General features: G+C 72.9%; 56 protein-coding genes and 4 pseudogenes (1 of these 60 running past the window's edge). 27 read left to right on the top strand and 33 right to left on the bottom strand.

Annotated elements, in window-relative coordinates; all coding sequences use genetic code 11:
- Together I8N68_RS18900 and ligA are read right to left on the bottom strand one after the other, a co-directional pair.
- On the bottom strand, window positions 1–2,206 hold the 5' portion of the coding sequence (locus I8N68_RS18900) for a putative bifunctional diguanylate cyclase/phosphodiesterase (protein ID WP_200211628.1). It extends 278 nt beyond the left edge of the window; only the first 2,206 of its 2,484 coding nucleotides appear in the window; its start codon is at window positions 2,204–2,206; its stop codon lies off the left edge, out of view.
- A gap of 156 nt (window positions 2,207–2,362) precedes the next feature.
- Complete coding sequence (gene ligA / locus I8N68_RS18895; protein WP_200211626.1) at window positions 2,363–4,498, bottom strand: NAD-dependent DNA ligase LigA; 2,136 nt, start codon at window positions 4,496–4,498, stop codon at window positions 2,363–2,365.
- A 218-nt stretch (window positions 4,499–4,716) separates the two neighbouring features.
- Between ligA and I8N68_RS18890 the strand changes: the two genes are divergently transcribed.
- Window positions 4,717–5,271 carry a type II toxin-antitoxin system PemK/MazF family toxin gene (locus tag I8N68_RS18890; RefSeq protein WP_200211624.1) on the top strand — a complete coding sequence of 185 codons (555 nt, stop codon included), beginning with the start codon at window positions 4,717–4,719 and terminating at the stop codon, window positions 5,269–5,271.
- Window positions 5,272–5,334: 63 nt separating this feature from the next.
- Here I8N68_RS18890 and I8N68_RS18885 read toward each other — a convergent pair whose 3' ends face one another.
- From I8N68_RS18885 to I8N68_RS18840, 9 genes are all read right to left on the bottom strand, one after another.
- Window positions 5,335–6,348 carry an ADP-ribosylglycohydrolase family protein gene (locus I8N68_RS18885; RefSeq protein ID WP_200211616.1) on the bottom strand — a complete coding sequence of 338 codons (1,014 nt, stop codon included), beginning with the start codon at window positions 6,346–6,348 and terminating at the stop codon, window positions 5,335–5,337.
- Window positions 6,349–6,392: 44 nt separating this feature from the next.
- Window positions 6,393–6,761 (bottom strand): VOC family protein, encoded by a 369-nt coding sequence (locus I8N68_RS18880; RefSeq protein WP_200211614.1) that lies wholly within the window; start codon window positions 6,759–6,761, stop codon window positions 6,393–6,395.
- Window positions 6,762–6,797: 36 nt separating this feature from the next.
- A complete protein-coding gene (locus I8N68_RS18875) occupies window positions 6,798–7,802 on the bottom strand; it encodes a methionine synthase (protein ID WP_200211612.1) in 1,005 nt (334 codons plus the stop codon).
- A 27-nt stretch (window positions 7,803–7,829) separates the two neighbouring features.
- Entirely contained in the window at window positions 7,830–8,903 is a 1,074-nt protein-coding gene (gene mnmA, locus I8N68_RS18870) for a tRNA 2-thiouridine(34) synthase MnmA (RefSeq protein WP_200211610.1), read from the bottom strand.
- A 36-nt stretch (window positions 8,904–8,939) separates the two neighbouring features.
- Window positions 8,940–10,115 carry a cysteine desulfurase family protein gene (locus tag I8N68_RS18865; protein WP_200211608.1) on the bottom strand — a complete coding sequence of 392 codons (1,176 nt, stop codon included), beginning with the start codon at window positions 10,113–10,115 and terminating at the stop codon, window positions 8,940–8,942.
- A 493-nt stretch (window positions 10,116–10,608) separates the two neighbouring features.
- Window positions 10,609–11,568 (bottom strand): electron transfer flavoprotein subunit alpha/FixB family protein, encoded by a 960-nt coding sequence (locus tag I8N68_RS18855; protein ID WP_200211606.1) that lies wholly within the window; start codon window positions 11,566–11,568, stop codon window positions 10,609–10,611.
- A gap of 11 nt (window positions 11,569–11,579) precedes the next feature.
- A complete protein-coding gene (locus tag I8N68_RS18850; protein WP_200211605.1) occupies window positions 11,580–12,359 on the bottom strand; it encodes an electron transfer flavoprotein subunit beta/FixA family protein in 780 nt (259 codons plus the stop codon).
- Between the two features lie 388 nt (window positions 12,360–12,747).
- Window positions 12,748–13,152, bottom strand: coding sequence for a hypothetical protein (locus I8N68_RS18845; protein WP_200211604.1), 405 nt, complete (start codon window positions 13,150–13,152; stop codon window positions 12,748–12,750).
- 2 nt (window positions 13,153–13,154) lie between these two features.
- Entirely contained in the window at window positions 13,155–13,952 is a 798-nt protein-coding gene (locus I8N68_RS18840) for a GNAT family N-acetyltransferase (protein WP_200211603.1), read from the bottom strand.
- A gap of 41 nt (window positions 13,953–13,993) precedes the next feature.
- Here I8N68_RS18840 and I8N68_RS18835 point away from each other — a divergent pair, with 41 nt between their 5' ends.
- Genes I8N68_RS18835 through I8N68_RS18825 form a run of 3 tightly spaced genes read left to right on the top strand, consistent with a single transcriptional unit; the run spans window position 13,994 to window position 15,130 of the window.
- The gene (locus tag I8N68_RS18835; RefSeq protein ID WP_200211597.1) at window positions 13,994–14,380 is read left to right on the top strand and encodes a YidH family protein; all 387 of its coding nucleotides are present in this window, start codon (window positions 13,994–13,996) and stop codon (window positions 14,378–14,380) included.
- Window positions 14,377–14,676 carry a DUF202 domain-containing protein gene (locus I8N68_RS18830; protein WP_200211595.1) on the top strand — a complete coding sequence of 100 codons (300 nt, stop codon included), beginning with the start codon at window positions 14,377–14,379 and terminating at the stop codon, window positions 14,674–14,676. Before I8N68_RS18835 ends, I8N68_RS18830 begins: the two co-directional genes overlap by 4 nt.
- A gap of 28 nt (window positions 14,677–14,704) precedes the next feature.
- Window positions 14,705–15,130 carry a PLD nuclease N-terminal domain-containing protein gene (locus I8N68_RS18825; RefSeq protein WP_200211593.1) on the top strand — a complete coding sequence of 142 codons (426 nt, stop codon included), beginning with the start codon at window positions 14,705–14,707 and terminating at the stop codon, window positions 15,128–15,130.
- A gap of 172 nt (window positions 15,131–15,302) precedes the next feature.
- On the opposite strand, the gene I8N68_RS18820 is transcribed toward I8N68_RS18825, so the two are convergent.
- Window positions 15,303–16,115 carry an ABC transporter permease gene (locus I8N68_RS18820; protein ID WP_200211591.1) on the bottom strand — a complete coding sequence of 271 codons (813 nt, stop codon included), beginning with the start codon at window positions 16,113–16,115 and terminating at the stop codon, window positions 15,303–15,305.
- A gap of 100 nt (window positions 16,116–16,215) precedes the next feature.
- Between I8N68_RS18820 and I8N68_RS18815 the strand changes: the two genes are divergently transcribed.
- On the top strand, window positions 16,216–17,328 hold the full coding sequence (locus I8N68_RS18815) for an RNA-guided endonuclease InsQ/TnpB family protein (protein ID WP_200211589.1): 1,113 nt from the start codon (window positions 16,216–16,218) through the stop codon (window positions 17,326–17,328).
- A gap of 118 nt (window positions 17,329–17,446) precedes the next feature.
- Here I8N68_RS18815 and I8N68_RS18810 read toward each other — a convergent pair whose 3' ends face one another.
- The 3 genes from I8N68_RS18810 to I8N68_RS18800 all read right to left on the bottom strand — a co-directional run bounded on the left by I8N68_RS18810 (window position 17,447) and on the right by I8N68_RS18800 (window position 21,074).
- Entirely contained in the window at window positions 17,447–18,418 is a 972-nt protein-coding gene (locus tag I8N68_RS18810; protein WP_200211587.1) for an ATP-binding cassette domain-containing protein, read from the bottom strand.
- A 150-nt stretch (window positions 18,419–18,568) separates the two neighbouring features.
- Complete coding sequence (locus tag I8N68_RS18805) at window positions 18,569–20,191, bottom strand: acetolactate synthase (RefSeq protein ID WP_200211581.1); 1,623 nt, start codon at window positions 20,189–20,191, stop codon at window positions 18,569–18,571.
- A 109-nt stretch (window positions 20,192–20,300) separates the two neighbouring features.
- Window positions 20,301–21,074, bottom strand: a complete 774-nt coding sequence (locus I8N68_RS18800) for an enoyl-CoA hydratase/isomerase family protein (protein ID WP_200211579.1) — start codon at window positions 21,072–21,074, stop codon at window positions 20,301–20,303.
- A 98-nt stretch (window positions 21,075–21,172) separates the two neighbouring features.
- Here I8N68_RS18800 and I8N68_RS18795 point away from each other — a divergent pair, with 98 nt between their 5' ends.
- Window positions 21,173–21,694 carry a DUF6232 family protein gene (locus I8N68_RS18795; protein WP_200211578.1) on the top strand — a complete coding sequence of 174 codons (522 nt, stop codon included), beginning with the start codon at window positions 21,173–21,175 and terminating at the stop codon, window positions 21,692–21,694.
- Here the strand turns inward: I8N68_RS18795 and I8N68_RS18790 are convergent.
- On the bottom strand, window positions 21,640–21,819 hold the full coding sequence (locus I8N68_RS18790; RefSeq protein ID WP_234040110.1) for a hypothetical protein: 180 nt from the start codon (window positions 21,817–21,819) through the stop codon (window positions 21,640–21,642). The two genes, I8N68_RS18795 and I8N68_RS18790, sit on opposite strands and share 55 nt — an antisense overlap.
- A 137-nt stretch (window positions 21,820–21,956) precedes the next feature.
- Here I8N68_RS18790 and I8N68_RS18785 point away from each other — a divergent pair, with 137 nt between their 5' ends.
- Window positions 21,957–22,439: a DUF6232 family protein gene (locus I8N68_RS18785; RefSeq protein WP_200211577.1), complete on the top strand. Its 483-nt coding sequence runs from the start codon at window positions 21,957–21,959 to the stop codon at window positions 22,437–22,439.
- 98 nt (window positions 22,440–22,537) lie between these two features.
- The gene (locus I8N68_RS18780; protein WP_200211576.1) at window positions 22,538–23,308 is read left to right on the top strand and encodes a hypothetical protein; all 771 of its coding nucleotides are present in this window, start codon (window positions 22,538–22,540) and stop codon (window positions 23,306–23,308) included.
- Between the two features lie 15 nt (window positions 23,309–23,323).
- On the opposite strand, the gene I8N68_RS18775 is transcribed toward I8N68_RS18780, so the two are convergent.
- Both I8N68_RS18775 and I8N68_RS18770 read right to left on the bottom strand, forming a co-directional pair.
- A complete protein-coding gene (locus tag I8N68_RS18775) occupies window positions 23,324–24,223 on the bottom strand; it encodes a ribokinase (protein ID WP_200211575.1) in 900 nt (299 codons plus the stop codon).
- A gap of 17 nt (window positions 24,224–24,240) precedes the next feature.
- Window positions 24,241–25,083: an ABC transporter ATP-binding protein gene (locus I8N68_RS18770; RefSeq protein WP_200211574.1), complete on the bottom strand. Its 843-nt coding sequence runs from the start codon at window positions 25,081–25,083 to the stop codon at window positions 24,241–24,243.
- A gap of 132 nt (window positions 25,084–25,215) precedes the next feature.
- Here I8N68_RS18770 and I8N68_RS18765 point away from each other — a divergent pair, with 132 nt between their 5' ends.
- Window positions 25,216–26,235 (top strand): ABC transporter ATP-binding protein, encoded by a 1,020-nt coding sequence (locus tag I8N68_RS18765; RefSeq protein ID WP_200211572.1) that lies wholly within the window; start codon window positions 25,216–25,218, stop codon window positions 26,233–26,235.
- Window positions 26,232–27,242 carry an ABC transporter permease subunit gene (locus tag I8N68_RS18760; protein ID WP_200211569.1) on the top strand — a complete coding sequence of 337 codons (1,011 nt, stop codon included), beginning with the start codon at window positions 26,232–26,234 and terminating at the stop codon, window positions 27,240–27,242. The genes I8N68_RS18765 and I8N68_RS18760 overlap by 4 nt, the downstream gene beginning before the upstream one ends.
- A 129-nt stretch (window positions 27,243–27,371) precedes the next feature.
- On the opposite strand, the gene I8N68_RS18755 is transcribed toward I8N68_RS18760, so the two are convergent.
- The gene (locus tag I8N68_RS18755) at window positions 27,372–28,547 is read right to left on the bottom strand and encodes an ROK family transcriptional regulator (RefSeq protein ID WP_200211566.1); all 1,176 of its coding nucleotides are present in this window, start codon (window positions 28,545–28,547) and stop codon (window positions 27,372–27,374) included.
- A 172-nt stretch (window positions 28,548–28,719) separates the two neighbouring features.
- On the opposite strand from I8N68_RS18755, the gene I8N68_RS18750 reads away from it, so the two are divergent.
- The 4 genes from I8N68_RS18750 (at window position 28,720) to I8N68_RS18735 (ending at window position 31,901) form a co-directional block, all read left to right on the top strand.
- A complete protein-coding gene (locus I8N68_RS18750) occupies window positions 28,720–30,171 on the top strand; it encodes a glycoside hydrolase family 3 protein (protein WP_200211565.1) in 1,452 nt (483 codons plus the stop codon).
- Between the two features lie 104 nt (window positions 30,172–30,275).
- Window positions 30,276–30,746, top strand: a complete 471-nt coding sequence (locus I8N68_RS18745) for a hypothetical protein (RefSeq protein WP_234040107.1) — start codon at window positions 30,276–30,278, stop codon at window positions 30,744–30,746.
- Window positions 30,743–31,261, top strand: a complete 519-nt coding sequence (locus tag I8N68_RS18740; protein ID WP_200211563.1) for a thiol-disulfide oxidoreductase DCC family protein — start codon at window positions 30,743–30,745, stop codon at window positions 31,259–31,261. Before I8N68_RS18745 ends, I8N68_RS18740 begins: the two co-directional genes overlap by 4 nt.
- A complete protein-coding gene (locus tag I8N68_RS18735) occupies window positions 31,188–31,901 on the top strand; it encodes a TetR family transcriptional regulator (RefSeq protein WP_200211561.1) in 714 nt (237 codons plus the stop codon). Before I8N68_RS18740 ends, I8N68_RS18735 begins: the two co-directional genes overlap by 74 nt.
- Before the next feature lie 32 nt (window positions 31,902–31,933).
- Here I8N68_RS18735 and I8N68_RS18730 read toward each other — a convergent pair whose 3' ends face one another.
- From I8N68_RS18730 to I8N68_RS18715, 4 genes and pseudogenes are all read right to left on the bottom strand, one after another.
- Window positions 31,934–32,599, bottom strand: coding sequence for a GNAT family N-acetyltransferase (locus I8N68_RS18730; RefSeq protein ID WP_200211973.1), 666 nt, complete (start codon window positions 32,597–32,599; stop codon window positions 31,934–31,936).
- Between the two features lie 141 nt (window positions 32,600–32,740).
- Window positions 32,741–33,412, bottom strand: a complete 672-nt coding sequence (locus tag I8N68_RS18725; protein WP_200211559.1) for a class I SAM-dependent methyltransferase — start codon at window positions 33,410–33,412, stop codon at window positions 32,741–32,743.
- Window positions 33,413–33,606: 194 nt separating this feature from the next.
- Window positions 33,607–34,245, bottom strand: a pseudogene (locus tag I8N68_RS18720) (TIGR04282 family arsenosugar biosynthesis glycosyltransferase); the annotation flags it as partial.
- A gap of 71 nt (window positions 34,246–34,316) precedes the next feature.
- Window positions 34,317–34,973, bottom strand: a pseudogene (locus I8N68_RS18715) (glycosyltransferase family 2 protein); the annotation flags it as partial.
- Between the two features lie 149 nt (window positions 34,974–35,122).
- Between I8N68_RS18715 and I8N68_RS18710 the strand changes: the two are divergent.
- The 5 genes from I8N68_RS18710 to I8N68_RS18690 all read left to right on the top strand — a co-directional run bounded on the left by I8N68_RS18710 (window position 35,123) and on the right by I8N68_RS18690 (window position 39,321).
- A complete protein-coding gene (locus I8N68_RS18710) occupies window positions 35,123–36,601 on the top strand; it encodes a hypothetical protein (protein WP_200211553.1) in 1,479 nt (492 codons plus the stop codon).
- A 95-nt stretch (window positions 36,602–36,696) separates the two neighbouring features.
- On the top strand, window positions 36,697–37,392 hold the full coding sequence (locus I8N68_RS18705; protein WP_200211551.1) for a response regulator transcription factor: 696 nt from the start codon (window positions 36,697–36,699) through the stop codon (window positions 37,390–37,392).
- A complete protein-coding gene (locus I8N68_RS18700) occupies window positions 37,385–38,413 on the top strand; it encodes a sensor histidine kinase (RefSeq protein ID WP_200211549.1) in 1,029 nt (342 codons plus the stop codon). The genes I8N68_RS18705 and I8N68_RS18700 overlap by 8 nt, the downstream gene beginning before the upstream one ends.
- 64 nt (window positions 38,414–38,477) lie before the next feature.
- Window positions 38,478–38,663, top strand: a complete 186-nt coding sequence (locus I8N68_RS18695) for a DNA repair protein (RefSeq protein WP_200211547.1) — start codon at window positions 38,478–38,480, stop codon at window positions 38,661–38,663.
- Between the two features lie 139 nt (window positions 38,664–38,802).
- On the top strand, window positions 38,803–39,321 hold the full coding sequence (locus tag I8N68_RS18690; protein ID WP_200211545.1) for a hypothetical protein: 519 nt from the start codon (window positions 38,803–38,805) through the stop codon (window positions 39,319–39,321).
- 75 nt (window positions 39,322–39,396) lie between these two features.
- Here the strand turns inward: I8N68_RS18690 and I8N68_RS18685 are convergent, their stop codons facing one another.
- Window positions 39,397–40,125, bottom strand: a complete 729-nt coding sequence (locus I8N68_RS18685; RefSeq protein ID WP_200211541.1) for a Clp protease N-terminal domain-containing protein — start codon at window positions 40,123–40,125, stop codon at window positions 39,397–39,399.
- Between the two features lie 74 nt (window positions 40,126–40,199).
- Here I8N68_RS18685 and I8N68_RS18680 point away from each other — a divergent pair, with 74 nt between their 5' ends.
- Window positions 40,200–40,634 carry a hypothetical protein gene (locus I8N68_RS18680; RefSeq protein WP_200211540.1) on the top strand — a complete coding sequence of 145 codons (435 nt, stop codon included), beginning with the start codon at window positions 40,200–40,202 and terminating at the stop codon, window positions 40,632–40,634.
- A 133-nt stretch (window positions 40,635–40,767) separates the two neighbouring features.
- Here the strand turns inward: I8N68_RS18680 and I8N68_RS18675 are convergent, their stop codons facing one another.
- A complete protein-coding gene (locus I8N68_RS18675; protein ID WP_200211539.1) occupies window positions 40,768–41,655 on the bottom strand; it encodes an LPXTG cell wall anchor domain-containing protein in 888 nt (295 codons plus the stop codon).
- Window positions 41,656–41,885: 230 nt separating this feature from the next.
- Window positions 41,886–42,245, bottom strand: a complete 360-nt coding sequence (locus tag I8N68_RS18670; RefSeq protein WP_200211533.1) for a hypothetical protein — start codon at window positions 42,243–42,245, stop codon at window positions 41,886–41,888.
- A 154-nt stretch (window positions 42,246–42,399) separates the two neighbouring features.
- Between I8N68_RS18670 and I8N68_RS18665 the strand changes: the two genes are divergently transcribed.
- Window positions 42,400–42,786, top strand: coding sequence for a hypothetical protein (locus tag I8N68_RS18665; protein ID WP_200211532.1), 387 nt, complete (start codon window positions 42,400–42,402; stop codon window positions 42,784–42,786).
- 78 nt (window positions 42,787–42,864) lie between these two features.
- Here I8N68_RS18665 and I8N68_RS18660 read toward each other — a convergent pair whose 3' ends face one another.
- Complete coding sequence (locus I8N68_RS18660) at window positions 42,865–44,046, bottom strand: serine hydrolase (protein WP_200211530.1); 1,182 nt, start codon at window positions 44,044–44,046, stop codon at window positions 42,865–42,867.
- A gap of 351 nt (window positions 44,047–44,397) precedes the next feature.
- Here I8N68_RS18660 and I8N68_RS18655 point away from each other — a divergent pair, with 351 nt between their 5' ends.
- A complete protein-coding gene (locus I8N68_RS18655; protein ID WP_200211528.1) occupies window positions 44,398–45,462 on the top strand; it encodes a CapA family protein in 1,065 nt (354 codons plus the stop codon).
- A 475-nt stretch (window positions 45,463–45,937) separates the two neighbouring features.
- Here I8N68_RS18655 and I8N68_RS18650 read toward each other — a convergent pair whose 3' ends face one another.
- On the bottom strand, window positions 45,938–46,633 hold the full coding sequence (locus I8N68_RS18650; RefSeq protein ID WP_200211526.1) for an MOSC domain-containing protein: 696 nt from the start codon (window positions 46,631–46,633) through the stop codon (window positions 45,938–45,940).
- 151 nt (window positions 46,634–46,784) lie between these two features.
- On the opposite strand from I8N68_RS18650, the gene I8N68_RS18645 reads away from it, so the two are divergent.
- Window positions 46,785–48,101, top strand: coding sequence for a hypothetical protein (locus I8N68_RS18645; RefSeq protein WP_200211524.1), 1,317 nt, complete (start codon window positions 46,785–46,787; stop codon window positions 48,099–48,101).
- 163 nt (window positions 48,102–48,264) lie between these two features.
- Here I8N68_RS18645 and I8N68_RS18640 read toward each other — a convergent pair whose 3' ends face one another.
- Both I8N68_RS18640 and I8N68_RS18635 read right to left on the bottom strand, forming a co-directional pair.
- Complete coding sequence (locus I8N68_RS18640) at window positions 48,265–48,780, bottom strand: hypothetical protein (protein WP_200211522.1); 516 nt, start codon at window positions 48,778–48,780, stop codon at window positions 48,265–48,267.
- 442 nt (window positions 48,781–49,222) lie between these two features.
- Complete coding sequence (locus I8N68_RS18635) at window positions 49,223–49,744, bottom strand: hypothetical protein (protein WP_200211520.1); 522 nt, start codon at window positions 49,742–49,744, stop codon at window positions 49,223–49,225.
- 713 nt (window positions 49,745–50,457) lie between these two features.
- Between I8N68_RS18635 and I8N68_RS18630 the strand changes: the two genes are divergently transcribed.
- Window positions 50,458–51,177 carry a sulfite exporter TauE/SafE family protein gene (locus I8N68_RS18630; protein WP_200211514.1) on the top strand — a complete coding sequence of 240 codons (720 nt, stop codon included), beginning with the start codon at window positions 50,458–50,460 and terminating at the stop codon, window positions 51,175–51,177.
- 20 nt (window positions 51,178–51,197) lie between these two features.
- Here the strand turns inward: I8N68_RS18630 and I8N68_RS32945 are convergent.
- Window positions 51,198–51,443: pseudogene (locus tag I8N68_RS32945) on the bottom strand (hypothetical protein); the annotation flags it as partial.
- Between the two features lie 528 nt (window positions 51,444–51,971).
- Here I8N68_RS32945 and I8N68_RS18625 point away from each other — a divergent pair.
- A complete protein-coding gene (locus I8N68_RS18625; protein ID WP_200211512.1) occupies window positions 51,972–52,646 on the top strand; it encodes a nucleoside/nucleotide kinase family protein in 675 nt (224 codons plus the stop codon).
- Window positions 52,647–52,840: 194 nt separating this feature from the next.
- Here I8N68_RS18625 and I8N68_RS18620 read toward each other — a convergent pair whose 3' ends face one another.
- Window positions 52,841–53,587 carry an SDR family NAD(P)-dependent oxidoreductase gene (locus I8N68_RS18620; RefSeq protein ID WP_200211510.1) on the bottom strand — a complete coding sequence of 249 codons (747 nt, stop codon included), beginning with the start codon at window positions 53,585–53,587 and terminating at the stop codon, window positions 52,841–52,843.
- A 74-nt stretch (window positions 53,588–53,661) separates the two neighbouring features.
- Between I8N68_RS18620 and I8N68_RS34285 the strand changes: the two are divergent.
- Together I8N68_RS34285 and I8N68_RS34275 are read left to right on the top strand one after the other, a co-directional pair.
- Window positions 53,662–54,431, top strand: a pseudogene (locus tag I8N68_RS34285) (replication initiator).
- A 7-nt stretch (window positions 54,432–54,438) separates the two neighbouring features.
- Entirely contained in the window at window positions 54,439–54,747 is a 309-nt protein-coding gene (locus I8N68_RS34275; protein ID WP_443673262.1) for a tyrosine-type recombinase/integrase, read from the top strand.
- A 20-nt stretch (window positions 54,748–54,767) separates the two neighbouring features.
- Here I8N68_RS34275 and I8N68_RS32935 read toward each other — a convergent pair.
- Window positions 54,768–54,986: hypothetical protein (locus I8N68_RS32935; RefSeq protein ID WP_234040104.1), on the bottom strand; the 219-nt coding region annotated here is incomplete at its 5' end.

Raw genomic sequence — 54,986 nt, 5'->3', positions numbered from 1 at the left:
AGCGGTCCACCTTCACCTCGGACAGCGGCAGCCGGCGCAGGTGCTGCAACGACGAGTAGCCGGTGCCGAAGTCGTCCAGCGCGATGGCGACCCCGATGCGGTGCAGCTGGGTGATGCTGGCCAGCACCCGCCGAGGGTCGGCCATCAGCGCGCCCTCGGTGATCTCCACCTGGAGGCGCTCGGGGCGGACGCCGTACCGGGCGAGCCGGTCGGCGATCTGGTCGGCGACCTCCCCGGTGTGCAGGTCGCGGACGCTGACGTTGAGCGCGGCCCGCAGGGTGATCCCTGCCGCCGACCACTTCGCCAACTGTTCGACCACGTCGTCCACCACCCGCCGGGTGAGCAGCCGCATCACCGCGCTCTGCTCGGCGACCTGGATCAGCTCCCCCGGGTCGACCATGCCGCGGCGCGGGTGCCGCCAGCGCAGCAGCGCCTCCACCCCGACGACGTCGCCCGTGGCGATGGCGATCTGCGGCTGGTAGTACATCGTGATCTCGCCCGGGTCGTCGCCCGGGTCCCCGTCCCGCGCCGGCACCGCGCGCACCGGGGCGGCCACCGGGGTGGGGACCGGCGGGGCGTCCGGCGCGGCGACCGGCGCGGCGACCGGCGCTGCGTCCGGGCCGTCGCTCCCGTCGACCGGCCCGCGGCCGCCGGCTTCCTCCGCTGCGGCCGACCGGGCCGCCCGGCGCCGGATCGGGTCGGCCCGGGTGACGATCTCGTTGATCAGGTCGTCGTCGTGCCGGACCTCCGGCCGTTCCCGACGGCGCCGCAGGCGCCACCGCCCCGACCCACCCCGTGGCCCGTCGGCGGTCAGGCCGCCGGTCGCCGGCGGCAGCGCCGCCCCGGCGGGGAGCACCGCGCCGTCGCCGCCGCGCGTGCCGACCGGGTCGGGCGATGCCGGCCCCGCTTCGAGCACGCGGCGCAGGTCGGCCAGGAGGCTCAGCCGCTCGGCCGAGTTGTGGTCCGACTCGGCGGCGTAGACGGCGACGGTGTCGTTGCGATGCTTGGCGTCGTACATGGCCACGTCGGCGTGGCGCATCAGGGTGGCGAAGTCCTCGCCGTGCTCGGGGAAGAGGGCGATGCCGATCGAGCCGCCGACGTCCAGCGGCAGGCCGTCGAGACAGACCGGCTCGGTGAGCGCGGCGGCGACCCGTTCGGCCCGCACGCGGGCCTCGTCGGTGCCGGTCAGCCCGGGGACCACGATGGCGAATTCGTCCCCGCCGAGCCGGGCGACGAGGTCGCCGTCGGGGACCACGTCGGTGAGCCGGGCGCTCACCTCGACCAGCAGCCGGTCCCCCACCGCGTGCCCGAGGGCGTCGTTGACGTGCTTGAACCGGTCCAGGTCGATCAGCAGCAGGGCGACGTGCGCGGCGCGCTCACCCCGGGCGGCCCGCTCGGCGTGCAGGTGGACCTGCTCGGCCACCTCGGCCAGCAGTGCCTTGCGGTTGGGCAGCCCGGTGAGCGGGTCGAGCGCGGCCAGTTGCTCCTGCTCCGTGGAGAGCCGGGCCATCCGGTAGACCGCGAAGAGCGGCACCAGCACCAGCGGGATCAGCGCGGCGCTGGCCCGCGCGGCGGCCACCAGCACCGGGGCGAGCAGCAGCAGCGAGCCGGTGGAGAGCAGCTCGTACACCAGGCCGTGGCGCAGGCTGGGCCACCAGCGGTCGCCGAACCGCAACCGGATCGCGGTGGTGACCAGGCCGTAGTTGACCACGAACCAGGCGGCGGTGGCGCCGCCGACCGCGGCCACGTCCGTCCAGTGCAGCCGGCCACCGTCGAAGATGTCGCCGGGACCGAGCCGGGTGATCACGTACGCGGCGGCGAGGGCGCAGGCGTACTGGGCGGCGTTGAAGCCGGTACGCCACACGGTGTGCCCCATCCGCCAGCCGGAGACGGCCACCGCGACCGCCTGCACCGCCACCGCCGGGCCGAGTCCCCAGCCGAGCAGGATGGCGAAGGTGAAGCAGGTCGACGGGAAGACCGCGGAGGTCTGCCGCCGGCCGGGCGGGACGAAGGGACGGGCGTCGCAGGCGACGGCGAGCGCCGCCATGGTCCAGAAGGCCGCCGGCAGGTGAGGCAGCCGCTCGGGCAGCCCGGCCAGCGGAGCGGCCGAGAGCAGCACGGCGAGGACGAAGATCGCGGCGACGAAGCCGAAGAACGGCGTCACCCGCCCTGGTGGGACGGAGTTGCGCGGATCGGCCGCCGCCATCGCACCTCCCGGGATCGGCCGTGGCGTGCTCCGCTCACACGCCGTGCATCAATGAAACGCCCTCGGTCCCGGATTCCCCGACATGACAGTCACGAATCGGTCGTAGTCGTAATTAAGTTGGTATACGCCGCAGGGCCTCCGTCCGGGCCCGCCGGGTCACTCCTGAACGCGGGCGACCTCCCGGGCGGCGTCCGGGCCGGACTCCAGCAGCACCCGGAAGCCCTCCTCGTCCAGGACCGGCAGCTTGAGGCTGACGGCCTTGTCCGCCTTGCTACCGGGGTTGTCCCCGACCACCACGAAGCTGGTCTTCTTGGAGACCGAGCCGGTGACCTTGCCGCCCCGGCTCTGGATCGCCTCCGACGCCTGGTCGCGGCTGAACCCGGCGAGAGTGCCGGTCACCACCACGGTGAGCCCCTCCAGCGGGCGCGGCCCCTCGTCCACCGCCTCCTCGGCCATCCGTACGCCCGACTCGGCCCACTTGCGCACCACCTCGCGGTGCCAGTCGACGGCGAACCACTCCTTGATGCTGGCGGCGATGGTCGGGCCCACGCCGTCCACGGAGGACAGCTCCTCCTCACCGGCCCGGTCGATGGCCTCGATCGAGCGGAAGTGCCGGGCGAGGGCCTGCGCGGCGGTGGGGCCGACGTGCCGGATGGAGAGCGCCACCAGCACCCGCCACAGGTCGCGTTCCTTGGCCACGGCGAGGTTGTCCAGCAGCTTGGTGGCGTTGCTGCCCAGGCTGCCGTCCTTGTTGACGAAGAACGGCGAGCGGGCCAGCTGGTCGGCGTCGAGGGCGAACAGGTCGCCCTCGTCGGCGATGATCTGCGCGTCCAGCAGCGCGGCGGCGCCCTTGTAGCCGAGCACCTCGATGTCGAAGGCGCCCCGGCCCGCCAGGTGGAACACCCGCTCACGCAGCTGCGCCGGGCAGCTGCGGGTGTTGGGGCAGCGGATGTCGACATCGCCCTCTTTCGCCGGGGCGAGCGGGGTGCCGCAGGCCGGGCAGGTGGTGGGCATGACGAACGGCCGGGCGTCGGCGGGACGCAGGTCGACCACCGGGCCGAGCACCTCGGGGATCACGTCGCCGGCCTTGCGCAGCACCACCGTGTCGCCGATCAGCACCCCCTTGCGCTCGACCTCGCGGGCGTTGTGCAGGGTGGCCAGGGCGACCGTGGAGCCGGCCACCCGGACCGGTTCGAGGACGGCGAACGGGGTGACCCGGCCGGTACGCCCGACGTTGACGTCGATGTCGAGCAGCTTGGTGGTCACCTCCTCCGGCGGGTACTTGAAGGCGATCGCCCAGCGCGGTGCGCGGCTGGTCGAGCCGAGCCGGCCCTGGATGGAGACCGGGTCGACCTTGACCACCACGCCGTCGATCTCGTGCTCGACGTCGTGCCGGTGCTCGGCGTAGTAGGCGACGTATTCCGCGACGCCGGCCAGGTCGGGCACCACCCGGACCCGGTCGCTGGTCGGCAGCCCCCACGCCCTCAGCGCCGCGTACGACTCGGACTGCGCCGCCGGCTGGAACCCCCGGCGGGCGCCGATGCCGTGCACCACCAGCCGCAGCGGCCGGGACGCGGTGATCCGGGGGTCCTTCTGCCGCAGGCTGCCGGCGGCCGCGTTGCGCGGGTTGGCGAACGGGGCCCGGCCCTGTTCCACCAGGCCGGCGTTGAGGTCGGCGAAGGCGGCGACCGGGAAGTAGATCTCGCCCCGGACCTCGAGGAACTCCGGCACGTCGGGGAAGTCGTCGGACGGGGTCAGCCGGGCCGGCACGTCGCGGATGCTGCGGACGTTGGCCGTCACGTCCTCGCCGGTGCGCCCGTCACCCCGGGTGGCCGCCCGGACCAGCCGCCCCTTGTCGTAGGTGAGGTTGATCGCGAGGCCGTCGACCTTCAGCTCGCACAGGTAGGGCACCGGACCGCCGGCGTCCCGCTCGACCCGCTCGGCCCAGGCGGCCAGTTCCTCGTCGGCGAAGGCGTTGTCCAGCGAGAGCATCCGCTCGGCGTGGGTGACCGGGGTGAAGTCGGTGGAGAAGGTGCCGCCGACCCGCTGGGTCGGCGAGTCGGGGGTGCGCAGGGCCGGGAACTCCGCCTCCAGCGCCTCCAGCTCGCGCAGCTGCTTGTCGAACTCCGCGTCGGAGATGGTGGGCGCGTCGAGGACGTAGTAGCGGTACTGGTGCTCGGTGAGCTCCTGGCTCAGCGTGGCGTGCCGCTCCCGCGCCTCCGGGGTCGGCTCGGCGCCCGCCGCCGCCTCCTGCGCGGGGCTGACCTGCTGGGGAATCGCTTCTTCGGACACCCTGCCGCCTTCCGACACCGCCGTCGACCTCCCGTGCTCGTGCTTCCCCCGCACGGTAGCGGTCGGGTGGGACAGGCGTCCCGGCACCCGCCCTGACCAGGTACGCCGACGGTCCGCGGGGGCGCCCGTCGCGCCGCCGGGCGGACCGGCCGGGGGCGTGCGACGATCGCCGCACGGCGGCGACGGGCGCCCGCCACGGGCGAGAGGCAGGGGTACGGATGCCGGAGTGGGTGCTCTGGGCGGCGGCGGTCGTCGGCGCCGTCGCGGCCGGCTGGCTGTGGAACGAGTGGCGCCGCCGGGCGGCCGATCGTTCGTCCGCGCCCCGCGACGGCGCCCGTTCGGCAGGGACGGGCAGGCGTCCGGGTCGCCGGACCGGACCGGCCGGCACCCGCCCCGGCAGCGGGCGGACCAGCGCGCCGCCCCGGCCCCGCAGCAAAGACCGCCGGCCGGCCGGCGCGCCGCGACCGGGCGAGATCTGGTGGGCCGACGTGCCGTACGCCGACGGCACCGGCTCGAAGATGCGCCCCTGCCTGGTGTTGCGGGCCGGCGACGGGGGTGCCGACGTCCTGAAGATCACCAGCCAGGACAAGTCCGACCGGGATGACCACGTCCGGATCCCCACCCGGAGCTGGGACGCCGACGCCGACCACGACAGCTTCCTCGACGTCAGCGAGCCGATCCACGTCCCCGCCAGCGCCTTCGCCGACCGGGCCGGCACCTGTGACCAGACCCTCTGGCGCCAGCTGCGCAAACTTCCCCACCTGACCACCTGACCCCAGGCACACCAGCCCGCTCCGCAGCCCCCGCGAGGCGGCCGGCGGGCGGCTGGCGCGGGGTCAGTCGTGGGAGGCGGCGAGGGTGGCGAGCTGGTCGGCGTACTCGATGCGGGTGGACCAGTCGGCGGGCCAGGCCGGCATGCCGTGGGCCGCGCCGACGAAGGCGCCGGCGAGGGCGGCGATGGAGTCGGAGTCGCCGGCGGTGGTGGCGCCCCGGGCCAGCGCGCCGACCGGGTCGTCGGCGTGCCGGATCGCGCAGAGCAGCGCGGTGGCCAGCGCCTCCTCGGCGATCCAGCCCTCGCCGGTGAGCCGGCACGGGTCGCCGCCGTCGTCAGGGCGGGCCAGCGCCGCGTCGAGCCGGCCGAGCACGCGCAGGCACTCGTCCCAGCCCCGGGCGATGAACTCCGCCGGCGTCCGCTCGCCCGGGCGCTGCCACAGGTCGCCGAGCCAGTCGGCCCGGTAGACCGTGCGCTGCCCGTGGGCCCGGGCGGTGAGCAGCCCGGGCAGCTCTGCCAGCGCCGCGCCGTCGCGCAGCAGGCGGACCGCGTACGCGGTCAGCTCGCTGGCCGCCAGCCCGGTCGGGTGACCGTGGGTCAGGCCGGCCTGAAGCTGGGCCAGCCCGGCGAGAGTGTCCAGGTCGACGTCGAGCAGCCCGACCGGGGTGACCCGCATGTTGGCGCCGCACCCCTTCGAGTCGGCCACCGTCGCCTCCTGCCACCGGACGCCCAGCGACAGCTCGGCGCAGGCCCGCAGGCAGGTCATGCCGGGCGCGCGGTTGTTGTCCGGGCTGACCGACCAGTCGACGAAGCGCTGCTGCAGCAGCGGCGCCACCGCCTCCGGGGTGAACGCGGGCGCGTCGTGCAGCGCCCAGGCGACGGCGAGCGCCATCTGGGTGTCGTCCGTGACCAGCGCCGGGTCACCGGCCAGCTCGCGCGGGCCGGCCGGGCCGTACCGGCGGACGATCTCGGCGACGGTGAGGAACTCGGTGGGCTTGCCCAGGGCGTCCCCGTAGGCGAGACCGAAGAGCGAGCCGGAGGCCCGGCGGAGCGAGAAGTCGATCACGGGGGCGATCATGCCCGGTGCCGGCAACCCCCGCCAGGTCGACCGCCCGCCGCGGGTCAGTCCCAGCAGAGGCAGAACGGGTGCCCGGCGGGGTCGGCGTACACCCGGAAGCCGTCGCCCTGGCCCGGCAGCCGCCGGGCGCCCAGAGCCAGCGCCGCCTTCTCCGCGGTCTCGATGTCGTCCACCGTCACGTCGAGGTGGAACTGCTGGGGCCGCTCCGGATCGGGCCAGGCCGGCGGGCGCAGGTTGCGCGCCCGCTGAAAGGCGAGCCGGGGCTGGTGCCCCGGCGGGCCGCCGAGCACCACCCAGTCGTCACCGTCGGAGTTGTCCTCGATCGGCGGCAGGCCGAGCAGCTCGGCGTAGAAGCCGGCCAGGGCCCGCGGATCGGGGCAGTCGATCACCACGGAACGCAGTTGTCCAATCATGCCGGTCATCCTGCCCCGCAGGTACGACGGAAAACCTCACTCCTCGGACAGCCGCCGGCCGGCGTCCCGGCAGGCGGCCAGCACCGCGCGGGCGTACTGCGGGGTGGCCCCGGCGAGGCCGCAGGCCGGGGTGACCACCACCTGCTCGGCGAGCTGGCGGCGGGCAAAGCCGAGGCGGTCCCAGAGCAGGCGTACCCGATCGGCGACCTCGGCCGAGGTCGGCGCGCGACCGGCGGACGGCGGCAGCGTGGGCGCGGCGCCGGCCAGCAGCCCGAGCCCGGCGTCGATCGCCTCGCCGAGCGGGTCCAGGTCGGTGACCAGGCCCAGGTCCAGCGCCACCCCGACCGCCCCGGCGGTGCGGATCAGCTCCAGCGGCACGTCCGGGGCGCAGCAGTGCACCACGGTCGGTGTCCCGGCGGCGTCGATCACCGTGCGCAGCAGCGTGCGGGCGACCTCCGTCTCGACGGCCCGGTGGGTGCCGAAGCCGCTCTCGGTGGGCACCCGGCCGACCAGTACCGCCGGCAGGGACGGCTCGTCGAGCTGAAGCACCACCGACGCGCGGGGCAGCCGCCGGCGCACCGCCTCGACGTGCCCGCGCAGCCCTTCGGCGAGCGACCCGGTGAGGTCGCGCACCGCGCCCGGGTCGCGCAGCAGCTTGCCACCGATCGGCAGCTCCAGCGCGGCGGCCAGGGTGAACGGGCCGGCCGCCTGCACCTTCACGGGCCCGGCGTACTCCTCGGCCTGCTCGGCGAGCTGGTCCAGGTCGCGTTCCAGCAGGTCCCGGGCGCGGCGCAGGTCCCGTCCGGGGCGTGGGGCGATCCGCCAGCGGCCCGCGTACAGCTCGACCGGCAGGTCCACCAGCAGGCCGCCGGTGCGGCCGATCAGGTCGGCGCCCGGCCCCCGGGCGGGCAGCTCGGGCAGGTGCGGAAAGGCGGGCAGCTCACCGAGCACGATCCGCTGCGCCTCGGCGATGTCGGTGCCGGGCAGCGAACCGATGCCGGTCGCCGCCCCGGCGGGCCAGGGCCATGCGTGATCAGTCACGCGGGAAGACTATCCGCTGCGCCGCCGTCAGCCGGTGATGGTGGCCGAGCCGAGCACCACGTCCCCGGCCGGATCCGGCCGGTACGCCACGATCGCCTGCCCGGCGGCGACCCCGCGGACCGGGCGGCGCAGCTCCGCGGCGAGCCCGTCGGCGGTGACCTCGACGGTGGCGGGCACCACATCGCCGTGCGCCCGCAGCTGCACCTGGCACTCGACCGGCGCGGTCGGCCGCTCGCCACCCGTCCAGACCGGACGGGTCGCGTGGACCTCGGCGACCTCCAGGGCCTCGGCCGGGCCGACGGTCACCGTGTTGGTCTTCGGGGTGATGGAGAGCACGTAGCGGGGCCGGCCGTCCGGGGCGGGCCGGTCCAGGTGCAGCCCGCGCCGCTGGCCGACCGTGTAGGCGTACGCCCCGGAGTGGCTGCCGACCACCGCGCCGCTGACCGCGTCGACCACGTCGCCGGGGGCCTCGCCGAGCCGCTGGGCGAGGAAGCCGCGGGTGTCACCGTCGGCGATGAAGCAGATGTCGTGCGAGTCGGGCTTGTCGGCGACCGCGAGGCCGCGCCGGGCCGCCTCCGCGCGCACCTCGGCCTTGGTGGAGTCACCGAGCGGGAAGATCGACCGGTCCAGCTGCGCGCGGGTCAGCACCGCGAGCACGTACGACTGGTCCTTGGCCAGGTCGACGCTGCGCCGCAGCAGGCCGTCGGCGCCGAGCCGGGCGTGATGGCCGGTGACCACCGCGTCGAAGCCCAGGGCCACGGCCCGGTCCAGCACCGCGGCGAACTTGATCTTTTCGTTGCAGCGCAGGCAGGGATTCGGGGTACGACCGGCCGCGTACTCGGCGACGAAGTCGTCCACCACGTCTTCGTGGAACCGGTCGGCCATGTCCCAGACGTAGAACGGGATGCCGATCACGTCGGCGGCCCGCCGGGCGTCCCGCGAGTCCTCCAACGTGCAGCAGCCGCGCGCCCCGGTCCGGTAGGTCTGCGGGTTGCGGGCCAGCGCCAGGTGCACGCCGGTCACGTCGTGCCCCGCCTCGACGGCGCGCGCCGCCGCCACCGCGGAGTCCACCCCGCCCGACATCGCCGCCAGAACCCTCACCAGCCCACTCCCTTCATCGCACCGAGCGTAGCCGGGTCAGCGGGGGGTGCGGAGGGAGGCGGCACGGCGGGCGCGGTCGACGGCGGCGGGCAGGGCGGCGATGAGGGCATCGACGTCGGCGCGGGTGCTGGTGTGGCCGAGGGTGAAGCGCAGCGAGGAGCGGGCGCGGTCATCGTCGGCACCCATCGCCAGCAGCACGTGGCTGGGCTGGGCCACCCCCGCCGAGCAGGCCGAGCCGGTGGAGCAGGCGATGCCCTGGGCGTCGAGCAGGAGCAGCAGGGCGTCGCCCTCGCAGCCGGGGAAGGAGAAGTGGGCGTTGCCGGGGAGACGGTCGACCGGGTCGCCGTTGAAGACCACCTCGGGCACCGCCCGGCGGACCCGCTCCACCAGCTCGTCGCGGAGCGCGGCCACCCGGGCGGCGTACTCCTGCTGCCCCTTCACCGCGGCCTCGACGGCCACCGCGAAGGCCACGATGCCGGCGGTGTCGAGGGTGCCGGAGCGGACGTCCCGCTCCTGGCCGCCGCCGTGCAGCAGCGGGGTGGCCGCGACGTCCCGGGCCAGCAGCAGCGCGCCGACCCCGGTGGGGCCGCCCAGCTTGTGCCCGGTGACGGTGAGCGCGGCGACCCCGCTGGCGGCGAAGTCGACCGGCACCTGGCCGACGGCCTGGATCGCGTCGGTGTGGAACGGCACGCCGTGCGCGGCGGCGACCGCCGCCAGCTCGGCCACCGGCTGCACCGTGCCGACCTCGTTGTTGGCCCACATGGCGGTGACCAAGGCCACCCGGTCGCCGTGCGCGGCCAGTTCCACGCGGAGCCGCTCCGGGTCGAGCCGGCCGGCGGCGTCCACCGGCAGCCAGCCGACCTCGGCGCCCTCCTGCCCGGCCAGCCAGTCCACGGCGTCCAGCACCGCGTGGTGCTCGACCGCACTGGAGACCACCCGTACCCGCTGCGGATGGGCGGCGCGGCGGGCCCAGAAGATGCCCTTCACGGCGAGGTTGTCGCTCTCCGTGCCGCCGCCGGTGAAGATCACCTCGGAGGGGCGGGCGCCGAGCACGGCGGCCACCCGCTCCCGAGACTCCTCCACCCGCCGGCGGGCACGCCGGCCCGCCGCGTGCAGCGACGACGCGTTGCCGACCTCGCGGGCCGTGGCGACGTACGCCTCGAGTGCCTCGTCGAGCATCGGGGTGGTCGCTGCGTGATCCAGGTATGCCATCACCGTTCAGCCTAACGGCCGAGACCCGGCCCACCGGATGCCGGAGGGGGCCGCCCGGGGCGGGGAGAACGGGCGCTGGCGGCGATCGCTCCCAGCCCGCGGTTGCGCTGGGCGACAAGCAGCTCCACCTGCACGTCGCGAATCTCCCGAAGGTTCCGGGGTACTACGAGGTCTGGCTGATCGATCCCGAGACGAGGCAGCTGTTCTCGGTAGGTACGCTGAGCACGGACTCGGGAGACGAAGTTCTGCCCGATGCCCCCGAACGTGGACCTCCGGACGTACTCGGTGGTCGACGTCTCCGCCGAGCAGTACGACAACAAGCCCGCCCACTCCGGCGACAGTTTGCTGAGGGGCACCCTGACGGGCTGATCGGCGGGCCGGCTCAGCTCCCCGGCCCGCCGATCAGCTCCCTTCCACCGCACGGAAGGGCCGCAACACCGAAAGAGCCGCCGCCCGGATCACCGGACGGCGGCTCTTTCGTGACCGCGGCGGGTCACTTGCGCTTGCGGATCTCCTCGGCGGCCTGCGGGACGACCTTGAACAGGTCGCCCACCACACCGAAGTCTGCCAGCTCGAAGATCGGGGCCTCGCCGTCCTTGTTCACGGCGACGATGGTCTTCGAGGTCTGCATGCCGGCCCGGTGCTGGATCGCGCCGGAGATGCCCAGCGCGACGTAGAGCTGCGGGGAGACGGTCTTGCCGGTCTGGCCGACCTGGAACTGGTGCGGGTAGAAGCCGGAGTCGACGGCCGCGCGGGACGCGCCGACGGCGCCGCCGAGCAGGTCGGCGAGCTCCTCGACCAGCTTGAAGTTGTCGGCGTTGCCGACGCCGCGACCACCGGAGACGACCACTGACGCCTCGGTCAGCTCGGGGCGGGAGCCCTTCTGCTCGGCGACCCGGTCGACGACCTTGGCCAGCTTGTCGGCGTCGGTGACGGCGACGGTGAGCTGCTCCACCGCCGGGGTGGCGGCGGCCGGGGTCGGGTTGACCGAGTTCGGCCGGACGGTGACCAGCGGCAGGCCCTTGGTGACCTTCGACTTGACGATGGTGGAGCCGGCGAAGGCGACCTGGGTCGCGGTGCCGTCGGCGTCGAGGCCGACCACGTCGGTCAGGATGCCGTTGTCCAGCTTGACGGCGAGCCGGGCGGCGATCTCCTTGCCCTCCTGGGCGGAGGCGAGCAGCACGGCGGCCGGCTGTACCCGCTTGACCAGGTCGGCGAGCACGGTGGCCTTCGGGGCCACCAGGTAGCCGTCGATCTCCTCGCCCTCGGCGGCGTAGATCTTCTCCGCGCCGTACTCGCCCAGCTTGGCGCTCAGCGCCTCGGCGGCGCCGGCGCCACCGAGCACCACTGCGCTGGGGGTGCCCAGCTCGCGGGCGAGGGTGAGCATCTCCAGGGTGACCTTCTTGACGCCGAATTCCTTGGTGGCTTCGACGACGACGAGAACCTCAGCCATGTCCTGACCCCTCACACGAACTTCTCGGTGGCGAGGAACTCGACCAGCTTGACGCCGCCCTCGCCCTCGTCGGTGATCTTCGCGCCGCCGGAGCGCGGCGGGCGCTTGGTGTGCTCCAACACGGCGCTGGTCGCGCCGTCGAAGCCCACCTCGGTCGGGGCGACGCCGAGGTCCCCCAGGGAGAGCGTCTGCACCGGCTTCTTCTTGGCGGCCATGATGCCCTTGAAGGACGGGTAGCGCGGCTCGTTGATGGTGTCCCAGACGGAGACCACGGCCGGGGTCGAGGCGGTGACCACCTCGTAGCCCTCCTCGGTCTGCCGCTCGACAGTGAGCGTGGACCCGTCGACGGTGAGCTTGCGCGCGCCGGTCAGGGCGGCGACGCCCAGCCGCTCGGCGATCATGTGCGGCAGGACCTGGACCCGGCCGTCGGTCGACTCGGCGCCGCAGATCACCAGGTCCGCGTTGAGCTGCCCGAGCGCGGCGGCGAGGACCTTCGAGGTGGCCACGGCGCAGGACCCGTGCAGGGCGTCGTCGACGACGTGCACGGCCTTGTCCGGGCCCATGGAGAGGGCCTTGCGGATCGACTCGGTCGCCCGGTCCGGACCCATGGTCAGGATGGTGACCTCGCCGCCGTGCGCCTCCTTGATCTTCAACGCCTCTTCGATGGCGTACTCGTCCATCTCGTTGATGACGTTGTTCGCCGAGCCGCGGTCGACGGTGTTGTCGTCAGAACGCAGGTTGCGGTCCGCGCCCGAATCGGGCACCTGCTTGACGAGTACGACGATATTCATCGCGCTTCGACGACCCTCCTGTTTGGTGATGCGATCACTCGCCCGGTCTCGGGCGCAGCCTCCCGCGTGACTTAACGCTCGGTCAACCGCGGGCTGCTGTGCAGTTGCCCACGGCGCAATGTTACCCGCAAGTAGCATCGCCTCTCCGCGGCCTCAGAGTGACACAGCTCACCGAGGGCCGCAGGGCCGGGTAAGCTCCCGAATCGGGAGGTGACGTACATGTCGGAAACGAGGCGCTCGACGGAAGCCGCGCGGACGGCGCCCGGCGTGGACGCCGCCCGCCGCGCCTGCCGCCGGATGCTGCCGGACACCTACCGCTGCGCCTGCGGACGGGTCCGCGACCGCTGCGTCCGGGCCAGCGTCCGCGCGCTCTGGTCGACCGGCGCGCTCAGACCGGCTCGGTCAGCGCGACCCTGATCTTCTCGACCACCGCCGCCTCCGCCGGCGTCACGCCGTGATGCGCGCCGGCCACCCGGTCGGCCGCCGCCAGCACCACCGACCGGTACGCCTCGACGTCCCCCGGCGACTTCTCCCGCAGGATCCGCACCGCCCGGGTCAGCGCCGGCAGCACGACCGACTCGATCTCCAACGCCGAGTCCCGGGGCAACTGCGGCAGCGGACCGGCGGTGAGCGCCTCCTTCACCACCCCGCTGGCCCCGGCGAACGCTCCGGATGCGGCGGAGCTCTCCCGGATCATCCCGAACATCCCCGGCTCGGTGTTCGACACCAGGAAGACGGCGCCGAACGCCCCCGTCCTGAGGGTGAGCAGTTCCTCCGCCGTCAACCGGTCCATGATCACGGAGTGTAGACGTACGGGGTGGTCGTGGTGACCGCTACGAGCCCGAGTCGCTCCAGGATCGGCCGGCTGTCCTCCGAACAGTCGACCTGCAGCAGCGTCTTGCCGCGCTGCTCGGCCAACCGCGCCCGGTACGCCACCAGCGCCCGGTAGATGCCCTTCTTCCGCCACTCGGGCAGGGTCGAGCCGCCCCACAACGTGCCGAAGCCGGTGTTGGCGATGTAACGGACCCAGCCGGCGCTGACCACCCTGTCGCCCGCCTCGGCCACCACGATCGTGATCGACTGCGGGTCGGCGGCGATCTCCTTCGCCAGCCCGGTGACCAGGTGGCTGCGGTCGTCGTGCCAGACCTCCTCCTCCATGGCGGCGATCCGTTCCAGGTCCTCGCGGGAGGTGACCTCGCGCAGGCGTACCCCCTCGGGCAGCAGCGGGACGGCGCCGGCCAGGGCCGCGACCGGCCCGACCACGACCGTCTCCCGGTCCTCCGGCACGAACCCGGCGGCGCGCAGCCGGTCCGCGAGGTCGGCGGGCTCGTCATGGCCGTTGAGCTTCCACTCCGCGCCCTCGCCGCGGGCCCGGAAGAACTCCACCTGCCGGGCGATCAGCGCGTCCAGCTCCGCGCCGGCCAGCCCGCCCAGCGTCCGGTAGGTGAGGAATCCGCGCTCGTCGAGGCCGAGGATCCGGACCAGCGGGCCGTCCCGCTCGACCGTCACCCCGGCGGGCAGGGGATCCGGGATCTCCGGACGGAGCTGGGTGTCGTAGGCGTCGCGCAGGGTCCGCGCGTCAAGATCGGTCATCCCCCCAGGCTATTCACCGGGCAAAGCGGATAATCGACGACGTGTGGGAGGCGATCAGGCGGTGGTTCGACCCGCGCGAGCTGCGATCGGTCGGCACCACGCCCGACTACCGCTTCTCGCTGGCCAACGAGCGGACCTTCCTGGCCTGGCTGCGGACCGGGCTGGCCCTGATCGCCGGTGGGCTGGCCGCCGCCCAGTTCCTGCCGCCCATGCCCGTGGCGCACCTGCGCGAGGTGATCGCCATCGCGCTGTTGCTGCTCGGCGCGGCGGTCGCCGTGCGGGCGGTGGACCACTGGGCGCGTACCGAGCGGGCGATCCGGCTCGGCGAGGAGCTGCCGGCGTCGCGCTTCCCGGCCGTGCTCGCCCTGTCCGTCGCCCTGGGCGCGCTGCTGCTGGTGATCGCGGTGCTGGCCCGGGCGCTCGGGTGACCGGCGACCCCGGCCTCCAACCGGAGCGGACCCGGCTGGCCTGGCGCCGCACTCTGCTGGCGTTCACCGCGGTCGCCGTGCTGATGGTCCGGCTCGCCCTCACCGGCGACCCGGCCGGCGCGCTGCTGGCCGGCGTGGCGGTACTGGGCTGGCTGGGCACCCTCGCCCTGACCTGGCGCCGGGCCACCGGCGCCGGGTTGCGCCGGGCGCAGCGCTGGTCACTCCCGCTGACCGCGCTGGCCGCCGCCGGCTTCGCCCTGCTCGGTGCGCTGGCGGTGGCACGCGGGCTGCGCTGAGCGGCACCGGTGGTCCATGATGTCGGACATGATTCGCCTGTACGGGCTTCTCTTCCTGGCCGAGGTCGTCCTCGGCATCTGTGCGCTGATCAGCTGCCTCTCCGCGGAGGAGGGCGAGATTAGGGCGCTGCCCCGGATCGCCTGGGTGCTGATCATCCTGTTCTTCCCGCTGGTCGGGTCGATCGCCTGGTTCGTCGCCGGTCGGGAGGCGGGCGCGAGCCGCCGCCCCCGGACCGCCTGGCCGATGGGAAACGGCTTCTCCGAGCGGGACCGTGGTCATCGCCAGGTGGCGCCGGACGACGACCCGGCGTTCCTGTCGTCCCTCGGGGAGCGGCCCCGGCAGCAGGACCAGGAGCTCTTCCGCCGCTGGGAGGACGACCTGCGCCGCCGCGAGGAGGAGCTGCGCCGCCGGGAGGACGGCTCGCCCCGCGAGCAGGACCGTCCCGAGGTCTAGTCGACCGGCGAACTTCCAGCTCCCCTCCGGGGAGGTTCCACGGGCTCCGCACCGACCCCGATCCGTGGGTGGCCGCCGCCGTCCGGTTGCTCGGCGCGGCGACCGGGGTCCGGGGCGGCCCACTCGGTGCTGGATCGTCCCCGGCTGGAGACCGCCGCGGAGGCGGTACGGGTCACACTCGACGCCTGAGCGCCCGCACGGCGAGCGGGGCGAACACGGCGGCGAGGGCAGCGGCCCAGATCAGCGACTGGACGACCGGCCCGGCCACCGGGCCGCCGACCAGCAGGCCACGCAGCGCGTCGGCCAGGATCGTCACCGGGTTGACCTCCACCCAGCGTTGGAGCCAGGACGGCATGGTCTCGGTCGGCACGAAGGCGTTGCTGGTGAAGGTCAGCGGAAAGATCACCATGAAGCCGAAGATCTGCACCTTCTCCGGCTCGCTGACCAGCACCCCGACCAGCACCGAGATCCACGAGACTGCCAGCGAGAAGGCGAGCAGCAGGGCGAACGCGCCGAGCAGGCCGAGCGTGCCGTTGGCCAGCCGGAAGCCGAGGATCGCACCGACCCCGACCAGCAGCGACACCGACCACGCCTGCTTGACGGTGTCGGCGAGGATCCGGCCGGCCAGCGGGGACCAGCGGGCGATCGGCAGCGCGCGCAGCCGGTCGAAGACCCCCTTGGTCAAATCGTTGTTGAGCCCGAACCCGGTGGTCATGGTGGCGAAGAAGGCGTTCTGGACGATGATCCCGGGCAACGCGAACTTCAGGTAGTCGCCGGGGGTGCCCGAGATCGCCCCGCCGAAGACGTACGTGAAGAGCAGCACGAACATCACCGGCTGGATGCTCAGGTCGAGCAGCTCCATCGGGTTGTGCTTGATCTGCACCAGGCTGCGCCAGGCCAGGGTGAGGGTGTGCCGCAGCCCGGCGGCGACGCCCGGCCGGCGGGCCGGGACCAACGGGGGCGCGGTGAGGGTGGCTGTGGTCATCAGGATTGCGGCGCGCAGACCCCTGCGATCAGGCGTGGATAAGACGCCGCTCCCTCCCTTCCATGATCGTTTCACACAAGGCGGTGATAGACTGTGAGCTATGGGCGATGTGGTAAAGCGGGCCTACAAGTACCGCTTCTATCCGTCTCCTGAGCAGGCAGAGCAGTTGAACCGGACGTTCGGGTGCGTCCGCCTGGTCTACAACCGGGCGTTGGAGGCGCGTACCCGCGCGTGGGTGGTTGACCGGCAGCGCACGACGTACGTGCAGACCTCGGCGTGGCTGACCGAGTGGAAACGCGCCGACGGGCTGGCGTTCCTCAACGAGGTGTCGTCGGTGCCGTTGCAGCAGACGCTTCGGCACCTTCAGGCAGCGTTCGCCGGGTTCTGGGACAAGCGCTCCCGGTACCCGCGGTTCAAGGCCAAGCGCAAGTCGCGGGCGTCCGCGGAGTACACCCGGTCGGCGTTCCGGTGGCGGGACAATCAGCTCACCCTCGCCAAGATGGATACACCTCTGACCATTGTCTGGTCCCGGCCTCTGCCCGAGGGCGCGCAGCCGTCCACCGCGACGGTGTCCCGAGACGCCGCCGGCCGCTGGTTCGTATCCCTGCTGGTGGAAGACCCGACCGTACAGCCCCTGCCAGCGGCGAACACCGCAGTCGGGGTGGACGCCGGAATCACCAGCCTGGTAACCCTGTCCACCGGCGAGAAGATTGCCAACCCGAAACACGAACGCACCGACCGGCGCAAGCTCGCGAGGGCCCAGCGGGAGTTGTCCCGCAAGGCGAAAGACTCCACGAACCGGGTCAAGGCCCAACTGAAGGTTGCCCGTATTCACGCCCGCATCGCGGACCGGCGGCGGGACCACCTGCACAAGCTGACCACTCGACTCGTCCGCGAGAACCAAACGGTCGTGATCGAAGACCTCAGCGTGCGCACCATGCTCCGCAACCACCGACTGGCCCGCGCCATCTCCGACGCGGCATGGTCCGACCTGCGGCGCATGCTGGAGTACAAGGCCGCCTGGTACCGGCGAACCGTTGTCGCTATTGACCGCTGGTGCCCGTCGTCCAAGACCTGCTCGGCGTGCGGCCGTCTCAACACGTCCATGTCGCTGTCGATCCGGTCGTGGGCGTGTGGCGGCTGCGGGGTAATCCACGACCGGGACGTGAACGCAGCCAGGAACATCCTCGCCGCCGGGCTGGCGGAGAGGTGAAACGCCTGTGGAGCTGACGTAAGACCTCACGGGAGTCCTCCCTACGGGCAGTCGGCGGTGAAACAGGAAGCCCCACGGGCGACCGTGGGAATCCCCTCCCCGGAGGGAGGGGAGGATGTCAAGCCGGAATCCTTTCCAGTCCAACGTCGGAGCCGTCCTGCTCGGCCCGGTGGCCGGTCAGGGAGAGGAAGACCTCGTCCAGGCTGGAGCCGCGCAGCGCCAGCTCGGCGATCGTGATCTCGGCCTGGTCGAGCCGGCGCACCACGGCGGGCAACACGCCGGGGTCGTTCACCGGCACGGTCACGGTGGTCTGGGCGACTTCGGGGGTCCCCCCGGCGACCTCCCCGGCGATGGACACCACGGTCGGCAGGTCGCTGGCGTCCGCCGGCCGGACCGTCAGAATCTGCCCGCCGGTCTTCGCCTTCAGCTCCTCCGGGGTGCCCTGAGCGATGACCCGACCGTGGTCGACCACGGCGATCTCGCCGGCGAGCTGGTCGGCCTCCTCCAGGTATTGGGTGGTCAGCAGCACGGTCACCCCGTCGGCGACCAGGCCCCGGACGATGTCCCACAGGTCGTTGCGGCTGCGCGGGTCGAGCCCGGTGGTCGGCTCGTCGAGAAAGAGCACCTGCGGCCGGCCCACCAGGCTGGCGGCCAGGTCCAGGCGGCGACGCATGCCGCCCGAGTAGGTCTTCGCCGCCCGGTCGGCGGCGTCGCTGAGCTGGAAGTCGGCGAGCAGCTGCCGGGCGCGGACCCGGGCGTCGACCCGGCGCATCCCGAGCAGCCGGCCGATCAGCAGCAGGTTCTCGGTGCCGGTCAGCGTCTCGTCGACCGAGGCGTACTGGCCGGTCAGGCCGATCAGCTGGCGGACCCGGTGGGCATCGCGGCGGACGTCGTACCCGCCGACCGTGGCGTGCCCCTCGTCGGCGGCGAGCAGGGTGGCGAGCACCCGGACCGCGGTGGTCTTGCCCGCCCCGTTCGGCCCGAGCAGACCGAACACCGTCCCGGTGGGGACGGCGAGGTCGACTCCGGCGAGGGCGGTGGTCGCGCCGAAGCGGCGGACCAGCCCCTCCGCCTGAATCGCGTATGTCATCTGAGCTCCCGTCGTTGTCGCTGGCCACCCCAGGATGAGCGACGGGGCTGACGTTACGTCGATACCGGCTGACATTCCGCTGATTTTGCTGGGGACAGAAACGCGACCGCCGTCGCCGGTCACCCGGCGACGGCGGTCCAGCGGTCGTGGTCAGGCCAGGTTCGACGAGCGGGGGTACGCGTCCGCGGGATCGGTCAGCACGTTGACCAGGTACGGCACGCCGGCGTCGAACGCGCGGGTCAGGGCCGGGCCGAGGTCGGCGGCCTTCTCCACCGTCTCCCCCGCGCCGCCGAGCGCCTCGGCCACCCGGTCGTAGCGCAGCCCGGGCTGGAGGTCGGCGGCGACGTCGTAGCCGTACATGGCCCGCATCGGGTGCTTCTCCAGGCCCCAGATGCCGTTGTTGCCGACCACGATGACCACGGGCAACTTCTGCCGCGCCAGGGACTCGACGTCCATCAGCGAGAAGCCGGCCGCGCCGTCGCCCATCAGCACGCAGATCTGCCGGTCGGGGTGGCTGACCCGGGCCCCCATCGCGTAGCCCATCCCGGTGCCCAGGCAGCCGTACGGGCCGGGGTCGAGCCAGGTGCCGGGCTGCGCCGGCTCGAGGTACTTCCCGGCGTAGGAGACGAAGTCGCCGCCGTCGCCGATGGTGATGGCGTCGGGGGCGAGGACCTTGCGCAGCTCGCCGTAGATCCGGGCGGGCCGGATCGGGTCGGTGTCGGCGGCCATCTCCTCGGCGTCGCGGGCCTTGGCGGCGTGCTCGGCGACCCGGAGCTGGGCGATCCAGTCGGTGTGGTCGGCCCGGTCGCCGGGGTGCTCGGCGAACGCGGTGAGGATGAGCCGCAGGTCGCCGGCGGGGGCGGCAGCCGGCTGCACGTGCCCGGCACGCTGGCTGGGCGCGTCGACCACGTGCACGACCTTGGCGTCGCCGAAGTCGCCGAAGCTGAGCCGGAAGTCCAGCGGGGTGCCGACCACCACCACCACGTCCGCACCCTTGACCGCCACCCGGCGGGCCTTGGCGAAGGCGAGCGGGTGGGTGGGCGGCAGCGCGCCGCGACCCATGCCGTTGGTGAAGACCGGCACGCCGAGCGCCTCGGCGGCGGCGCGCAGGGCGTCGATCGCGTCGCCGGCGTACACGTCGGAGCCGGCGATGATGACCGGCCGGCTCGCGCCCGCGATCAGGCCGGCGGCCTTCGCCACCTCGTCCGGGTCGGCCTCGATCGGGGCGATCGGCGACACCGCCGGCAGCTCCGCGTCGCCGACCGAGAAGACCGCCTCCAGGGGGAAGTCGAGGAAGGCCGGCCCGCGGTGCGGGGTGAGCGCCGCGGTGAGGGCGGCGGTCACCGCGCGTGGGATGTCGTCGGCGCTGAACACCGTCTCGGCGTGCTTGGTGACCGGCGAGATCAGCGGCAGGTGGTCCATCTCCTGCAGGCTGCCGGAGCCCCAGCGGAACTGCGGCGCCCGACCGCCCAGCACGAGCACGGGGGAGGCGTTGAAGAAGGCGCTGGTCAGCCCGGAGACGCCATTGGTGACGCCGGGCCCGGCGGTGAGCACGGCCAGGCCGGGCCGGCGCTGCAGCTTCGCCACCGCCTCGGCGGCGAAGACGGCCGTCTGCTCGTGCCGGACGTCGTAGAGCGGGAAGCCGGTGGAGTGCGCCGCGTCGTAGAGCGGGAAGACGTGCCCGCCGGAGAGGGTGAACATCTCCCGTACGCCGTGCGCGCGCAGCGCCGCCAGCGCCAGCTCTCCGCCGTGACCCTCGACCCGTTCCGTCATCGCCGCTTCCCTTCGTCACATGACCGGTGTCACACGCTACTGGCCGGTAGGCGGAATGTGAACCGCTCTCGGGTCGGCGGCGGGCGTCCGCCGCCGACCCGGACCCGGCTCAGCGACCGGTGAAGTCCGGCTTGCGCTTCTCGACGAACGCGGCCATGCCCTCGCGCCGGTCGTCGGTGGCGAACAGCGCCGCGAAGAGCTGACTCTCCCAGGCCAGACCGGAGTTGAGGTCCATGTCCAGGCCGCCGTCCACGGCCAGCTTGGCCGCCCGCAGCGCCTGCATCGGCCCGGTCAGGAACGGCTTCACCAGCGTGACGGCGGCGTCGTAGACCTTCGCGGCGGGCACCACCCGGTCGGCCAGGCCGATCCGCAGCGCCTCCTGGGCGTCGATCATCCGGCCGGACATGATCAGGTCCTTGGCCCGGGCCGGGCCCACCAGGCGGGCCAGCCGCTGGGTGCCGCCGGCACCGGGGATGATGCCCAGCTTGATCTCCGGCTGGCCGAGCTTGGCGTCCTCGGCCACCACCCGCCAGTCGCAGGCCAGGGCCAGCTCGCAGCCGCCGCCGAGGGCGTACCCGGTGATCGCGGCGACGACCGGCTTGGGGATCCGGGCGATCGCGCCGAGCGCGCTGGACAGGTCGGCGGCCCGTTCCGCCATGTCCACGTAGGACATGTCGGCCATCTCCTTGATGTCCGCGCCGGCGGCGAAGACCTTCTCCCCGCCGTACACGATGACCGCGCGGACCTCCGGGTCGGCGGTGGCGGCGGCCGCGGCATCCCGCAGCTCCTCCTGCACCTGGGTGTTGAGCGCGTTCATCGGCGGCCGCTCCAGCCGGATGGTGCCGATGCCGTCCTTGGTTTCCAGCCGAACGAACTCGCCCACGCTGCCCTCACTTCCTCGTCGAAGTCGCGTGCCAACCTTACGACCCGGCTCGTTGGGGTAAGTAGTGTGGTGTCCGCCCCGCCACCGGGAGTCAGACCATGATCACGTACTACGACGACAGGTCGGTGCAGGTCACCTCCACGGCCGTCCAAGTGGACGGCCGCTCGTTTCCGCTCGCGGAACTCAGCATGGTCTGGCACCGGCGGGGCAGCCGCTCCTGGCGGGTGCTCGTCGGCCGGGGCGCGATCGGCGCCGCGCTGGCCGGGCCGCTGGTCGCCGCCCTGCTCGGCGTCGGGCTGGCGGTCGTGCTGCACCGCTCGCCGACCGTCACGCTCGCCATCGTCGGGGTGTCGGTGCTGGTCGGGCTCGGGGTCGGGCCGCTCGCCGATTTCCTCTTCGAACACCTGGACCGCTCGTACGCCCGGGGCAGCCGGCAACTGGAGATGTGGGCCCGCTGGCGCGGCCAGCCGGTCCGGCTGCTGTCCACAGGTGACGCGCTGCGCTTCGGGCAGATCTACCGGGCGGTGCAGCGGGCGATGGAGTCCACGCCGGCACCGGCCCGGGGTCAGAAGGCGATCGGCTCGTCGGGCAGCAGCCCGAGGCCACGCAGCAGGCCGTAGGTGTCCTGCTCGCCCCAGAACTGGACGAAGTTTTCGCCGGCCAGCCGGTACATCTTGCAGGCGCGCTGCACCGCGGTCGCTCCGGTCGCGTCCCGCCGGTACGTCTGCGCGAGCGAGACGACCACCCGGTCGTCGACCGCGATCAGCTCGACGATCCGCTGGTGCGCTCACCGTCTCCCGTGCGCCCCGACCGTACGCCGGCTGACCCTTCCGCGCCGCCGGGCAGTTGTTGGTGGTTGTCGATGGATGCTTAGGCTTGGTGATGACCCTCTACTACCGGGACGACGCGGTACAGGTCACCTCCGAATCCATCCAGGCCGGCGGGCAGGTCGTCGCGCTCGCCGACGTGGCGTACGTCTGGCACGCCCGGGGCGCCACCACCCTGGCCGTGCGCGGTCGCGTCCTTGGGCGCGGCGTCCTGGTGCTGCTGCTGTCCCTGCCGCCGCTGGTCGCGCTGGTCTGCGTGGTCTCGCTGGCGTGGGCCGCCCAGGACCGCGGCAACTGGAAACTCGCGCTGATCATCCTGGCCGGGTTCGCGGTGGCCGGGTTGGCCCTCACCCCGTTCCTGGAACTGCCGCTGGGCTGGCTGGACCGCTCCTACGAGCGTGGCAACCGGGTGCACGAGCTGTGGGTGCAGCACCACGGGCGGGAGGTGCTGCTGCTGCGCACGCCGGACGCCTTACGGTTCGGGCAGATCTACCGGGCCGTGCAACGCGCGGTCGAGCAGCAGGGGGACCACCGATGACCAGCCGTCGCGGCGAGGCCGCCCCGGCGGGCGTGGACGTGACGGGGACCCCCCGCGCCACCCGGCGCCGCTGGCCCGGCCGACGCACACTGGTGCACATGGCGATTCCCCTCCCCCGGCCCGGTGCCGTCGTCGGCCTCACCCGCTCCGCCCTGGACCAGGCGTTCGGCTCAGCCGCCTCGTTCGCCGCCGTACCGGCCCGCGCCTTCGCGGTGCTCGACGAGGTGGAGGCGCTGCTGCGCCGGATCAACGGGGTGGTCGACCGGATCGAGGGCACCCTGGACCGCACCGACCGGGTGCTCACCGACGCGGAGGCGGCGGTCCGTGAGGTCGGGGTGATCAGCGCCGCCGCCACCGGCGCGATCGAGACCGCCACCGAGGTCGCCGCGGCGGCCGCCGTGGTGGTGGGCGAGGCCGAGCGGGTCTCCGCCGCCGCGGCCGTGGTGGTCGGCGAGGCCGAGCGGGTGTCCCGCGCCGCGGGGGCCGTGGTCGCCGAGGCGGACGCGGTGGCCGGGCGGGCCGCCGGCACGGTGATCGTCGCCGAGGAAGCCGCCGGCACCGCGGCCGAGCTGCTGGCCGCGTACGAGCCGGCGCTGCGCCGGGCCGCGCCGATGGCGACGCGCTTCATCGAGCAGCTCAGCCCGGAGGAGGTGACCGCCGCGATCCGGCTCGTCGACGAGTTGCCGAAGCTCAAGGAACACCTGACCGCGGACGTCCTGCCGATCCTGGCCACCCTGGACCGGGTCGGCCCGGACCTGCACGACCTGCTCGCCGTCACCCGCGACCTCAAGCTGGCCGTCGCCGGCATCCCCGGCCTCGGCATGCTGCGCCGCCGGGGGGAACGACTCACCGACGAGCCGGCCGACTGACCGGCCACGGCGGGGTCAGGCGGGCGGGGCGTACAGCTCGTCGATCTCGGCCCGGCGGGGCAGCGCCACCGAGGCGCCGAGCCGCCGGACACAGGCCGCCCCGGCCGCCGCCGCCCAGTGCACCGCGTCGACCAGCTCCCGCCCCTCGCCCCAGGCGACGGCGAGGGCCGCGGTGAACGCGTCACCGGCGGCGGTGGAGTCCACCACGTCGACCTTGACCGGCGGCACGGGCACCGACCGGCCGTCCCGGTCGACGTACCAGGCACCCTGCGCGCCGAGCGTGAGCACCGCCCGGGGCACCAGCTCGAGCAGCGCAGCCGGCTCGTCCCGGCCGCGGCCGGTGAGCGCCTGCGCCTCGGTCTCGTTGACCACCAGGAGATCCACCGCGGCGAGCAGGTCCGCCGGCACCTGCCGGGCCGGCGCCGCGTTGAGGATCACCCGGGTGCCGGCGTCCCGGGCCGCGACCGCCGCCGCGGTCACCGTCTCGACCGGCACCTCCAGCTGGGCGACCAGCACGTCCGCCGCACGTACGGCATGCAGCTCGCCCTCGGTCAGCCCGACGAACGCGCCGTTGGCACCGGGCGTCACCAGGATCGCGTTCTCCCCCTCGGCGCCGACCATGACCAGCGCCACCCCGGAGGCCCCGTACACCACCCGGAGCTGGCTGGTGTCCACCCCGGCGCCAGTGATCCGGGCCTTCAGGGTGACCCCGAAGGCGTCCGAGCCGATCGCGCCGAGGAAGACGCAGGACGCGCCGGCGCGGACGGCGGCGATCGCCTGGTTGGCGCCCTTGCCACCGGGGAGCATGACGAAGTCGCTGCCGAGCACGGTCTCGCCCGGTCGGGGCAGCGCGGGCGCCGTGCCGACCAGGTCCATGTTGGCGCTGCCCACCACGGCCACCCGGGTCTGCTGCACGGTGGTTCCTCTCCGCCTCAGGCGGCGCGGGCGGTCCAGCGTTCGCCGGCGCGCTCGACGACCAGGGGCAGGCCGAAGGTCTTCGACAGGTTGTCGGCGGTCAGCGTGTCGGCGAGCAGGCCCTGCGCCACCACACCGCCCTCGCGCAGCAGCAGCGCGTGGGTGAAGCCGGGCGGGATCTCCTCGACGTGGTGGGTCACCAGCACCAGGGCCGGGGCGTCCGGGTCGTACGCCAGCTCGGCCAGCCGGGCGACCAGGTCCTCGCGGCCGCCCAGGTCGAGCCCGGCGGCCGGCTCATCGAGGAGCAGCAGCTCGGGGTCGGTCATCAGCGCGCGGGCGATCTGCACCCGCTTGCGCTCCCCCTCCGACAGCGTGCCGTACGCCCGGTCGGCCAGCTGCCCGATGCCGAGCTGCCCGAGCAGGGCCCGGGCCCGGCTCTCGTCGGTCCGGTCGTAGCTCTCCCGCCAGCGGCCCACCACCGACCAGGCGGCGGTGACCACGACGTCGCTGACCCGCTCGTCGGCGGGCACCCGCTCGGCCAGCGCGGCGGTGGAGAGGCCGATCCGCATGCGCAGCTCGTTGACGTCGGTGCGGCCGATCCGCTCGCCGAGCACGTGCGCGGCGCCGGTGGTCGGGTGCAGCCGGCCGGCGGCCAGGTTGAGCAGGGTGGTCTTGCCGGCGCCGTTCGGCCCGAGCACCACCCAGCGCTCGTCCAGCTCGACCCGCCAGTCGACGTCGTGCAGCAATGCGGTGCCGGAACGTCGCACGCCGACCCCGTCGAGGCTGACCACCAGATCCACGTCCACGGTCGAGGGGGCGGCGGGGGCGCCGGCGGCGCCGGGGATCAGGTCACCAGTCACCGGTCCATCCAATCACGCAGGACGCGTGGTGCCCCCCACGGGCGGCGCCGCCACCATAAGGTGAGGCGCCGTGTCGTTGGTCACCCCATTCGGAGGACGGTTCATGCCCCATCGCTGTCAGGAACCACGCGGATGAGCGCGGTCATCGAGATCGACGGTCTCCGTAAGACGTTCCACACCCTGCGTCACGGACGCCGGGTCGCCGTCGACGGCTTCGACCTGCTGGTCGAGGCGGGGCAGGTGCACGGCTTCCTCGGGCCCAACGGGTCGGGCAAGACCACCACGTTGCGTGCCCTGCTCGGCCTGGTCCGGGCCGACGGCGGCCGGATGAGCGTGCTCGGGGCCAGCTCACCGGACCGGCTGCCCGAGGTCGCCGGCCGGGTGGGCGCCATCGTGGAGAGCCCGCAGTTCTTCGGCAACTTCACCGCCCACCGGACCCTGCGGCTGCTGGCGTTGGCGGGGGGCGTGCCGACCGCCCGGGTGGACGAGGTGCTGGAGCAGGTCGGCCTGCGGGACCGGGGGCACGAGCGGGTCCGCGGCTACTCGCTGGGCATGAAGCAACGGCTGGCGGTGGCGTCGGCGCTGCTCAAGAACCCGGAGCTGCTGATCCTCGACGAGCCGGCGAACGGGCTGGACCCGGCGGGGATCCGGGAGATGCGGGACCTGATGCGGTCGCTCTCGGCAGCCGGGGTGACCGTGCTGCTCTCCAGCCACATCCTGGCCGAGATCCAACTGATCTGCGACCACGTGACGATCATCAGCCGGGGTCGCCGGGTGGCGGCCGGGCCGGTGGACGAGGTGCTCGCGGGCTTCGACCAGCACGAGTTCCAGGTCCGGGTGGCCGAGCCGGAACGGGCCGCGGAACTGCTCGGGGCGCTCGGCCTGGCGGTCACCGCGCACCCCGACCACCTGCGGGTCGCCGGGGTCGACGACCCGGAGCTGATCAGCCGCACGCTGGGCGAGCAGGGCCTCTGGGTGCACGAGCTGGTCCGGCTCCGGCCGGACCTGGAGAGCGTCTTCCTGGAGCTGACCGGAGACCCACCGCACCCGGCGTTGCCCCGCCAGGTGGACGGTTCGGCGCGGCCGGCGGCCGAGCCGGACGACCTGGCGATCGACCTCGACGCGCGCGACAACCGGGAGGTGGAGGCGTGAACCTCGTCCGTGCCGAGCTGGAGCGGCTCTCCGCGCGCCGCTTCGTGCAGTTGATGGTGGTCCTGCTACTGGTCGCCTTCGCGGTGACCGCGGCGACCACGCTGGCCGGGTCGCACCGGCCGACGGCCGAGGAGCTGACCACCGCGCAGAGCCAGGCCGCCGAGCAGCGGCGCTCGATGGAAGACGCGCACGAGCGGTGCCTGCAGATCAAGGCGGGGACGATCCCGCCGGAGGACAGCGACTACATCCCCGGGGACTGCGCCGAGATCGACCCGGTGCTGATGGAGAAGGTGCCGGCGGCGGCGGACTACCTCAACAATGTCTTCACCTTCGCCAACCAGGCCCGCCCGCTGCTGTACTTCCTCATCGCCTTCCTGATGCTCTTCGGCTTCCTGGTCGGCGCCTCGTACATCGGGGCCGACCTGAACTCCGGCGGGGTGGTGAACCTGCTGCTCTGGCGGCCCCGCCGGTGGGCGGTGCTCGGGGCGAAGCTGGGCAGCCTGCTCGGCGGGCTGCTGGTGATCTCCGCGATGGCGTCGGCGGCGTACCTGGCCGTGTTCTGGCTGATCGCGGAGACCGCCGGGTTGCCGGGACGGCTGGACGGCGAGTTCTGGCGGTCGTTGGGCGGGACGTACGGGCGCGGACTGGTGCTGGTGCTGCTGGCCGCCGCGCTGGGCTTCGCGATCGCCACGCTGGGCCGGCACACCTCGGCCGCGCTGGGCACGGCGGCCGCGTACCTGGTGGTCTGGGAGCTGGGTGCCCGGCTGGTGCTGCAGATCGTCGGGGCGGCCCGGCCGGACCAGTGGATGCTCTCCAGCTATCTGTCCGCCTGGCTGACCGGGGAGGCCCGGTTCTGGGACAGCCACGCCTGCGGGCCGGACGCCACCGGCTTCTGCGACAGCTTCTACACGCTGAGCTGGGCGCCGGGGCTGGGGGTGCTGCTCGGCCTGACGGCGGCACTGGTGGGGGCCGCGTTCGTCGCGTTCCGCCGCCGCGACCTGATCTGACCGGGGGTGGCCGGCCCCGCCCGACGGCGGGGCCGGCTGCCCTCTCTGACAACTCCTTGCACCGATGGGCCGCCTCGTGAAGAATTCCTTCACATGGCGGTGCCGGGGACGACGGGAGCGGCCGGCGGCTCAGCCGACCGTGGAGCCGAACACCTCGTCCCGGACCGCGTCCAGCGCGGTGCGCAGCGCGCCCCGCAGGATCGGCTCCTCGGTGAGCCCGGTGGGCACCACCCGCGGGCGGACCAGCGTGATCGCGGCGACCTCGTGCTGCACCCGCTCGGCCAGCGCCGCCCCGCCCGCCTGCCCCACCTCGCCGGCCAGCACCACCAGCGGCGGGTCGAGCACCACGCAGGTGCTGGCCACCCCGAGGGCCAGCCGGCGGGCGAGCTCGTCGAGCACCGGGCCGCCGGCCGTACCGGCCGCGATGGCCGCCGTCACCGCGTCGGCCGCGGTGTCCCCGGCGAAGCCGTGCTCGGCGGCCACCGCGCGGACCGCGTCGGCGCCGGCGAGCTGCTGGAACGCCGGCTTGGACCGCTTCGAGACGTCCCGCGGGATCGGCACCCCGGGGACCGGCAGGTAACCGATCTCGCCGGCCGCGCCGCTGCTGCCGTGGTGCAGCCGGCCGCCGAGCACGATCGCCAGGCCGACGCCCGCCCCGACCCAGACCAGCACGAAGTCCGCCAACCCCTGCGCGGCGCCGGACTGTGCCTCGGCGACGGCGGCCAGGTTGACGTCGTTCTCGAAGACCACCGGGGTGTGCAGGTCCTCGCGGAGCGCGGCGAGCAGGCCGCTGTGCCAGCGCGGCAGGTTGAACGCGAAGGTGATGTCCCCGGTGCCCGGGTCGACCAGGCCGGGGGTGCCGAGCACGACCCGTCGTACGCTCGACAGCTCCGCGCCGGCGCTGCTCGCGGCCTGGACCACCGCGTTGTGCACCACGCCCACCGGGTCGTCGGTGTCCCTGGTGGACTGCTCGACCCGACCGATCACCGCGCCGGTGATGTCGGCACACGCCGCCACCACCCGCTCCGCGCCGACGTCCACCCCCACCACGTGGGCGCTACCCGGCCGGACGGCGTAGAGCTGGGCGTTCGGGCCCCGCCCGCCGACCTGCTCGCCGACCCGGGTGACCAGGCCCCGCTCCTCCAGCCGCTCCACCAGCTGGGAGGCGGTGACCTTGGACAGCCCGGTCAGCTCGCCGAGCCGGGCCCGGGTGAGCGGGCCGCGTTCGAGGAGCAGCTCAAGGGCCGCGCGGTCGTTGAGCGCCCGCAACAGGCGGGGGGTACCGGGCAGCCGGGTCGCACTCATGCCACGTCCTCTGTTTTCAGTAAACTTTGCTAACCAAATGACCGCAGACGGGTGCTCGCTAGCGTATCGGCCACCCGGATCCGGAGTCTTCGGACGACCCGGCAGCGACGCCGCCCGGGACGGCCGCCTCCGATGCGACACTCGTGCCGTCCGGCACCGAAAGGGGTACTCCGTGGGGTTGGATCCAGGACTTCGCCGGCTCGCGCTGGGCACGCTGCTCGCCGCGTACCCGGGGCCGATCCCGCCCGACTGGGCGGTGGACCTGCTGACCGAGGGACTCGCCGGGCACACCCTGTTCGGCACCAACATCCACGACCCGGCCCAGGTGGCGGCGGGCACGGCGGCCCTGCGGGCCGGCCGGCCGGACGTGCTCATCGCGATCGACGAGGAGGGCGGTGACGTCACCCGGCTGGCCCATGCGACCGGCAGCCCGTACCCGGGCAACGCCGCCCTCGGCGCGGTCGACGAGCCGGCGCTGACCCGCCAGGTGTACGCGGCGATCGGCGCGGAACTGGCCGCCCTGGGCATCACCGTCGACCTGGCCCCCACCGTCGACGTCAACACCGCCGACGACAACCCGGTCATCGGCACCCGCTCGTTCGGCGCGGACCCGGCCCGGGTGGCCGCGCACTCGGCCGCCGCGGTGACCGGCCTCCAGTCGGCCGGGGTGGCCGCCTGCGCCAAGCACTTCCCCGGCCACGGCGCGACCGTCGCCGACTCCCACCACGAGCTGCCCACCGTCGACGTGTCGCCGGCCCTGCTGCGCGAGCGGGACCTGCCGCCCTTCGCGGCCGTCGTCGACGCGGGCGTCCGCGCCGTGATGACCGCGCACATCCGGGTGCCGGCGCTGACCGGCGACGGCCCGGCCACCTTCAGCCGCGCGGTCCTGGTCGACCTGCTGCGCCGCGAGTACCGCTTCACCGGCGCCGTGATCACCGACGCGCTGGAGATGAAGGGCGCCGCGCTGGCCGCCGGCGGCGTCGGCCCGGCCGCCGTCCGCGCGCTGGCCGCCGGCGCCGACCTGCTCTGCATCGGCGCCAAGGTGGACGCCGACCTCGTCGAGCAGGTGGCGGCCGAGATCGTCGAGGCGCTGGCAGACGGCCGGCTGGACCGGGGCCGGGTGGAGGAGGCCGCGGGGCGGGCCGCCGAGCTGGCCGCCTGGACCGGTGCTGCCGGGACCCCGACCCCGGGCGAGGACGGCCTCGGGTACGCCGCCGCGCTCCGGGCGGTACGCGTCGAGGGCCACCTCGCCGAGCTGACCAGGCCGCTGGTGGTGCAGTTGCACGCCGAATCGACCATCGCCGAGGGGCGGGTGCCGTGGGGATTGGGCCCGCACCTGGCCGGCGCCGAGGAGATCCGCGTGGTGGCCGGTGAGACCAGCCCGGACGCGCTGCGCCGGCTCGCCGGGTCGCGGCCGATTGTGCTGGTCGGCCGCCACCTGCACCGCCTCCCGGGCGGCCCCGGACTGATCGACGCGCTGGCCGCCGCGCACCCGGTGACCGTGGTCGAGATGGGCTGGCCGGGTCGCTGGCGTCCGACGGGCGCCCAGGCGTTCGTCACCACCTACGGCGCCAGCCACGCCAACGGCCGGGCGGCCGCGCAGGTGCTCGGTCTCGCCGGCTGAGCGGCGGTAAGACCTCCCCCGGGACGCCCGCCGGGGCCGGACCATGGCTCCCTCTTGAACGTGTTCAAAATCTGCCCTACGCTGAGCCGGACCTCAATTTGAACATGTTCAAGAAGGGCGGCGAGATGGACGTCAAGGTCTGGATGTACCTGACCTACCTGGCGGTCAGCATCGGCCTGACCGTGTGGGTGGCCCGGGCGCTCTCCCGTAACGGGCTGGTCTTCCTGGCGGAGGTCTTCGCCGACCGGCGGCTGGCCGAGGCCGTGAACAACCTGCTCGTGGTGGGCTTCTACCTGCTCAACCTCGGCTACGTGACGGTGGCCATGAAGGACGCCGACCCGGTGGCCACCACCAGCCAGGCCCTGGAGGAGCTCTCCATGAAGATCGGCTTGGTACTGCTGGTCCTCGGCCTGCTGCACTTCTTCAACGTCTTCGCGCTCGGCCGGTACCGCCGCAGCCGGCTGCGCCAGCTCGCCGTGCACCCGCCGATCGCACCGGTGGGCCACCTGCCGGCGCAGCCAGGCCCCAGGCCGGTCGCGCCGGCCGGCCCGACGCCGCCCCCGCCGGCCCGATGAGCGTCCCGCCCGAGGGCGGGAGGGGCGGACCCCCGGCGGACCCCACCGGGCACGGGGCCGGTGGGGTCCGCGGGTTCACCGTCCTGTACGACGCGCACTGCCCGCTCTGTCGGGCGGCCCGGCGGTGGCTGGCGTCGCGGCCGCAGCTCGTACCGCTGGAGTTCGTGCCGGCCGGCTCGACCGAGGCCCGGCGGCGCTTCCCCGGCCTCGACCACGACGCGACGCTGCGCGACCTGACCGTGGTCGCCGACACCGGCGCGGTGTACGCCGGGGACGGCGCCTGGTTCGCCTGCCTCTGGGCGCTGGCCGACCACCGGTCCACCGCCGAGCGGCTGTCCCGCCCCCACCTGCTGCCGCTGGCCCGGCGGGTGGTGGCGACCGCCTCCTCGGTACGCGAACTGGTCCGCGAACCCTGGCCCGACCCGGGATACGGTGGCGACGATGACCGAGCAGACTGCGCCGACGACCGCTGCGGGTGGCCCGACCACCGGCGAACCGGCGACCGCCCGGGGTGAGCAGACCCGGCAGCTGATCCTGGACACGGCGATGCGGCTGTTCCGGGAACGCGGCTACGCCCGGACCACGATGCGCGCGATCGCCCAGGAGGCGGGGGTCGCGGTGGGCAACGCCTACTACTACTTCGGCTCCAAGGACCACCTGATCCAGGAGTTCTACGCGGACACCCAGGTCGAGCACCGGGCGGCGGCCGCCCCGGTGCTCGATCGGGAGCGGGAGTTCGCCGCCCGGCTGGCCGGGGTGCTGCACGCCGGGGTGGACGTGCTCACCCCGTACCACTCGTTCGCCGCGAGCTTCTTCAAGACGGCGGCCGAGCCCACCTCGCCGATGAGCCCGTTCTCCGCCGAGTCCTCGGCGCCCCGGGAGGCGTCCATCGCGCTGTTCCGCGAGGTGCTCGAGGGCTCCACCGCCAAGGTCGACCCGGAGCTGCGCCCGGAGCTGCCCGAGCTGCTCTGGCTCGCGTACATGGGGGTGGTCCTCTACTGGGTGCACGACCGCTCCCCCGACCAGGTGCGCACCCGGAAGCTGATCGACGGGGCGGTGCCGCTGGTCGACCGGCTGGTCGGCCTGTCGCGGCTGCGCGTGCTGCGCCCGGTGACCCGCCAGGCGCTCGACCTGATCCGCACTCTTCGTCACTGACCGGTTCGGTGCGGGATCCACGGTCTGCGCGCTCAGCGCGGGAAGACCCCGTACGACGTCCAGCCCCGGTCCGGGAAGCCGGCCGCCTCGGCCACCCGGGCGGACGCGGCGTTGTCGAAGTTGTGCAGGTAGGTGGGGACGGCGCCCTCATCGAGCACCCGGCGGGCCGCCTGGGCGGCGAGCCGGCGGGCCAGGCCGCGACCCCGGGCGGCCGGCACGGTGCCGACCGCCAGCTCGTGCCCGTGGGCGTCGTGCCGCTTGATCCCCGCGCCGGCCAGGTATTTACCGTTGGCGTCCCGCACCACCAGTACCTCCCGGTCGAACAGCCGCAGCCAGGGCGGCAGCCCCGGCCCGGTCGGCGCGGTCCACACGCCGACGTCGGGCAGCGGCGCCGGGGCGACGCTCCACCGGAAGGCTCCCGCGTGGGTGGTCCAGTCCGGCAGCCCGACCGTCGCGGGCAGCTCCGGCAGGATCTTCTCCCACCGCCGCCCGTCGACCAGGGCCCGGACGGCCGCGACCCGGTCGGGCGGCACCGAGAGGACCGCGCAGTCCGGCGCGGCGACCGCGATGGCGGGACGCAGCCGCCCGTCCCAGGCCGGCCGCGCGCGGCGGTGGGACCGGACCACGTGCAGCCCCGGGCCGGCCGGCCACTGCCCCAACCAGGTCGCCAGGTGCAGGAACAACCGCCGGTCGAGCACCGGGGCCACCTCCTCACCCGCCGGACCGTCCGCCCTGCCGACGATCACGGTACGCCGGACCAGCAGCACGGGCCTCGGGATCATCGTCCGCACCCACCCACGGAGCTCCGTCCCGCGTACCGCCCGCCCCGGCTCGGGCGACTAGGGCCGAACCAGCTCGACGAACCAGCGGCGGTCGACCGGCAACACGGCGGCGACCCGGAGGCCGGCGGCGGACGCCAAGGGACCGACCAGCTCCACGCCCACCCGGGCCCAACGGAACGCCGGTCCCCGCTCAGCGCCGGCGTGGCGCGCGCCCGAGACGACGTACGCCCGCCCCCGCCACAGTCCCGCGCCGGGTGGGGCCAGCTCGACCAGCGCCGTGCCGCCGGGACGCAGCAGGCCGGCGCAGCGGCGCAGCAGGCGCACCGGGTCGCCGCCGATGCCGATGTTGCCGTCGACCAGCAGCGCGTGCGCCCAACGGCCCTCGCCGGGCAGCGGCGCGAGGACGTCCCGGTGCACCGCCGCCGCGCCCCGCCCCCGGGCCAGCCGGACGGCGGCCGCCGAGACGTCCACGCCCAGGGCGACCAGTCCGCGCTCGGCCAGCGCGGCGGTGAGCCGGCCGGGCCCGCAGCCCAGGTCGATGGTCGGCCCGGAGCAGCGCCGCACCACCTCGGTCAGGGCCGGCTCCGGTGGCCCGTGCCAGCGGCGCACCGGCAGCGGCACCCGCACCCCGTCACCGAGCACCAGCCAGTGCGCGCCCTCGTCCGGACGGTCCGCGGGGTCGGCCAGCGCCGCCTCGAAGCCCCCGGCGAGCACCGCCGGCCCGGTCACCGGACCTCCCTGGCCCGGCGCGCCGTGACCGGCCCCGACCGCCCGGTCCGCCCGGCCTCGCTCCGTCGCGCCGCCGTGGCCCGGGCACCGGTCCGCCCGCCTCCGACCGGCCGTACCACCCCGAGGAGGCCATCGTCCGGTCGCACGTCGGTCTCCGGTGCCGTCCCACCGGCCAGCCGGCTCTCGAGGTCCCGTACCGTCGCGGCGAACCGGCCCGCCGGCGCGCCGGCGGCGACGGCCAGGGCGGTCGACCACTCGTCCACGTCGGCGAGCTCCGGGAGGGCGTCGACGCGCAGGCCCCGACCGGCCAGCGCGGCCCGGGTCTCCCGCCCGGTCGCCGGGGTGGACATCGGCACGGTCCGCAGCACGGCCGCCGCCCCCGGGTCGCGCAGCCCCAGCGCCCACCAGCCACCGTCGGCGGCCGGCCCGAGCACCGCGTCCGCGCCGGCCAGCGCCACCACGGCCGCGCCGAGCAGGTCCGCACCGGCCTGCGGGGTGTCCATGCCGAGTTGCAGCACCGGACGGCCGGGGAACGCCGCGGCGGCGTCGGCGTGCGCCGCGGCCAGCCGGTCGCCGAGGTCCCGGCCGCGCTGGGGCAGCAGGGTCCAGCCGGCCAGCGCGGCCCGGAGCTCCGCGCCGCGCACCGCGCGGTCGAGGGGGCCGGCGTGAGCCAGCACCGGCGTCACGCCGGGCACCGCCCGGACCGCGTCCAGGGTGTCCAGCAGCGCGGCGGCGGCCACCGCCGCCGCCGCGGCCGGGTCGAGCGGCGGACAGAGCCGGGTCTTCACCCGGCCCGGCACCGGCGCCTTCGCCATGACCAGCAACACGCTCACCGGCGCCGGCCTTCGTTCGCGACCTGCGGGCTGGGCGGCGCCGCACTCCCCGCGCTCGCCGGAGCGACCCCCGCTCGCAGCACCGCCGTCATGTCGCGTACCGCGCGGGCGGTGCCGCGGACCGAGCCGGAGACCTTCGATCGGGTGCCCGCCGCCCGCGGCGCGTACGGCACGTCCAGCTCGACGATCCGCCAGCCCGCCGCGGCGGCGCGGAGCAGCAGCTCCAGCGGGTAGCCGAAGGCCCGGTCCGCGACGCCGAGGTCCAGCAGCGCCGCCCGGCGGGCCACCCGGATCGGGCTGAGATCGTGCACCGGTACGCCCCGGCGGCGCAGCCCGGCGGCGAGGAGCGCGTTGCCGGCGCGGGCGTGCCACGGCCAGGCGGTGCGGGTGACCGGCCGGCGGCGACCAGCGACCAGGTCGGCCCGGCCGGCCAGCACCGGCCCGGCCAGCCGGGGCAGCTCCCCCGGGTCGAACGAGCCGTCCGCGTCCAACACGCAGACCAGCTCGGTCCGGGCGGCGAGCAGTCCGGTGTGGACGGCGGCGCCGTAGCCGCGCTGAGGCTCGTGCACCACCCGGGCGCCGTACGCGGCGGCCACCTCCGGCGAGCCGTCGGTGGAGCCGTTGTCCACCACCACCGCGCGGTAGCCGGGTGGCAGCCCGGCGAGCACGCCGGGCAGGGCGGCCGCCTCGTCCAGGCACGGCAGCACCACGTCGACCGCTGTCTCCATGTGGGCGACGCTAGGCCGCCCCGCCCCTGGTCCGGCCGCCCGGCACGGTTACGGAACCCTTACGCCGCAACGGTTCCTTACGAGTCGCTGACGTCCTCGACCGACCGCTTCCGCTAGCTCGGCCGGCGGTCGTAGCCTCGGCGGTCACCATGACCCCGCACCTGACCGCCGGCCGTCGCCGCGACCTGACCGTCCTCGCCGTCGAGGCGGCCCTGCTGGGTACGGCGGTCGCGGTCGGCGCCCTGCTCAACTGGCACGACGCCGGCCTGCACGCCGACGCCGCACCGCTCTACGCCAGCTGGCGACCGCACGTCGGCTGGGGCACCGTCCCGGCGGTACTGCTGGCCGCCGGGGTGGTGTGGCGCGGCCCCGACCTCGCCCGGCGGCTCCCGTGGCCCCGGCTGCTGGCCGCCGGCTGGCTCGCCACCGTTGCCTGGACCCTCGCGCTGGCCATGGTCGACGGGTGGCGGGCCGGGCTCACCGAGCGGCTCACCGTGCAGGCCGAGTACCTCCACGAGGTGCCCCGGGTGCGGGACGTGCCCGCCCTGCTGGCCGGCTTCACCGACCGGATCCTCGACTTCCAGCCGGGCTCCTGGTCCACCCACACGGCCGGGCACCCACCGGGAGCGCTGCTGCTCTTCGTCGGGCTGGACCGGATCGGCCTCGGCGGCGGTACGGCCGCGGCGCTGGCCTGCGTCCTGGTCGGCGCGACGGTGAGCGTCTCGGTGCCGGTGACGCTGCGGGCGCTCGGCGACGAGCCGGCCGCCCGGGCGGTGCTGCCCTTCCTGGTACTGCTGCCGGGCGCGGTCTGGGTGGGCGCCTCCGCCGATGGGATCTTCGCCGCGGTGGTGGCCGCCGGGCTGGCCCTGCTGGCGCATCCGGCTGGGTGGTCGCCGGCGCTGGGCGGGCTGCTCCTCGGTCTCGCCCTGCACCTGTCGTACGGGCTGGTGCTGGCCGGGCCGTTGGCGGTGACCGTGCTGGCGCTGCGGGCCACCGACCGGGTCCGCGCGCTGCTCGCCGCCGCACTGGGCGTGGCCGGGGTGACCGCCGCCTTCGTCACGTACGGCTTCTGGTGGCTGGACGGCTACCACCTGGTCGTGCAGCGCTACTACCAGGGCTGGGCGGCGGACCGCCCGTACGCCTACTGGGTCTGGGCGAACCTGGCGGCGCTGCTGCTCAGCGCCGGACCGGTGGCCGGCCCGGCCCTGGTCCGGACCCTCGGCCCCGCCCTGGCCGACGCCCGCGCCCGGATCGCCGCGCTCGCCGACGCCCGCGCCCGGATCACCGTCGTGGCCGGCGCACGGGCCTGGATGACCGCGCTGGTCGGCGCGCGGACCCGGCGCGCGGCGCGGGCCGGCGCCCCGGCCGGCGCGGGCGGGACGGCGACGGCCGGGGCGGTCAGCGCCGCGCGTGCCGTCGGCTGGCTGCCGGTGGTGGCCGCGCTGACCGTGGCCGCCGCCGACGTCTCCGGGCTCTCGAAGGCGGAGGTGGAACGGATCTGGCTGCCCTTCGCGGTCTGGCTGCTGGTCGCCGCCGCCCGGCTGCCGGCTGGCGACCGGCGCCGGTGGCTGGCCGGGCAGGCGCTCACCGCGCTGGCCGTCAACCATCTGCTCTGGACGGTGTCCTGACCCGGACGGGTCCCCCTGGCTGCTGTAAGGACCTCGCAATAGATCAACTACCCCGGCCGTGGCTAGGCTGGACCGCACGAGCGGGAGGTACGCCGGTGACGCAGCGGGTGCTGGTGGTCGACGACGACCGGACGGTCAGCGATGTGGTCTGCCGGTACCTGGAACACGCCGGCTACCAGGTCGACCACGTCGGTGACGGGGCCGCCGCGCTGGCCGCCGTGGCCCGCCAGCCACCGCATCTGGTGGTGCTCGACCTGATGCTGCCGGTGCTCGACGGCTTGGAGGTCTGTCGCCGGCTGCGGGCGCGGCCGGACGGCGTACCCATCGTCATGCTCACCGCCCGTGGCGACGAGGCCGACCGGATCCTCGGCCTGCAGTTGGGCGCGGACGACTACCTCAGCAAGCCCTTCTCCCCGCGGGAGCTGGTGCTGCGGGTGCGCTCGGTGCTGCGCCGGGCGGGCGGTGAGCCGGTCGGCCAGGCGCCGGAGGTGCTCGCCGACGACGGCCTGGAGGTGCGGACCGGCCCCCGGGTGGCCCGGCTGCACGGCCGGGAGCTGACCCTCACGCTGCGCGAGTTCGACCTGCTGGCCCACCTGATGCGGCACCCGGCGCGGGCGTTCCGCCGGGCGGAGCTGCTGGAGAAGGTCTGGGGCTGGAGCTTCGGCGACCAGTCCACGGTCACCGTCCACGTGCGACGGCTACGGGAGAAGATCGAGTCCGACCCGGCGGATCCGCGGCGCATCGTGACCGTCTGGGGCGTCGGCTACCGCTACGAGCCGACCGGTGGGTGACCTGGCGCTGATCTTCGGGGCGGCGCTGGCCGCGGCGCTCTGCGTCGGGCTGGTCGGCGCGGTCGCCCTGCGGCTGCTGCGCGGCCACTCGATCCTGGTGCACATCGTCGTGCTGCTGGCCATGACCGTCTCCGCGGTGGTCGCCGGGGTGGCGGTGATCGCCGAGGCGATGTTCCTCTCCCCGCACGACCTGGAGGTGGTGCTGATCACCGTGTCCGCCGCCGCGGCGGTGAGCCTCGTGGTCGGCTGGCTCTTCGGCCGGCGGTTGGCCGCGGCGGCCGTCTGGGCGGACCAGGCGCGGGAGCGGGAGCGGCGGATCGAGAAGGGGCGCCGCGACCTCGTCGCCTGGGTCTCGCACGACCTGCGTACCCCGCTGGCCGGGCTGCGCGCGATGGCCGAGGCGCTGGAGGACCGGGTGGTCCGCGACCCGGACACCGTCGACGAGTACCACCGCCGGATCCGGATGGAGACCGACCGGATGACCCGGCTCGTCGACGACCTGTTCGAGCTGTCCCGGATCAACGCGGGCGCGCTGCGGCTGTCGCTGTCGGCGGTGCCGCTGGGCGACGTGGTCTCCGACGCCCTCGCGAGCACCGCCCCGCTGGCCGCGGCCCGCCGGATCCGGCTGGTGGCCGCCGAGTCGGGCTGGCCGACGGTGACCGCCAGCGAACCGGAGCTGGCCCGGGTGGTGGGGAACCTGCTGCTGAACGCGGTCCGCTACACGCCCGAGGACGGCACGGTGCGGGTGGACGCCGGGCGGGACGCGGACACCGCCTGGCTGGCCGTGGCGGACACCTGCGGCGGCATCCCGGAGTCCGACCTGCCCCGCCTCTTCGACGTGGCGTTCCGCGGCGAGCCGGCCCGTACCCCGCGCCCCGGCAACGGCGCCGGTGAAGGATCGGGCGGGCTGGGACTGGCGATCGTCCGCGGCCTGATTGAGGCCCACGGCGGGCGGGTAGACGTACAGAACATCACTGATGGCTGCCGGTTCGTGGTCCGGTTGCCCGCCGCGGGAACCTGACGCATCGATCGAGCGTCATATCTATTTCCATACATGTACAACTTTCTCTGGGACGGTAATGGTCATGCCGAATCAGCCGAATGACCGGTACCAGCAGGACACCGAGCGGAGCTGGCGGGCGGCCGAAGCCGCCGGGCGGTTCCCGGCGCAGCCGCCGTACCGGGAGGCCCGGCGCGACGCCCCGCTCTCCTGGGCCGAGCTGAACGCGCTGCCACCGGCCGCCACCCGACGCGGCCTCAGCGCCCGCTGACGCGCCCAGGGCAGCCTGTGACGCGGTGCGCGGAGGAAAGCGGCGACACACCCGGGCGCTCCACCGGGCCCGTTCGCACACCTGTCGGGTAGCGTCTCCTGGTCCGAAAAATCGGCCTACGACAGGAGAAGCTCCGCGCATGGGCAAGAAGACGATCCACGTCTCCGACTTCAGCGGCACGGTTCTGCAGCGGGACGACGAGGTGGTCCGCGTCGTCGTACTGGAGCACCCTGACCTGGTCGCCGGGCCCGTGCAGCTGGACGCCACCCCGGTCGAGGTGGAGAGCATCGACGACGCGGCGCTGGACGTGGCGGTGGTGGAGATCCACGACCGGCACGGTGGCGGCGAGCCGCGCCGGGTGGTGCTGACCGCCAGCGAGTTCGACGCGATGGCCACCGACGTGCCGATGGCCCAGCTGCTGCGGACGGCCGAGCGGGTGCGGCCGCCGAAGGCGCGCCGGGGCGCGGAGAAGGTCGACTACGGCACCATCGAGCACGCCGGCAAGCCGCACCGGGGCCGGGTCACCGAGGAGGAGGCCCGGCTGGTGCGGGAGCGACTGGACGAGGTCAACAAGCGCCTGGCCGACGCCGGCATCCGCCAGGTCGACCCGGCCGACCCGGAGCACGCCGCCCGGTACGGCTTCCCCGTCGCCGACTGACGTCCTACGGGTCGGGCGGGCGAGCCGGGCCCGCCCGACCCGGTCCCGCCGCCGACGATGCCGCCCCGCCGGCGGTCAGCTGCGCCGGGCGGCCTCGGCGAGGGCGTCGGCGACCGCCGCCTCCACGCCGGGCTTGTCCAGGCCGAGGCCGGTGAGCACGCCGTCGCCACCCTCCTCCTCGATGAGGGCGAGCAGGATGTGCTCGGTGCCGACGTAGTTGTGGCCCAGCCGCAGCGCCTCCCGGAAGGTCAGCTCCAGGACCTTCTTGCCGCGCGCGTCGTAGGGGATCAGATCCGGGACCTGGTCGGCCGCCGCCGGCAGCGCCGCGGTGACGGCCTCGCGCAGCCGCTCCAGGGGTACGGCCCGAGCGGTGATCACCCGGGCGGCGAGCCCGTCCGGCTCGGCGAGCAGGCCGAGGGCCAGGTGCTCGGGGCCGATCTCGGCGTTGCCGGCGGCGCGCGCCTCGTTCTGGGAGGTCACCACCACGTTGCGGGCGCGCGGGGTGAAGCGGCCGAACCCGGCATTGGGGTCGAGGGCGGCCGCCGTCTCCGCCTTGGCCGCGGACCGCTTCTGGGCGGCCTGCTTGGTGACCCCCATGCTGCGCCCGATCTCGGTCCAGGAGGCGCCGGAACGGCGAGCCTGGTCCACGAAGTGGCCGATCAGGTGGTCGGCGACGTCGCCGAGGTGATCGGCCACCAGCACCGCGTTGGCCAGTTGGTCCAGCGCGTCGGTGTGCACCTTCTTGATGCCCTCGATCAGCTCGTCGAGGCGTACCGGATTGTTCATCTGGACGGGATTCGTCATGCGTCAACCATAGGTTGACGGGTGCCGGCCGTCAACCATCGGTTGACGAACCCCGTGGTGCGATCATCGACCGTGTGGCGGAGATCCTGGACTGGTTGACGGGCCGCGGCCTGTCCGCCTGCGACGACCCGGGCCTCCTCGACGCCGCGTACGACCGGGACGAGCGATACGCCGGGACGGCCCTGATCGCGCTCACCCTGAACCACGACGACCCGCTTGTCGTGCTGCCGCGAATCCGCTGCGGGCTACGGTCCGGTCGCCCCCAGACGCGGGCCAACGCCCTGCAGTGCCTGGGTCACCTGGCCCGGCTGCACGGGCTCGTCGACGCCGGGTCGCTCGGTCTGCTGCACCGCGCCCTGAGAAACCACACCCCCGTGGACTGCCGCTACCGCATCCACGGGTACGCGGACTCCGCAGCCGACGACATCGCCACCTTCGCCGCCCGTCGGCAACTGCCCCGCTGGCTGCGCCGCAGCCGCCCCGGCCCGCGCTCCCGCCACGGCCACTGAGCCGCCCCGGAAATCCCTCAGCAGGCCGGGCGAGTCCAGCTCGCGCAGGTGTTGCAGCACCGGCTCGTACATTCGACATCACGAACACGAACGCCCCAGTCCCTGCACAGGACCGGGGCGTTCGACGTGGGTGTCAGGCGACGAAGCGGGTACGGCGCCGGCGGGCGACGAGGTAGCCCACGCCGCCGAGCAGCAGCAGCACCGCGCCGACGCCAGCCACGGCGGCGGTGTTCGAGCCGGTCACCGGCAGCCCACCGTCGCCGCCACCCGCACCGGGAGCGGCCGGGCTCGCGCTGGGCAGGGGACCCGTCGGGCTCGCGCTGGCCGACGGGCTGGCGCTGGCGGACGGGCTGGCGCTGGCGGACGGGCTGGCGCTGCTCGACGGGCTGGCGGTGGGGCTCGCGGTCGGCGGCGTGACCAGGCTGGCGTACACGAAGTTGATCGGATTCGGCTTGGCCGGCAGCGGCAGCTCCCGAGGCGCCAGCGTCAGCGTGGACCCGGTGCCGCGCACCGGGTCGGTGCCCTGCTCGTTCTCGGCGAGCTTCTGCACGCCACCCAGCCCGTCGGCCCACTCCTTGCTGGCCCAGCGGAAAATGACGACGACGACCTTGTCGGCCTGCGCGTCGGTGCTGGTCACGATGAGATCCCCGGTGGTCGCCAGGGTGGCACCGACCGCGAGCTCGTCGTCGAACTCGCACCAGGCGATGTCCACGTTGCTGTCCTTGCCGTACCAGCAGTTGTCGTACTTGGGCAGCAGGTCGAGGTCGTCGACCGCCCGCACCTGCACGACCAAACCCTTGACCGGCGTCTCGCCGAGGTTCGTCACGCCGAGCGAGGCCGGCACGACCTCACCACGCTTGACCGGGTACTTGATGTTCCTGCCGGTGGCCGGATCCTGCTCGGTGACGGCGGCGAGCTTCGCCGGGTCCGGGGCGGCGAGGGCCGGGGCCGGCAGGGCGGCGACACCGGCAGCGAGGATGGCGGCGCCCAGGGCGAGCCGGGCGGACAGGCGTGCGGTCATGTGAACCCCCGTTGGTTGACGACCGAAAGACCCTACTAATGGACCTCGCCACAGGTGGTCCCCCACCAATGCCGCGAAATAGCTTATTGCCGAGCAATTCATCCAGGTGAGTGACCTGCGTCACTCGGCCTGACTGCGCAAACGCCGCTGGCCGGCACCCGACCAGGACCTGCCGTCCGCCGACCTCTTGCCGGCGGGATGCGGACCGCTCGCCCGACTGGTGGCGGACGCTACTCCTCCACCGGCAAGTCGTGAAACCACTGCCGGGATGATGCGGGCACCAGCAACAGGCCGATGATGACTGACGCACCAACGATCTGCAGCAGCCCTAACGCGTCAGCCCTGGCGAACATGACGACGCCATTCCCCACGCCGACGGTCGAGAAGACTGTTGTCCAAAACCGGGCCCGCCCGCTACCGCGCCACAGGCCGTAAGCCAACGCCAGGACAAGTAGCCCCGCTATCAACCCGGTGGCCCTGGGTGGACCACTGGTCAACATCTTCCCCGCCGGGATCGCGGTCGCCACGAGCAAAATCACCACGGCGGCGGCGACCGGCATAGGGATGCGTCGCTGACTCTGCTCGATCATCGGCTCATGGTAGGCGTCGTTCGCCCAGTCCACTGGCGCCACCGGCCGCCGGTTTGGACCAGGCCGGCAGTTGGCTGCCTGGTCCCGGGACCTCCGTGACAAATCGGTATCAGGACATCTATGAGGCTCCGCCGGTGGGTGCCATAGTGCCGGCATGACCGACCCGGAGCCCGCCGAACCCGTCGTGGCGATACCCGCCCTGGGGCTGCGGATTGTGGTGACCGTCCTGAGCTCGGCTGTTGCGGCCCCGGTGCTGTTGATGTACGCGTTCATGCTCGCCTGGTTCAGTCCCGAAATCACCGAGCCCGGCTGGTGTCGCCAGGAGTCTGCTGGATGGGGGCCCGATAACGGGACCCTCGTTTGGGTCGTGACCTGCACGGCAGGCGTTGCAGGCACGCTCTACTTCGGCCTCGCCCTGGCACGCTTTCACAGGGGCCGACGTTGGTGGCCCTGGCTGGTCGCTGCGGCGGCGATTCTGGCTGCCGGCTGGCCCGCGCTGCTGGGACTGTCAACTGCCTCTTGGTGTCCGCCGCCGCCGTGACCCACATGACGTGGCCCAAGCGCGCCCTCACACGCATTCGCTAGGGGAAGGGGTCCCTCTCCACACCCCGCACCGGGCTTACCCCCGGCCGCACCCAGGGGTGACGTAGTCGTGGACGGTGCGGGTGAGTTGTCGAACTGTCTCGCTGCCGCTGCGGAACGGCCCGGTGGTGAGGAACGCGACGGCGGTCTCCGCGCCCGGGGTGAGGCAGTAGCCGACGTCGTGGGAGACGCCGCGCAGGTCGTCGCCGGTCTTGTGCGCGAGGGGGGTACCGGGCGGCAAGGCGGCGGGGATCTTGGTGTTGAGCGTCTGCCGGCGCATGAAGTCGATCATCAGGTCGCGGGACGACTCGGTGAGGATCCGGGCGTCCCAGACTGCGCCGAGCAGCGAGATGACGTCGTCCGGGCTGGTGTAGTTCTCCTCGCCCCGGGCGTCGGCGTCGAAGAACTTGCGGGCCAGGACGGTGTCGCGCTGGTTCATCGAGTCGATCAGGGCGTTGACGGGCGCGGTCCCGCCGAACTGGTCGATGAGCACGTTCGCGGCGGTGTTGTCGCTGTACATGATCATGTATTCAGCGAGCCGGTGGTAGGTCAACACCTGCGGGATCGCCTCGGATTTCAGCTTGCCCGTGCCGCCAACCACGTCGTCGCGGGTGACGCGCACGCCCCCGTCGAGCGACAGCTGCCCGCAGTCGACCCGGCGCAGCACCTCCACCAGGATCCACAGCTTGATCACGCTCACCGCCTTTGGCCGGAACCCGCCGTTGACCGCGATCTGCTGGTCGCCGTACCGGCCGGAGAGGTCGCGCACGGCGACGCCGGCCCGGTTGTCGGTCGCGGCGGCCACGACCCGGGCGAGCTTCCCGGTCAGCGGTGACAGCCGGCCGCCGGCGGCCGGATCGGTGGGCGGCTGCGGATTGGTGACCACCTCGCCGACCAGCCGGTGCGGTTGCCGGTGCTGGCGGAACACCTCGACCACGCCCCGGCTGCGGCCAACCAGCGGCACGCGGTAGGCGTAGGTCGTACCCCCGGCGGTGACCTTGCCGGTTGCGGTGCCGCCGCCGACCCGCATCCGCGGGTCGGCGACCCGTCCGGTGTCACCGTCGCACGCCCGGTAGCGGACGGTGCGGTCGACGGTGTCGACCGAGAAGACCGCACCGGAAAAAGCCAGCCACGCCGCAGCACTGCCCGTCCCCCGCACCGGCGCCGGCCCGACGCCGTCCACCGCGGTCGGCCCCGACGTCCCCACCAGCGCGAGCAACGCGGCAGCCCCGACCGCCGTCCATCGCAACCTTTTCGGTGGTACGCGGACCGCCCCCTCCGGTGACCGCGAAGACGAGCGCCAGACGCGTATTTTCACCACTTTCGTAAGGTATGCAGCTGGCCGTTTCGTCGGCGGCGCCGGTGCTGGTGTCACCCGTCCGGGCTGATGAGTTCCGGGAAGCTCGGACGTCGGAACCCGAGACCGGCCCAACGCCTGGCGGGTAATCCTCGCCGGGAGCCGATAGCCTCAGCATCCGGCAGGTACGCGGAAATGGGGGTCACTACCGCAGCCCAAGGCCACTAGCCTCAGAGCGTGCCGTCACCGTTATACCGTCGCCGATGGGCCGTAATGCTGGCGTCAGGCCTCCTGATCGGGACCGCCGGATGCGGCTTCGATGATGGGCTGTCGCGGCAGGATGCCGCACCGCCCGCCGGCACGCCCGCTCCCACCCGTACCGCGCCGGCGCCCGCGACGCCGAGCGCCAACCCGGCCGACCGGCAGCTACGGCTGGCGTTCGCCGGAGACGTCCACTTCACCGGGCGCACTGTCACCCTGCTCGATGAGCCCCGGTCGGCGTTCGGGCCGATCGCCGAGGTGCTCCGCGGCGCCGATCTCACCCTGGTCAACCTGGAAACCGCGGTGACCGAGCACGGCACGCCGGAGCCCAAGCCCTACCTCTTCCGGGCGCCGACAACGGCGTACGAGGCATTGCGCGCCGCCGGCATCGACGCGGTCTCGATCGCGAACAATCATGCGCTCGACTACGGGCGGGTCGGCCTGCTGGACACGCTCGACTCCGCCCGCTCGGCCCGCTTCCCGGTCTTCGGGGCGGGGCGCGACGTGACCGAGGCGTACGCCCCCTGGCTGACGACGGTCGACGGCGTCCGGATCGCTGTCGTCGGATTCTCCCAGGTACACCGCCTTTCCGAACAGTGGAAGCCCACGTCGACCCGGCCGGGCATCGCCATGGCCTTTGACCGGGACCGTGCCGTCGGCGCGGTGGCGGCGGCGCACCGTCAGGCCGATCTGGTTATCGTCTTCATGCATTGGGGCATCGAGGGCAGCGCCTGCCCCAGCGGTGAGATGAAGAGCATCGCCGGCGCCCTGGCGAAAGCCGGTGCGGACATCGTGGTGGGCACGCACGCCCACACCCTGCTCGCGGATGGTTGGCTCGGTCGCACGTACGTGCACTACGGGCTGGGCAACTTCCTCTGGTACGGCACCTCGCGCAGCACGGACTCGGGGGTGCTCCGGCTGACCGTCCGCGGACGGGAGGTAATCCGGAACGAGTTCGTGCCAGCGATAGTCTCCGGCACCGGGCAGCCGCGGCTGGTGTCCGGGTCGGCCGAGCGGGCCATCCGCGACAAGCTGGCAACCGCCCGCCGCTGCACCGGCCTTTCTCCGACGAAGTGACAACGGGCTACCGCTGGTCGCGCAAGGGCGGTTGAGCGGCTCGAAGACCCGGGGCATCGGCGGGGTCCGCAGGTTGTTCTCCCCGAAGGACGACGTGTCGGTGTCGTCGTCGGCCGGCTGGATGATCACGCCGCCAACATGGGTTGGCGTGGCAATAGCCTGTCGAGGTGGAAACGACCGAGACCGCCGAAGGTGCGGCTTTCCCCCGAGAAGAATCCCCAGGCCTTGGAGCAGCCACCGGCTTCATGCTCGGGCTGTTCGGCTACCTCGTTGCGATTGTCGCCTTCGGATACCTAGGGATGTTCGCGGGCGGCCAGGACGCGGGAGACCAACTCGCGACCGGGATCGCGACGGCCTACCTGGTGGGTCTGGTCGCGTCGGTGGTCGTGGTGGTGGCGGTCCGTCGAACACGGCGGCACCAACCAAAGATGGCGATGGGTCTGCTCAGCGGGACGTGGGTGACACCGCCCGGTCCTCAGGCCGGCATGAGTTCGACGGCATCATGGAGCCTGATACGACCAGGGCGTTCGACTGTTGCCCACACGCCGAACGTCAGGTCGTGGTGTTCGGCAACCGTCCTCAGGAGCTGGCCATGCTCCGGGGCGCCCTCTTGCGCGAGGTCGATCATGACGCATCGGGTAAGCCGGCGGCGCGGTCGCAACACCACGTCGGAACCGATACGGACGGCTCGCCCTAGCCAGCCGTCCTCCGGGAAGTCGCTGCCCGGCACGTCGACGAGCAGATTGGCCCGGAACCGCACTGGGTCGACGGGCTCCCCCACCAGGTCATGGAGTCGCTGTAGGGCGGCGCTGCTGATCAGGCTTACCGGGCCCTCGTCGTGGTGCATGACCTCCGCTTCCCGCTCGATCGTCACGCGACGGGCCAGTACCTCGCTAACCGCCTCGTGCCCCGCGGGCTCATCCGCAGCGAAGCGGCGTCCGTCGGGCAGCTCCACCACCGGCACTGAATCGCCAGAATGTCCGCGCAGCGTGAACAGGCCAGGCATCCGACGGAAGCGACGGGTGTTCTTCCCGCTGCCCACCTTCCCGTCGGCGTCACGCACCGCCCACGAGCGGTCACCAACCAGTCCGCGCTCGTCGACCTCGACTGTTGCGAGCTGCTCGCCAAGCAGTGACTTGATCGGGTATCGGCGGATCTCGGCCAGCTTCATCGGCCTCACTGTAGATCGCCCCGACCGAGCAAGATCGTCTAGCCGGACGTGTCATCCACCGCGGCGTCCCAGTCATCGGCCGTCGCCATGCGAGTGCGCGAGCCGCAGTTAATCGGTGGATGCCCCGATCACCCGGCCCATACTTTCAGCAATGAGCTGCGAAGACGGGGATTGCCCACACAAATGGCACTACGCGCCACACCGCAGCCTGTACGGCGCACTGGAGCTGGGTCGCGGGCTTGCCGTCGCCCGTCTACGCCGCCAGCCGCAGCGCGCCGGACTGGTGTATCGGTGCTGCAGTCGGGACACCCGGTGGGACTGGCAGATCGACTCGCGCTCCACCTACCTGGCTCGACTGCTGCGCGACCTGCACCTGGACGTGGCTCCTCTGATCGCACAGCTCTACGCCTGTGGCCCTTACCGCGCCTGGCCGGAGTCCGACCCCCACGACGAGGACAATCAGTTCGACTTGACCGTTGGGGTGCTGACGACACTGGCTCGCGCAGGTGACGGGCAGGCCCGCGAGGCCTTGCACCGATACGTCCACAACGGCGTCCGCTGGATCGACGCACTGACCGCCCTCGCGGTCGAATGGCCGGTTGAGTGGTGGGACGACCTCTGGGAGACCGCTGCCATGCGGGTCGAGGTCGGAGATGCGGCGCGACTGTGGCCCTCGGATCACCCCTGGTCCTGGTGGCGAGGCCGAGATGCCCGGCTCGATGGGGTGCTCCGCGCCGCCGCACGTAGCCGTTCATCGGGTCGCGTCCGCCGGACCTCGTTGAGCGATGCATCCGACGCAGACCTCATAGCACTCCTGCAGTCAATGAACACCGACCCCGCCGCCATGGGCCTGGCCCTCGGGCAGATCCGCCATCGGGGCCGCCCGATACCCGAACTACTCGACCTCGTCGAGCGGGTCGCACCCGCACGGCCGGCGGGCCTGTTCGGCGCGCTGCGCACGCTCGGCCCCCAGATCCTTCCGCATGCTCGGGCCTGGGCTGCGGATGCCGACCACCCATTGTTCCGCGACGCCCCGCACCTGCTTGCCGAGCAAGGTGACGAACAGGACATCGCAGTTCTGTTCGCCGCACTCGATCAGCTCGGCGACGAGTGGTGCGGCTATGACGTCCTCAGCGAGGGGCTCGCCCGCATACTCGCAACCGCGCCACCCGCTGCCTACGCCGACGCCAAAGCGATGCTCATCCGCCGGCTGCGCCTGATGACCGTCGCGTCTCCGCACTCCTACGAGCGGGCCAGCTACCTGCGTAGCCTGCTGTTGCTGGACGAGGAGCGCACCACGGCGGTACTGCCGATTCACCTGTTCGACTGTGAACCCTCGGTACGGTTGCTGGCCGCCCGGCACACTCCACTGACCGAGGACGCCCGGAGCTGGCTGGCCGAGCTGCGCGACGACCCGATCGAGGAGGCGGATGTACGGCTCGCCGCAGCGGAACGGCTGCCGGCATGACGGACCGGCCCTCCAGGGCCAAACGGCGCCGCATGTCGGTGGGCCGTGAACGAAGCCGCGACGAGATCGTGGTGGGGATGCGGCGCGTGCACCCGGGGCAGCCCCCTAGCTAAGGGGCAGAAGTGCGGATGGGAGAGCTGGTCGCTGGCGTGGGCATCGATCCTCAGGGTGCCCAACGGGCACGCAGGACGCCGTCCGGATCGGGTCGGACCGCACTCAGCAGTGGGTGACGTTCGTCCATGAGCGGAAGGACGATGGCGGCCTGGGCTTCGGCCAACCGGATGCGCAGTGCACCGTGGACCGTTTCCTCAACGCATCGGCAGTTGACCTGACCGTTGTGGTCCTGCCAGATGACCTCGCTAAGGCCCTCGTCGGGCAGGTTCGCCAACGCAGCGTCGACGTTCGTCTGCAGGTCGGGCCAGACCAGTAGGCGGGCTCGGGGGGCCAACTGTGTCCGGACGGCATCCAGGTTGCTGGTCGTGATGCGGTGCCAGCGGGCGGCGTTGTAGACGTAGCCCTCTTCGAGAAGCACGGCGCCGCGTTCTACGGCGATAGTGGCGACCTCGTCCCAGAAACCGCTGTCGGCCGGCCGAGCGCTGGCGTCCTCGGTGAGCGCCGGGTCGTATGGCGACCGTTGGATCCGTTCCGCGAAGAGCCCATGCCGGTTGGCACGGGCCACTGCCCCTGGCATGGGTCGGTGCTGCCGAGGTACACGTACTGGTCCCAGCCGACATGGATGAACAAGCGCTCCTCGGCTTCAAGCCGGCACCAACCAGGGCCGTCGCGCAACATGAGCCGCACGAGCTCCAACCCCACCGCCACGGGTACCTGCGCTCCGTCGTGGTAGCCGCTCAGATCCGGCCCGAACAGCACAGCCAACCGGCTGTCACGCCCGTCGCCATCCAGGCCCACGCGAACCGCCGCCTCCGGTTCCCGGATCGCCAGCCGGGTGACCTGGCTGTCTTCGGCGAAGGCAGCCACGGCCGCCAGGTAGGCGGCCCTCAGCCGGACCGCGGTCGCTGTTCGTGTCCTCCGAGGTCGCAACGTGACGGATAGGCGGCCTTGTGGGCGCGTGCACGATCATGTGGTCGCCCTGGCCGGTCGACGTGACGGACAGCGGCTTACCACTCGTCTTTGTGGCAGTTCGGGGGAGGATCATCGCCGGCCACGATGAAGTCTTGGCACGCGAGGAAGCGGCTATTGAAGTGGCCGACGAGGAAGCCGGTCAACGCCACAATGGCGACGATCACCACCACGGTGACCTTCAGGCGGCGGCCCGGCAGGGTGAAGTAGTTGGGCGCGAGTAACCGGACGATGATGGCCACGACGAACGGCGCGACGGCGATGGTCGCGACGTTCACCACACGCGCGGCGGTCTGTTCGAAGGCGCTGTGAGGGTGACCCACGACGAGTCTTAGCAGCAGGAGCCCTATCGGGGGCAGGAACAGGACCAGCACCCAAGGGTGGGTATGTACCCGGCGGGGCAGGAGGAGAGCGCTCAGGAGGACAACGAGGGCCAGCACGAACAGTTCCTGCCGATGGTAGTAGAAGATGGTCCGGTGCGTGCCGATTTCGAACGCTGAGTCCCAGGCCCACAATGAGGCGCCGAATGTGATCGCGTAGAAGCCCCCAAGCTTCTGCACCGCCCTCCCCCGTAGGAGGTCGTCCCCCTCGGTAAGCTCTCGCGACTTCTCGGCCGCTCGCTCGGCCGGACCTTCCCCGTTCATGCCCCTGCCTATCGTGCTCACCTCCCAGCCGTGGTTTGGCGTCTCCCGGGTCAGCGGCAACACAGCGCGAGGGGCGAGCGGGCGGCTGGGGTCCCCGCGACCTCAATGCCCATAACGAGGACAAGGCGCTATGCGCATCGGCCGAGGCTGGTTCAGCCGCCGCGTGCGGCAGTCGCTCGACGGCAGGCGTCTGCCCGGACGTGCACACCGCACCATGCCAAACGACATCTGGGCACCCCCCGAAGGGTGAATGCCAGATGATTGCTGGTGCGCCGCCGGGGACTCGAACCCCGAACCCGCGGATTAAGAGTCACAGCCGTAGTCGCTGCCAGACGACAGCAAGCTCGGCAATGTCGTCGGCCCGGAGTCGGCTCAAGTGGTCCTTGGTTACACCGGTTGCCGTCGGGGTTGCTGTCGCGACTTCACCTGGAAGCAGGCGACGTCGTACTGCGCAACCGATTTGGGGTTCTTCGAGTTCTGCGGCTGTTCCCCCGGCCAGGTGGGCCCCGGCGATGCCCCCGTCCGGCCTGAGCGGCAGACTCATGAGCATTGCCGGCCGCTGGTCGTGTGTCGGGGATCTCCGGGCCGGCCGGTTGTCCGCCCGCCGTCCGGTGCGTCAGTCTCAGCGGGTGGTCATCCTGCTCAGCGCGTTCGGCATCGTGCTGCTCGGTGCCTTCGCCCAGGCGGTCAGCGGCTTCGGGTACGCGCTGGTGACCGTGCCGTTGCTGGCCGCCGCCGTCGACCCGCGCGCCGCCGTGGTGGTGTCGGCGCTGACCGGCGTCGGGCTGACCGTCACTGCGGCCATCCGGGAACGCGCCCACGCCCGGTGGCGGGTCGCGGCGGCACTCACCGCCACCGCCCTGCTCGGCCTGCCGGCCGGCCTGCTGGTTCTCGCGCTCGCGCCGGAGCGGCTGCTGAGCGCGCTGATCGCGGTCGTGGTGCTCGGCTGTGCAGCGCTGGTCTGGTCCAGGGCACGGATCCGCACCGGACGGATCGGTCTCGGGGCCATCGGCGTCCTCGTCGGGGTGCTAACCGCCGCCACCGGGACGAACGGGCCCCCGCTGGTCGCCGCGTTCCAGTCGCTCGGCTACGACCCGCGCACCTTCCGGGCCACCCTGGCGGCGACCTTCTCGGGCACCAGTCTGATAGGGCTGACGGGGTTCCTGCTGACCGGTCAGGTACACGCCGATGTGGTGCGGATCTCCCTTGTGGCGCTCCCCGCGGTGCCGCTGGGCTGGTGGCTGGGAAACCGACTGTTCCACCGCATCGACCCCGTGGCGTTCCGACGGATCGTGCTGGTCGGGCTGCTCGGCAGCGCCGGCGCCGCGCTCGCGAGCTTGCCTGGCTGAGACGGTCGTCCACGGACCCCTTAGGCGGATCTGCGGAAGTCGCTCGCCGGGGCGACCGGCGGCTCGATTCCGTCGAGCCGGTCGGCGGTGAGGCTAGGTACCCCTCGTCCCGCTGCAATCCGCCGTTCATCACCAGAGGCGGTGCTGGTCGTCGCCACCCGTCGGTAGCGCTGCCAGAGCCCCGGTGAGCAGGAGACGTTAAGCATCCCGGTCTCGTCCCCTACATTGAGGAAGGCGACCCCACCCGCGGTCGCGGGCTCTGCCCGTGGGTGACGATCGCGGTGTCCATCGCCCGCTGCTACGACACACTGAGCCGGGATGGAGCATCTGATCCGCGCTCAGCCGGGCTGATGCCCGCCGCATGAGCACCGCTCAGGTTGGGGTCGAGCAAAGGGGTCAGGCCCGGTCCATGAGGACCAGGCCCGAGGTGTTACTGCTGGTGCGCCGCCAGGGACTCGGACCCCGAACCCGCGGATAAAGAGAACTCGCGCTCGATTACGGTCAAGGCGCATGACCTCGGTTCAGCCTGCCGCGCCGCCGTGTCGATTGCTCGTCTTGCGCGGGGTGGGGGTCGCGTGGGGGTCAGCCGTGGTCGCCCAGTTTGTTTCCTACCTGTCGTGTGCAGAGGCATGCCGAGCGACCAGCGCCGGCATGATAGTCCGTGTGCGCCGCGACCGCAGCCACTTCCACATGCGGCAAGCTCGCTCACTCGGACCGTGGCGGGCGCGAAAAGGCTGGCGCGCATAAGGTCGGCTCGACACGGCGCCCTTCGCGAGACTAGGACGGGGCAGGACATGGACCAAGGTACCCGCGACGAGTTGCTCGGCCGCCTAGCCGCGGCAGTCGGGTCCGTCACCGTCGCACACCCGACGCGGGTTGCCGTCGACGGACCGCCCGCCGCAGGCAAGACCACCCTCGCCGACGAGCTGGCCGTCGTCTTGCGCACACAGGGCCGCGACGTCATCCGCGCGACGATCGATGATTTCCTCTTCCCACGGGCGCAGCGCTATCCGCGCGGCGAGTTCTCGGCCGAAGGCTGCTATTTCGACACCCACGACTACGACGCGCTGACCCGGGTCCTGCTCGATCCGCTCGGCCCGGGCGGAGATCGACGCTTCCAGAACGCGGTCTACGACCGAACAGCGGATACTGCGCTGTCCCCGCCGGTCACGACTGCCCCCGCCGACGCCGTGCTGGTCTTCGACGGCGTCTTCCTCATGCGCCCGGAACTGATTGATCGGTGGGACCTGCGCATCTTCGTGTCGACCGCGCTCGAGAAGACCGTGGATCGTGCCGTGATCCGAGAGCGCCGGGTCTTATCTCTGGCCGAAGTCGAACGGCGCTGGCGCGAGCGTTACATCCCCTCCCAACAGCTCTACTTCGCTACGGTCCGCCCGACCGATCACGTCGACATCATCGTGCACAACGACGAGCCTCAGCAGCCGGTCTGGGAGACCCAAACACACTGACCGCGCTCAGTTCGGCATGAGCGGACGTCTCGCCAGCGCGGCCCCGCAGGCAAGCGCTGGCGGTCAGACCATCGCGATCATGTAGAGCATCTGGTGAGGCCGATCCGTCACGCATCATGTGAGACCAGGCATCGCCGGCAGCCGATGCAGCGTCGCGGAGCAGACCGGACGGTTGGAAATCACTTGGAAATCATTCAGACGGCTGTGCGTCCCCCGTCGACCGGCAGGACCGCGCCGTGGATGAAGCTCGCCCGGTCGCTGGCCAGGAAGGTGATTGCGGCGGCGATTTCCTCAGCAGAGCCGGGCCGTCCGGCCGGTCCGCCCTTGGCCAGTTGGTCGAGTGCGTCGCCCATGGACGCGGTGCCCTCGGTACGGGTCGGTCCGGGGCCGACCGCGTTGACCCGTACGCCACTGGGCCCGTACTCGGCAGCCCAGGACTTTGTCAGCAGCACCAGCGCGGCCTTGCTCGACCCGTACAAAGCCATCCCCGGAGCGCCGAACTCGGCGACCATCGTGGTCACATTGACGATCGCGCCCCGGCCGCGCTTGGCCATGTCGGGTGCGAGCTCTGCGACCAGGAAGTATGGCGCCTTGACATTGAGTGCGTACACCGAGTCGAACGTCTCCTCGCTGGTCTGCTCGGTAGGACCGAACGGGAAGGCGCCAGCGCTGTTGATCAGTACATCCACCTGCCCGAGCTGCTCCTTGGCACGAGCGGCCAGCGAGCGCGCGGCGGCCTCGTTGTGAAGATCGGTGGCCACGAACCAGGCCTGACCCCCGGCCGAACGAATCTCCTGCACCACGTCGTTGCCCCGGTTCTCGTCCCGACCGGACAAGACCACGTGCGCACCGAGCCGGGCCAACTCGGTAGCCGCGGCCTTCCCGATGCCACTGGTTCCACCGGTCACCAAAGCCTTGGTGCCCGAGAGTCCTGACGTCATGATTTGCTCACCGTCCTGTTACGCGAACATCGGCTTCGGTCGAGAAGATCCGTGCGGCACGCCCTGACCGGTTGGTGCGAGGGACGGAACAGCCGACAGACCCGTTTAGGCGATTAGGCAGGCTTATACGCCATAAGGAAGATTTTGCCGTACCAGCTACCAGCTGGGCCGCGAACTGCCACACGAGAGGCAACCTGAATCCCGTCACCCTCGTTGACCTGGCCGGACCTGGTGCCCGCCAGCTGCTCCGCGCCGGCCTCGTCGGCGGCAAGGGCGTCCCCGAGACCGTCTCCAAGCATCCGGCCGTGTTCGTCACCTTCACCGCACCGTCCTTCGGGCCGGTCCACGTCCGCGCGGTCAAGCGGCGCACCTGCATCAATCGCAAGCGTTGCGACTGCCGATCCGAGCCCTGCGACGCCCGCCGCGACGCCGGCCTCTGCGAGCATGGCCGACCCGTCGTCTGCTGGGCGCGGGCCAGCACGCCGACGGCCAACCCTTACGCCCGACTGCGGCGCTGGGCACACATGCTCGGCTTCGGCGGCCACTTCCTCACCAAAGCCCGCCGCTACCTGGCTGGCCTTCCAACTCCTGCGGGAGACGCGGGTCGCCTTCCGCCGGCATGAGGACCAAGCCGACGAGCAGCCCGGCGCCCTTCGAGCCGTCGACCACCTCGACGACGACACCACCCTCATCGTCGGCACCCTCACCTTCGCCGGCGTCGGCTGGCACACCCTCGGCGACGCCCTCCTCGCCAACACCGCCCGCCGCCCTCGCCCGCGAACGACGAACCACCGGCCGCGAAGAACTCGCCCACGAAGCGGGCTCGGGTCGCCCAAGGCGCTGAACGCAAGATCACCGGCAAGGACTGGAAGGATTCCGGGTTGGTCTTCACCACCGGCATTGGGACTCCGATCGAACCCCGCAACTTCAACCGTCACTTTGGCCGGCTCCTGGACCGAGCAGGCATACGCAGGATCAGGTTCCATGATCTACGCCACTCCTGCGCCACGCTCCTCTACGAGCAGGGCGTGCCCATTGAAAAGATCCAGGACATCCTGGGCCACAGTTCCCCGACCATCACCAAGCTCATCTACGTTGAGGTCACCCGGCAGTCCCAGCGGTCGTCCGTGGACAGGCTCGGCCTTCACTTCGATGGCTGACGTTGGGTCGAGAAAAGGGGTCAGGCCCGGTCCATGAGGACCGGGCCTGAGGTGTTCCTGCTGGTGCGCCGCCAGGGACTCGAACCCCGAACCCGCGGATTAAGAGAAGATTGCGGATGGCTGGTCAGGTGGCTATGCACCTGGTCAGCCGGTCCGCCGTTGTCGGGCAGTGTCGGCGTCAGCGGGCGGGCTTGGCTGTACGGATGGCTGTACGAGCCGATGCCTTCGACTGCTACCTG

The organism is Micromonospora coerulea (genome assembly GCF_016598485.1).
GTDB classification, from domain to species: domain Bacteria; phylum Actinomycetota; class Actinomycetes; order Mycobacteriales; family Micromonosporaceae; genus Micromonospora; species Micromonospora coerulea.
The sequence above is the reverse complement of the archived record's forward strand: the minus strand, read 5'-3'. Positions and strand labels throughout refer to the sequence as shown.

Excerpts from the sequence above, each read along its gene's own strand:
- I8N68_RS18890 (WP_200211624.1), top strand. The coding sequence starts at position 4,717 with ATGCCGGAGTGGGTGCTCTGGGCGGCGGCGGTCGTCGGCGCCGTCGCG.
- I8N68_RS18885 (WP_200211616.1), bottom strand. The coding sequence starts at position 6,348 with ATGATCGCCCCCGTGATCGACTTCTCGCTCCGCCGGGCCTCCGGCTCG.
- I8N68_RS18880 (WP_200211614.1), bottom strand. The coding sequence starts at position 6,761 with ATGATTGGACAACTGCGTTCCGTGGTGATCGACTGCCCCGATCCGCGG.
- I8N68_RS18865 (WP_200211608.1), bottom strand. The coding sequence starts at position 10,115 with ATGGCATACCTGGATCACGCAGCGACCACCCCGATGCTCGACGAGGCA.
- I8N68_RS18855 (WP_200211606.1), bottom strand. The coding sequence starts at position 11,568 with ATGGCTGAGGTTCTCGTCGTCGTCGAAGCCACCAAGGAATTCGGCGTC.
- I8N68_RS18850 (WP_200211605.1), bottom strand. The coding sequence starts at position 12,359 with ATGAATATCGTCGTACTCGTCAAGCAGGTGCCCGATTCGGGCGCGGAC.
- I8N68_RS18845 (WP_200211604.1), bottom strand. The coding sequence starts at position 13,152 with ATGGACCGGTTGACGGCGGAGGAACTGCTCACCCTCAGGACGGGGGCG.
- I8N68_RS18840 (WP_200211603.1), bottom strand. The coding sequence starts at position 13,952 with ATGACCGATCTTGACGCGCGGACCCTGCGCGACGCCTACGACACCCAG.
- I8N68_RS18825 (WP_200211593.1), top strand. The coding sequence starts at position 14,705 with ATGATTCGCCTGTACGGGCTTCTCTTCCTGGCCGAGGTCGTCCTCGGC.
- I8N68_RS18820 (WP_200211591.1), bottom strand. The coding sequence starts at position 16,115 with ATGACCACAGCCACCCTCACCGCGCCCCCGTTGGTCCCGGCCCGCCGG.
- I8N68_RS18815 (WP_200211589.1), top strand. The coding sequence starts at position 16,216 with ATGGGCGATGTGGTAAAGCGGGCCTACAAGTACCGCTTCTATCCGTCT.
- I8N68_RS18810 (WP_200211587.1), bottom strand. The coding sequence starts at position 18,418 with ATGACATACGCGATTCAGGCGGAGGGGCTGGTCCGCCGCTTCGGCGCG.
- I8N68_RS18805 (WP_200211581.1), bottom strand. The coding sequence starts at position 20,191 with ATGACGGAACGGGTCGAGGGTCACGGCGGAGAGCTGGCGCTGGCGGCG.
- I8N68_RS18795 (WP_200211578.1), top strand. The coding sequence starts at position 21,173 with ATGATCACGTACTACGACGACAGGTCGGTGCAGGTCACCTCCACGGCC.
- I8N68_RS18785 (WP_200211577.1), top strand. The coding sequence starts at position 21,957 with ATGACCCTCTACTACCGGGACGACGCGGTACAGGTCACCTCCGAATCC.
- I8N68_RS18780 (WP_200211576.1), top strand. The coding sequence starts at position 22,538 with ATGGCGATTCCCCTCCCCCGGCCCGGTGCCGTCGTCGGCCTCACCCGC.
- I8N68_RS18765 (WP_200211572.1), top strand. The coding sequence starts at position 25,216 with ATGAGCGCGGTCATCGAGATCGACGGTCTCCGTAAGACGTTCCACACC.
- I8N68_RS18755 (WP_200211566.1), bottom strand. The coding sequence starts at position 28,547 with ATGAGTGCGACCCGGCTGCCCGGTACCCCCCGCCTGTTGCGGGCGCTC.
- I8N68_RS18745 (WP_234040107.1), top strand. The coding sequence starts at position 30,276 with ATGTTCAAGAAGGGCGGCGAGATGGACGTCAAGGTCTGGATGTACCTG.
- I8N68_RS18740 (WP_200211563.1), top strand. The coding sequence starts at position 30,743 with ATGAGCGTCCCGCCCGAGGGCGGGAGGGGCGGACCCCCGGCGGACCCC.
- I8N68_RS18735 (WP_200211561.1), top strand. The coding sequence starts at position 31,188 with ATGACCGAGCAGACTGCGCCGACGACCGCTGCGGGTGGCCCGACCACC.
- I8N68_RS18710 (WP_200211553.1), top strand. The coding sequence starts at position 35,123 with ATGACCCCGCACCTGACCGCCGGCCGTCGCCGCGACCTGACCGTCCTC.
- I8N68_RS18695 (WP_200211547.1), top strand. The coding sequence starts at position 38,478 with ATGCCGAATCAGCCGAATGACCGGTACCAGCAGGACACCGAGCGGAGC.
- I8N68_RS18690 (WP_200211545.1), top strand. The coding sequence starts at position 38,803 with ATGGGCAAGAAGACGATCCACGTCTCCGACTTCAGCGGCACGGTTCTG.
- I8N68_RS18685 (WP_200211541.1), bottom strand. The coding sequence starts at position 40,125 with ATGACGAATCCCGTCCAGATGAACAATCCGGTACGCCTCGACGAGCTG.
- I8N68_RS18675 (WP_200211539.1), bottom strand. The coding sequence starts at position 41,655 with ATGACCGCACGCCTGTCCGCCCGGCTCGCCCTGGGCGCCGCCATCCTC.
- I8N68_RS18670 (WP_200211533.1), bottom strand. The coding sequence starts at position 42,245 with ATGATCGAGCAGAGTCAGCGACGCATCCCTATGCCGGTCGCCGCCGCC.
- I8N68_RS18665 (WP_200211532.1), top strand. The coding sequence starts at position 42,400 with ATGACCGACCCGGAGCCCGCCGAACCCGTCGTGGCGATACCCGCCCTG.
- I8N68_RS18655 (WP_200211528.1), top strand. The coding sequence starts at position 44,398 with ATGCTGGCGTCAGGCCTCCTGATCGGGACCGCCGGATGCGGCTTCGAT.
- I8N68_RS18650 (WP_200211526.1), bottom strand. The coding sequence starts at position 46,633 with ATGAAGCTGGCCGAGATCCGCCGATACCCGATCAAGTCACTGCTTGGC.
- I8N68_RS18645 (WP_200211524.1), top strand. The coding sequence starts at position 46,785 with ATGAGCTGCGAAGACGGGGATTGCCCACACAAATGGCACTACGCGCCA.
- I8N68_RS18625 (WP_200211512.1), top strand. The coding sequence starts at position 51,972 with ATGGACCAAGGTACCCGCGACGAGTTGCTCGGCCGCCTAGCCGCGGCA.
- I8N68_RS18620 (WP_200211510.1), bottom strand. The coding sequence starts at position 53,587 with ATGACGTCAGGACTCTCGGGCACCAAGGCTTTGGTGACCGGTGGAACC.